Here is a 55623-nt window from a genome sequence, read left to right as displayed (position 1 = left end):
TAGATCTGGGGGCCAACGTTGCTTGTGATTCTGAAACCTTGTTTCAGTTTGCGGTAATGGGCTCGGTATTATGCGAAGCTGTACATAAAAAAGCACGTCCCAAAGTGGCATTACTCAATGTCGGGATTGAAGAGATAAAAGGTAATGATCAAGTTCAACAGGCTGGCCAAATATTACAGCACACCGAACAGGTCAATTATGTCGGTTTTGTCGAAGGTGACGAAATCTACACCGGTAATTTAGATGTTATCGTTTGTGATGGTTTTGTTGGTAACATAACCTTAAAAACCTCAGAAGGTATCGCTAAGCTTTTGGTTCACCAATTGAAACGGGGTTTAAATAGTGGTCTATTTGTCCGTTTACTGTCCAAACTCATCGCGCCACGCATTCAAGCTGTACTCAGTAAGATGAACCCCGACCACTATAACGGTGCAAGTCTGATAGGATTGCGCGGAATAGTAGTAAAGAGTCATGGAAACGCTGATGAAGCTGCCTATCTACAAGCCATTAATTTAGCTGCAACTGAAGCGAAACGTCGTCTTCCTGAAATGATCAATGATCGTTTGGAGTCGATTCTTTTAGACATCAATAGCTGATCTCATTATATGCATACAAAAATTCTCGGAACAGGCAGTTATCTGCCTGTGCAAGTGCGCAGCAATCAAGATTTAGAAAAAATGGTCGAAACCACTGACCAATGGATTAAGGACCGTACTGGTATTTCAGAGCGTCGCATTGCGGCCACAGACGAATCTGTATCCACTATGGGCTATCAAGCCGCGCTAAAAGCTATCGAAATGGCCGGTATTGATCCATCTGAGCTGGATATGATTGTGTGCGGTACCACCAGTGCACCGAATGCATTTCCTGCCGCGGCATGTGAAATTCAAGCCATGTTAGGCATTAAACAAATTCCAGCTTTTGATATTGCAGCAGCATGTTCTGGCTTTGTTTATGCGTTGTCGGTCGCGGATCAATTTGTTAAAACTGGCGCAGCGAAAAAAGTATTGGTTGTCGGCGCCGATGTATTATCTCGTTTATGTGAACCTGATGACCGTTCGACAGTGATTTTATTTGGTGACGGCGCGGGAGCTGTTGTCATTGGCGTAAGTGACACGCCTGGCATTATTAATACCCATATATATGCAGACGGTAGTCAGGGGGATTTACTGAAATGTTCATTTCCGCCTCGTGCCAATGAATCTTCAGAAGCCGTGGGTTATATGACCATGAAAGGCAATGATGTATTTAAAGTTGCGGTGACACAATTATCAAACGTTGTCACAGAAACACTCAGAATCAATAACGTTGATAAATCTGAAATTGATTGGCTAGTACCACATCAAGCCAACTTTAGAATTATTAATGCCACAGCTAAAAAGCTCGATATGAGCTTAGATAAAGTGGTATTAACCTTAGCCAGACACGGCAACACTTCCGCTGCATCTGTGCCAATAGCATTAGATGAGGCTGTTCGTGATGGCCGAATTCAACGTGGTCAATTATTACTTTTAGAAGCCTTTGGAGCAGGATTTGCTTGGGGCAGTGCGTTAGTGCGTTTCTAATTCATTTTATTTAATAACAGGTAATTAATAATGGAAAATGTGGCTTTTGTATTTCCCGGTCAAGGTTCTCAAGCGGTTGGCATGTTGGCTGATTTAGCACAAGAGCATACTGTGGTTTCACAAACGTTCGCCGAAGCCTCTGAAGTGCTTGGCTATGATTTATGGGCCCTTATACAAGATGGTCCAGTTGAATCGTTAAATGAAACAGATAAAACCCAACCCGCTTTATTATCAGCCAGTGTCGCTATTTGGCGTGCATACCAGGCCAGCGGTAAGCCTGCTCCTGCGTTATTAGCAGGTCATAGTTTAGGTGAATACTCAGCACTTGTGTGTGCAGGTGTTATCGATTTTAAAGATGCGGTTAAGTTAGTTGAGCTTCGTGGCCAATTAATGCAACAAGCTGTGCCAGCAGGCACTGGCGCTATGTATGCCATTATCGGTTTAGACGATGACGGTATAGCTCAAGCATGTGAAGCATCTGCTCAAGGTGATGTTGTGAGCCCTGTAAACTACAACAGCCCAGGACAAGTGGTCATTGCAGGTGAGAAGAACGCTGTTGAGCGAGCTGCTGCTGCATGTAAAGCGGCAGGAGCCAAAATGGCAGTAGCCTTACCTGTCAGCGTGCCTTCACATTGTGCCCTAATGAAACCTGCGGCAGATAAATTAGCCCAAGCATTAGCAGAAATCACGTTTTCAGCGCCTGTAATCAATGTAGTTAATAACGTTGATGTCGCTATGCCAACCGAGAGCCAAGACATTAAAGATGCCTTAGTGCGTCAGTTATATTGCCCTGTACGTTGGAGCGAGACGGTCTCGTTCATGGCAGAACAAGGTATTAATCAATTAGTTGAGATGGGACCAGGAAAAGTATTAACTGGTTTGACAAAACGTATAAATAAAGCCGTTTCAGCCCAAGCTGTAAATGATACAGCCTCATTAGCAGCATTAACTGAGTAAGGAATAAAAATGAGCATTAGTTTTAATTTAGAGGGTAAAGTTGCCCTAGTTACCGGTGCTAGCCGTGGTATTGGCCGCGCAATTGCTGAAACCTTAGTACAAGCCGGCGCGGTAGTTGTGGGTACTGCGACCAGTGAAAAAGGCGCAGCTGCGATTCAGGATTACCTAGGCGATAAAGGTTTCGGACTTGTGCTGAATGTCACAGATAGTGAATCTGTTGCCAATTTATATAGCCAGATCAAAGAAAAAGCTGGCGATGTTGATATTCTCGTGAATAATGCAGGTATCACACGTGATAATTTATTAATGCGAATGAAGGACGATGAGTGGCAAGATATTATTGACACTAACCTTACTTCATTATTTAAATTGTCTAAGCCAGTAATGCGATCTATGATGAAAAAGCGCTTTGGACGTATCATCAGTATCGGTTCAGTCGTTGGCACGATGGGAAATGCAGGTCAAGTGAACTATTCTGCTGCTAAAGCAGGTTTAATAGGTTTTACTAAATCGCTTGCAAGAGAGGTTGCATCTCGTCAAATAACAGTGAATGCTATTGCTCCAGGTTTTATCCAAACAGATATGACAGATGAGCTGACACCAGAGCAACAACAAGCTATTATGTCACAAGTTCCGATGGAACGTTTAGGGCAAGCGCAAGAAATTGCCAATGCAGTATTGTTTTTGGCCTCAGATTCAGCCGCTTACATCACAGGCGAAACATTGCATGTGAATGGCGGAATGTACATGGTTTAAAGCGATAGGTAGGAAACTACCTTCATTTGAGTCAGAGTTAGAAACAGTGTAGATTTATATCTTTGTGGTTAGACCACAAAATCTAAGCTTGCAATGTTATCTAAATCGAATAAACTACTCGCAATCTTACGCAAGTGCGTAATTTGAATAGGAAAGAGAACTAATGAGCAACATCGAAGAACGTGTAAAGAAAATCATCATTGAGCAACTAGGCGTTAAAGAAGAAGACGTTAAACCAGCTGCTTCTTTCGTGGACGATTTAGGTGCCGATTCTCTGGACACCGTTGAATTGGTTATGGCTCTAGAAGAAGAGTTTGATACCGAGATCCCTGATGAAGAAGCTGAAAAGATCACTACTGTTCAAGCAGCGATCGATTACGTTTCTAAGAATCAGTAATCCAGAATTCACAGAGACAGGCGGCATTTATTGTCGCCTGTTTTTGTTTCTGAACTCGTCATTTTTAATTTAATCGTTATAAACAAATCATATAAAAACGCCTGTTCTAGTAGGTTAACCTGTCTTCGTATTTCTCCTTTCGGTTAATCGCCGTTGCTAGACTATTTGGCATAGTGTATTTAAAAGGTGAAAATCATGTCTAAACGTCGTGTTGTTATTACTGGTCTTGGATTAATCACTCCAGTGGGTAATGATGTCGAATCATCTTGGAAAGCATTGCTTGCTGGCCAAAGCGGTATAGCCCCCATTACAAAATTTGATGCAACTGAATACGGTACGCGTTTCAGTGGTTCGGTTAAAAATTTTGATATTGAGCAATATTTAACTAAGAAAGATGCCCGTAAAATGGATTTATTTATCCAATATGGTGTTGCTGCGGGTATTCAAGCCATTAACGATGCTGGATTAGATATGTCTCAGGAGAGACCTGAGCGTGTAGGTACAGCTGTTGGTGCGGGTATGGGCGGTATGCCGTTAATCGAGCAAAACCACAGTGCATTGCTTAACGGTGGCCCTCGTAAAGTGTCACCGTTTTTCGTACCCAGTACCATTATTAATATGATCTCTGGTCATTTGTCGATCATGTATGGCATGACTGGCCCTAACTTTGCTGTCACAACGGCCTGTACTACCGGTGTACACAATATTGGTTTTGCGGCGCGTACGATTGCTTATGGTGATGCTGATGTCATGATTGCCGGTGGTGCAGAAGATGTGACCTGTCCTTTAGCCATTGCAGGCTTTGGCTCTGCAAAAGCTTTATCGACACGTAATGATGATTATCAAGCCGCAAGCCGCCCTTGGGATAAAGACCGTGATGGTTTTGTTATCGGCGATGGTGCAGGCGTATTAGTGATGGAAGAATACGAACACGCTGTTGCCCGAGGCGCTAAAATTTACGGTGAGCTAGTTGGCTTTGGTATGAGTGGTGATGCATTTCACATGACTTCGCCTCCAGCCGATGGCGCGGGTGCAGCTGCAGCTATGGTAAATGCCATCAATGATGCAGGTATCGAAAAAGAAGCTGTGGGTTATATCAATGCGCATGGCACATCAACTCCAGCGGGTGATAAAGCTGAAGCCGCGGCGGTTAAATCGGTTTTTGGTGCACATGCTTATGATTTATTAGTTAGCTCAACTAAATCAATGACAGGTCATTTATTGGGTGCAGCAGGTTCAGTTGAAGCCATTATTACTCTGCTTGCTCTGCAAGACCAACATATTCCACCTACCATCAATTTAGATAATCCAGATGAAGGTTGTGATTTAGATTTTGTGGCTCACACTTCACGAAAGCATACTTTTGATTATGCCTTGTGTAATTCATTTGGTTTTGGCGGCACTAACGGCTCGCTATTATTCAAAAAAATCTAAATATAGATCAGAGTTAATTTGATGATTGAAGGGAAGATACTTATCTTCCCTTTTTTATAGGGTAAAACAATTTAGCGCAACTTTCCGTTTCGCAGACTTGTAGGTATAGCGTAAACTGCAACTAATATATTCTCGAGGATAAACATTATGGCTGGTGTAGACAGACAACTTACGCTTAGGTTTTTAGCAGAGCCTGCTGACGTCAATTTTGGTGGCAAGGTGCACGGCGGTGCCGTAATGAAGTGGATCGATTTAGCCGCTTACGCCTCTGCCGCAGGTTGGAGTGGTAAATATTGTATTACCGTATACGCAGGCGGGATCCGTTTTGTTAAGCCTATTCATGTAGGTAGCATTGTTGAAGTCACAGGTAAAATTATTTACACCGGTACTTCGTCTATGCACGTGGCAATTGATGTAAAAGCCGGCGACCCCAAGTTCTCTGAACGTCATTTAACCACTCACTGTATTGTTATTATGGTCGCGGTAGATGATGAAGGTAAGCCGACTAGCGTGCCAGAATGGATCCCACAAACAGAAGATGATATTCGTCTGCGCGATTCAGCATTACGCCTAATGGATATGCGTAAACGCATTGGTGCAGAAATGGAAGCACACGTAAAACCTATTGTAGAATAAACAAAATAATACATTACTGATGGGGGAGTTATGGCTAAGGTTGCATTTTTAGGGTTAGGGGTAATGGGCTTTCCAATGGCTGGACATTTAGTCAGCAAAGGCCATGAGGTAACCGTTTATAATCGTACTCAAGCTAAGGCTGATTTGTGGGCGCAGGAGTATCAAGGTAAAACAGCGCTGACACCTAAAGAAGCCGCTATCGGCCAAGATATTGTGTTTACCTGTGTTGGTAATGATGATGACTTACGCCAAGTGGTATTAGGTGAAGAGGGTGCAATTCATGGTATGCAACCTGGTAGTATTTTGGTTGATCATACTACCGCTTCTGCCGATGTAGCACGTGAAATACATGCTGTTTTAGCAACCAACAAGATTGCCTTTTTAGATGCGCCAATTTCTGGTGGTCAAGCTGGCGCTGTTAATGGCGTTTTGACAGTGATGATGGGCGGCGATCAAGCCCCGTTTGAAATTGTTAAGCCGATTATTGCAGCCTATAGCCGATGTGCTGAGTTACTTGGGCCCGTAGGCTCAGGCCAATTAACTAAAATGGTTAATCAAATCTGCATTGCCGGTGTTGTGCAAGGTTTAGCTGAAGGTCTGCATTTTGCAAAAAGTGCTGGCCTTGATGGTTTGAAAGTAATCGAAGTCATTAGCAAAGGTGCTGCGCAAAGTTGGCAAATGGAAAATCGTTATAAAACCATGTGGCAAGGTGAATACAATTTTGGCTTTGCGATTGATTGGATGCGTAAAGATTTAGGGATTGCATTAGATGAAGCCCGTCGCAATGGTTCGACTTTACCTGTAACTTCATTGGTTGATCAATTTTACGCAGATGTTCAAGCAATGAAAGGTAATCGTTGGGATACCTCAAGTCTATTGGCGCGTTTAGAGAAAAACCGTTAATTTTGATAATGTAAAAATGTTAATAAAAAGGACTGCGATGCAGTCCTTTTTATTAGTGAAATCAAGGTTAGCTTGGGTCGACAACAATATGTTCGAGTTCGACAGCAGCAATAGTGTGCAATGCATCCATCGCGGCGCCTACAAGACTTATTTGCCCCTTTGAAGACTCAATTAATACCGCGCGTTTGATGTCGCTATAATCACGATTATGTCTAATCAAATTTGATAATGCCATTTGCATAGGTTGCATCGATGGATTAAAGGCGGCATTTTCAGCGTATCGGCCACAAAATGTAGCGCCATCATGTGTTTCAAGCACAACCGCGGCATGACAATTTGTATAAGGGGCATAACTCAATCCAGCTTGATCTAATGCTTCAATAATCAGTGGATCGCTTGATTCTAAATTGAATTCAATATTACTTTTTGATAGTAATGGTCGGGTTACATTTAAGTCTGTTGGCCCAAAGGCATAGGGTAAATAATGGCTTAGTGGTGCAGTAGCTTGACCAGGTAAATGAATATTGATTTTACTACCATCAACGAGTTCATTAATAAATTGGCGACAATGTCCACAAGGGCTGAAATTTACCACAATATCGACAATTTGGGTTTCACCGCTCAGCCATGCATGGCTAATAGCGCTTTGTTCGGCATGAACAGTATGAAATAGGGCTTCACCTGGTAACTCTAGATTGGCTCCCATATAAATATCGCCACTGCCACCTTTAGCAATTGCGCCTACAAAAAATTGGCTTAGGCTAGGGCTGGCTAATGCAGCAGCCACAGGCAACAAGGCTAGCAATAACTCCTGTTCGGTCAGTTTAGTTTTATCGATAAGCACCGATAATTGATTAGCATCGATATGGCCGCAAAAGTCATCATTTAATAATGGCACTAATGCCGTTGATAATGACTTTGAAAGTTGACTAATACTGTCTATAAATCTGTTTTGCATTTCCCTTGTCCTTAAATGAAACTCTTCATATTTGAACTTAAGTGTATGGCTATTATCAATATACTAGAGTGATTGTAAGTATTGGTATAGGGCTTTTAATAGCTTTTGTTTGTGTTCATTGTCGCTGGTTTCTTCAACCAAGTTTTCGAGACGCATCACATAATCTGCATCCATTAGGCGTTGTTGACAAAACTCTCGCCATTTAAGGCTTTCTTGATGGCTTAATGTTTGTGGATAATTACGGGCTCGATAGCGAAACAGCATGGTATTAATGCGTGGATCATCGAATTGTAATTCCAGAGCAGCTAAATTTTGAGCGTGTGTATTGCGGACGATATCTATTTTTGCTTTGTCAGCATGACTGAAAAAACCGCCACTATATAGCATCAAATCTGGATCTGTTATTTCAGCTCTATCGGATTCAATTTCGAACACCGCATTCAATTTCTCACGAATATCAGGAGCATTTTTTAATCGTTTATACTGCTCTCTTGCGAAGTCTTTATCAATCTGTAATCGTGAAGCAACCTCATCGTCTAATAACTTGGCCGAACCGATAAACGGACATTTATTGATATGGATTTGCTTAATCGGTATAGGCAGCTCATCAGGTGCTAGATTTGCTCGAGACGTATACATGCGAGCAGAAATCTCAGCGGCACTTAAGGTGAGTAATGGTGAGATATCCATTGCCAAATTAACACAAATAACCGCGTTCTTGTTGGTAGGGTGATAAGCCACTGGCGCGATTAATGTTGTACAGCCATTTAACGCACTGACTTTTGAGCTTACATGCACCAAAGGTTGCATTTTTAGTACATCAATTTGGTCGTTAACCGCTTGTTTTCGTCTTAGCTTGAAATAATAGTCATATAACTTAGGTTGTTGTTCTTTAATAAGCTTTGCCATGGCAATGGTGGCATACACATCCGACATCGCGTCGTGCGCTTTTTCATGACTTAAGCCATTGGCTACCGTAAGTTGTTCTAGTTTAAAGCTTGGAGAGCCGTCTTCTTTTTGCGGCCATGTTATTCCATCCGGTCTAAAAGCATAGCAAGCACGCACTAAATCAATTAAATCCCAACGTGAGTTACCTTGTTGCCACTCTCTTGCATAGGGATCAATAAAGTTACGGTAAAAACCATAGCGACTGACTTCATCGTCAAAGCGTAATGAGTTATAACCAACAACACAGGTATTTGGCTGACTGAATAAACCATTAATTCGCTGCATAAATTCAGCTTCAGGCATGCCTTTGTTGTTAGCTAATTGTGGTGTAATACCTGTGATTAATATTGCTTCAGGAGAGGGCAGGTAGTCAGGAGCAACTTGGCAATAAAACGTTTCTGGCTCGCCAATGATGTTAAGGTCAAGGTCAGTTCTAATGCCGGCAAATTGACATGGACGGTCTTTAGCGGGATTAGCGCCGAAAGTCTCATAATCGTGCCAGAAAAGTGTTGGTGCTTCGCTATAATTTTGCTTCATTTAATATGTCTAATTTTTTGATTTAACATGCTGATATAATGAGATAATAACCTTCATTCTCTTTTGCTTCATATTCTTGTCTTTTCGATGGCTTCAACGCTAACTGTGTACAGTTGAGCGTACATATTTTTTTATCTATTCTCGAATGTAACTAAATTCAAATTATTATGTACACAGGTCGAAAAAATGTCTTTATCTGATAGTAAATTACGTTCAATTCTTGGTAAAGAATACAACGGAAAAGCAGAGTTGTCAGATCGTGATGGTCTAAGTGTCAGAATTACCCCAAAGGGTGTTATTTCATGGCAGTATCGCTTTCGACTTCACGGTAAAAACTCAAGAGTAACGTTAGGCCGTTACCCTGATGTAAAAATTGCTGAAGCTCGCAGCTTTGTGCCTGAATTGCGTGGTTCCTTAGCAAATGATACAGATCCCCGAGTGTATTGGAAACAGCGCAATACCCAATTAGGCAAAGTTACTGTTCGGTTTTGCTGCGAACAGTTTTTAACTAAGTATGCCTACTCGCTTAAGCCTGGCACGATAGCAACTTATCAATCTTGTTTTCGAGTGTATTTATACAAAGCTTTTGAAGATAAAGTGGTTGAAAAAATCAGCTTGGCAGAATGGATTTCATTTTTTGATGAAATAGCAAAAAAGAGCAGGGTGACTGCCGGTGCCGTTTTAAAACAAGTAAAAACGATTTTAAGCTGGTGCGTTAGACGGATGATAATTTCAAATGTTGATGTTCTTCAGCTAAGAATTACTGATGTCGGTTCTGTTTCTCAGGTTGGTTCTCGGGTATTGACGACGGCAGAATGTGGTTTAATTTGGTTAGCAATAGACAAGCGCCGTGCAACTCAATCAGTTTCTAATTCAATCAAAGCATGTATGTTAACTGGCGCTAGAATCAGCGAATTGTTAAAGGCCAAACGAGAAGATTTTGATTTAGAGTCTTTGATTTGGACTGTGCCAGCCGAAAATAGTAAAACAAACCAGCCTATCCGTCGTCCGATTAGTCAGCCTTTGCTTAATTTATTGAATATGCAGTGGCGGATATATCGCTCAAAATGGACGTTCCCCGCACCCAATGATATGCGTAAGCATTTGGGTTTAGCTTCAGTTAATAAATTTGTACGCGTTATCAGACCTGATATTAATATCCCTTTATGGCGATTACATGATTTTAGGCGAACGGTCTCTACCCGTATGTCTGAGCAGGGTGTTTTACCACATGTAACTGAAAAAATGCTCGGCCATAAACTGGGCGGGGTTATGGCCGTTTACAACAAACATGACTGGTTAGAAGAACAAGCATCTGCTTATGCGTGCTGGGGTGAAATGATTATGGGTGAATTGAATGGTACTGATGAGTAAATAATCTACCTTAAATTACGATGCTGATAATTAGGTATTTAAAGGAATGGCTATCATTTTTAGCCACCTTTATCGCGCAAGCTCGCTTTTATCTGTAATTTTAGTTAAATAAAGTTGATTTACATCAATAGGATAGCTAATGTGGCATGATGTAAATCAATAACTTGACTGGCCGGTTTTATCGGGCGAGCCCTTAAATAAGCGTTAGGTGCCACTTAGTCAGAGATCGTTCATACTTTATCAAAAGTTGATTTTAGCAAAAATTATTTTAATAGGGGATTTATATGCCATTAGAAAAACAATGGTCCTTTGAAGATAGTGCGCTATGGAAGCTTAAACTGAGGCTTCAATTTAGTGGTTGGTTACAATATATTATTCATGCAGCATGGATATCGATACTACTGCTGATTACTGGAGTCGGTTGGTTAATTGGGCATTGGCAAGTTTTGTTGTTTTGGTTACCACTTGGTTTAGCTACATTGTTGAGTATCGCGCTGGTTGGCACGATAATCATGGTTAAATATGGATTACACCCCACCGAAAAAATACCTCCCAATAAAAATCATCTCGATGCATTTGATTTGATGCGATCACGTCAATCATGCCGTTCATTTCAATCTCGTAATTTAACAGCCGATCATCATGCTGAATTACTCAAGGCGGTTCAGTTTCATACTCAAGAAAACCAACTACTTGGGCAAAAACCTATTCGATTTGAATATATCAAGGCACCATTAATCGTTTGGCCCGTTGTTGGTGCGCACGAATTTTTGGTAGCCGTTGCCCCAAAGGAATATGACCGCTTATCAATCATTGATGTTGGTCGGAGTTTGCAAAAAATTGTGATTCAAGCAACTCGCATGGGTATTGCGACTTGTTGGATAGGGCCAGGCGCCGATAATAAAAGCATTCTGCAACATCTAGATGACAAGATCGACCCAGAAAACGATCATGTCATTTGTGTTTGTGCAATCGGCTATGATTCGATGTATAAGCCATTATTCATTCGCTTCTTTAATCGCTTAATGCATAAACGTTTACCATTATCGGAACTGTTTTTTTCCGACCCGTCACTTAGTACACCATTGGATACTCAAGCCAATCCATATAGTCTTTATGGACGTTGTTATGAGGTTTGCCAGTGGTCACCGTCGTCATACAATGGGCAAACTACTCGCTGTGTCGCAATAACAGAGCAGGAAAATGGTGAAGAAAACATCATTCGTTTTGATTTCTTCACCTCCATCAGCTCGCGGTATTATGCCGCTGTTGCACTTGGTATCTGGCTTGCAAACTGGGAAACAGGTTGTGAGGCTTTGAATATGCGCGGTCATTTTAAAGTTCTGCCACCTATTACAGCAGCTCCTGAGCTGCCACGCTACGACATCAGCTGGGTAGTTAATTGAAACCCCTTAGCAGGTGGTTTTATTGAGCTCTGATACACTTAAAACCTATATGGTCAGTATGTTATTCAAGCGTAATGGGCACCTAACAAGCGGCTGCACCGGACAAATTTCCGCTGTCACCTTTTGTGCAAAAACACGCACAAAAGCCGCCATCAAAATTTTGCTCGGTGAGCCGGGCGTTACCCTTCTTAATATTAAGAACTTTAATCAGATAACTAAATCATTTTTCATAAATTAAGGCCCCAATATTTGGGGCTTTTGTATGTTTAGCGAACATGGTTACAGGCAAGGTTGTTGCTGAGATATTTGCAACTCATCCCATTTTTCAAGTTCTGCTAAATTGTAAAACCTGCCGTTATGAATGGGCTGTGGAAACCCCATCTTTCTTCGCCACTTCCAGAGTGTTGCACTTGAACTGATACGATAGCGAGTCATTACTTCTGACGTGGTAAGAAATAGTACGGGTTGTCTTATGGCTGTGTAAGATGACATGTTGGCTCTCCAATATGAGTTTAATGGTTTGTTAGCGATAAGCGCGTTGATGTACCAGCTCAATGGCTTTAGTAAATCCTCGGGCTTCCCGTTGTTCTTGAATGTCGTAATGGCTGAACGCCTGATTTGCTGCTTTTAAACGCATCGTTCTAGCGGCCTTGGATGTTGCTTGTTTGCGTGTTCTAGATAGGCCTTTATCGGTTAAGTATCGTTTTACCTGATATTCAGAAATGCCGACTTTTGCTGCCACATGCTGATAGCTCATATGCTGTGCTAGATAATAATGTTCGATTAAATCACTTTGAATTATCGCTATAGCTGCGCTCATCACTTGCCTTCCTTAGCCAGCCTTTCAGCTAGCGTTTTCATGAACTGTTGGCATGAACCGACCTGATCACGTGGCAGGGCGTACCATTGTTTTAATGCTTCCTTGATAACGTCTGACTTTTTCATGCTGCTTGCCCCTGTATGCGTAGTTTTGAATCGGCGGTGCTGGCAAATAGCTCGGCATCGGCTTGGCTGAAGTTATTAACCTCAATGGCGTTGAAGGTTTTGCACATTCCCCAGCCGTTATAGTTGTTAGGCTTGTAGGTCACTTCAATCTGTTGATGGTCATGCATAAGCGTAAAGAACGGCTCTGATATAGTGACTACACCTTGTTGAGTGCTGAATGTTTTGGTTATTTTGTTCATGCTGCACCGCCCGATAACACTGCTAAGTCCATCTTTGGGTAACCGTTAACTTGATAGCCCGTGATAGGGTGGCCAGGTAACCTCACTTGATGGTACTTGTAAGAATGAATAATCGTTCTGCCAATCCCTTTAGCTAGGTTAGTTAATCCATTCCCAAGTGCTTGCCAGTAAAGACAATCAAGTGCGCCCAGTTTTATAGCGATTCCAATTTTGTCATTACTATGCATTTTTATTGGCAGTCCCATTTTTTGGGCGCGGTAGTGGCCTAAAATATGGTTAAACGCTGCTTTAGATTTCATTTATGCCACCTTATCCATATGTAGCTTTTGCCAATCGAGCTCTTTGATTTGCTCAACGGTGTTGGCCACTTCTTCTATTCGTTTCATGGCGCGAGATAGGTTTGATTTTTTAACCTCGTTACGAATGGCGGCAACGTTATCTTGGTGGCCAGTAACAAAGTGATCATGCAATGCTGCTTTGATGTTGTCTGACTCAATATTGGTGAGTTGCAATAGCAGCTGCAAACGTTCAGCGCTTTCACCGCCTTGGATTAGGTATTTCATGCTGCTTCATCCTTGCGTTTAGTTGTCCATGTAACAGTGTGCACTGCTGTTAGCTCAAAGGTGTTGCCACAGTCATGGCACTCGCGATCGTCACTATCGCATTCATAATCATCACAATCTGATTCAATAATTGCTTTACAGTGAGGACAGGTGATTTCATCATTACTATAAAAATCCCACTCGTTATATTCATAATCAGCAACTCTTTCTAAAGCCTTTTCCTTTCTAGCTGTATCCTCTTTATCTGCGCATGGTTTACAAACCCAACCATTTTTACCGCCCCAAGGTGCCTCTGTTAGTTGTGAACGACTACAACCACAGCTAGCACATACGTTGTGTTTGTCGCATTCAATATATGTCGTCCAATCACGCTGTTTACCGTTACATGATCCGCAGCCATTTACCCAGTACCATTGACCGTCTATAAGCTCCGCGTAAATGTGCTTTTCAGGCGGTTCGATATAGATAGTGTCGGGTTTATCGTGCATTTTTATCTCACTGCTGTTTGATGGGCCACCCTCAGCACGGTAACGCTCAAAGTCACGATGGTCGTCACCGTGGTAAAAGGTCTGAGTGCTTCCATTGCGCATTCTTTGGGTGTACCCATCTAAGCGAGGGTCATTGATTACTTGTGGATAGCTCATGCTGCTACCTCAATCTTAGCCGTGTCATAAGCGCTTTTAGCTACTTCATATTCACTGCCAAATATCTCTGTTGCATCTGTAAGAGCAAGGCGGGTATTAAGATAAATAACGTCATTGTGAAGAAACAGCGAAAGAGGAGTGAATAAACAGTTGCCCCAGTCAGTACCGATAGCTTTTAGAAGCGATTCGCGTGACACTTCTTCGGGCATCATTTCGTTATATTTAGCTTTGATAGCTTCTAGCGCTTCGCGGTCTGCTGCCTTCGGTTTGCCGAATTTAGGTGATGAAGCAAATGAACTGGTCGCTTTAGGCTTCATCCATAGATGATTATTTTCAAGTTGATTGAAATTGTGAAAGTTGATACCAGCAAATGAAATACGCTGAACGTGATTGCTAAAAATAGGTTTACCACCGAAGTGTGTCGCCAATTTTTCAGCCTGTTCAATCAACACCGCTTTACTTGCTTCAAATGATTTAAATGCTTGTACTGCGTTATCGTTGGTAATTTTGAAATAACTCATAATCGCTGCTCTCTTCGATTGTTAAACTGTGTAAGTGGCCCATTCCAAAACCTCTTTTTTGGTTTTAGGATTAATGGCGCCAGTCGGTTTTCTGTATCTAATTTCAATGTCGCGGCACTGTTCTTGTGCTTTGGTTAACTCTGCATATTGCTTAGCTAAACTGGGGGTAGATAAGCCGTGACTCAGTTTTTGAGCTTTCATTTTGGCAAACAGTTCGTCACGGGTTTTAGCTAGCTTTTGCTGGTATTCATCAATAGTTAGCTCTCGCCTGTTTGGATAAGTACCTGTGAACTTGCTGCATTTTTTGTCTGCAGCCTTCTTTACTAATGTTTCGCTAACACCAAATACAAAGAACATAGAACCCCCTACAAATTTTTTTTAACCATTGAACTTTGTAACTGCTGCTTAGTGCGTTGCCAGCCATTAATTAAGCGGTTTAGGCAGGCTCTTTCGTGGGGCCAAGTGCGGATCATGTCTTTGCACTTGGCTATTTCACGGTCGCAATATTCGATTGCGGCGCTCATACACTTGCCCTTAACTGAAATACCGTGCCTGTTTGGTGTAGTGGGGTATTGCGCCAGATGGTGATGCGGCCAGTGTGGTGGTTGTAACGCATGGCGAGGTTGTCACCGAGTTCACCGGCTTGGCTTTCAAACTGGCTGCTGAACAGTTGGCTTGGGTTGCTGTGCATTAATTGGCGTTCAAGTTTTGCTACACGCAATGCAACACGTTCACAGTCCATTGGGTCTTGTTTGGTGGCGAGCAGGCAGGCAAAACGGATACTGACCAGATGGAAGTGTTCCGCACGTTGCTTGTCTGTTGTAGGGGTGTTTGTCAGTATCATTTTGCCGTCCTCAGTTAATTGGGTACGGCCTAAATATAACTTTGGTTAATTAACTCGTCAATAACTTTGGTTAACTATTTTTTCTTTAATTGATTTTTTATAACTTGTATTAAGGTTGGTGTTATAAATAAACTATTGAACTAAGGAAGGTTTATGAGTGTGATTGAAACGTTAAGATCTTCAATTAGAACGGGTGAGATAGTGTCTATTGTTTACCACGGTGGCAGTGTAGTGGCGAATAAAAACTGGCCACTACATTAGGCCTACCAAACTCGTTATTGGACAGAAACCATTTAGAGTTGAAACTCTACCGCCTCCGTTTCGCATTACCATTAGTAATGATTATCTTAACAAAGCTAGATTGCATTCACTCCCGAAACCAAGAGGCTTAAACAGAAAGTTTAAGTTAAGCATTCTAAATGAACCGCCCTGTGCGGAGCCGCATGCAGGGTGGTGTGGGGGCTGGAGGCTAGATACCTCTGGCTACCCGATTAGCATTTTAACTTGCACCAGCGAATGCAGTCCGATACTTAACAAAACCACGCTTTACTGACCCTTTAAAACCCTGTTTTTCAAAAAATGTGTGCGAATCTGACCGTTCAGCTGAACTAAGCAGCATGATCTTAGAACAATTACTATTAAAGCAAAAAGCTTCAATTTCCTTAAATAAGGTTGATCCAATACCCAAGCCTCGAGCCACTGCATCTACAATAACGTTTTCAACTACAGCAAACGGCTGTTTACGAAACATAACATCAGAACACAGTGAAACTAACACGCTCCCAACAACATCACCTTGGTACTCACAGACAAATAGCATTGAACGCTCATCGTCATAAAGAGCCTGTATTTGTTCTGGATCCACTTTTACCGCAGGGTTATTAACCAATTGGTTATATAATTCAGACAATCTTAAAGCATCTTCAGGCTTTGCTTTACGAACTATCAATTGAACTCCTACCTAGCTGAAATGCTAACGTCTTAGTATAGTGCGCATGCGCATTTATTTGGCAAAACGCGCATGCATATCTAACAAACCTATTATTTAAGCCTCGCCACAGCAAAGCTATTGATTAATAAGTACTCTACCAGAACCGTGCTACATAAACGAGCACGAAAAATTGAAAGGTGAGCATTGATTTTTATGTCTTATCGAAAGTAATAAGAAGCTATCATTTATCGATGAGTAAAAGTTGGTCAACTGGCTTGTTACTTATCTGTGCTGTTTACCACCTGTAACTGAAAAAGGGGCAGAAACGTTTTAGGCATGCCCCTCTTTTTGACAAAATAATGTTGGTTTATATTAAAGCAATACCGAATACCAAAACACTTTACCGATGATCTTAATCTGTTTAAGGTCATCGCCTTCGCAGCGCTCGTCTGGCCATTCGTCTGTATTAAAGCTGCGTAAGCGCAAACCGCCACCTGGTAACTTGTATAAAGTTTTTACCCGCAACATACCATCGTGATTAATGGCATACATTTTACCGTCGATTACGTCTGTTTGGGATGTATCAACGCCAACGGTTGAACCATTTGGTAATACCGGCTCCATGCTGTTACCGCTAACACGCACACATGCTGCCTTGGTGGAGTCAACACTAGATTTTCGCAATGTAGATTTTGCAAAGCGAAGTTTTGGACCATGATATTCGCTAGTCTCCGTAATGCCGTGTCCTGCGGCTAATTCTACTTCCATATAAAACGGTATCTCTACTTCATCATCATTTAGTGGGGTGTTGCTGTCCCAAGTTTCCATTGGGCCTGCCCATTCCGCATTGCTCGATGGTGCAGGGTTCTTCGTTCCAAACATTAACTCTTCTGCAGTGCAACCTAATACACCTGCTATAGCAACTAACTTCGAAGATTCTTTTGCTTTTCCAGAAATGAGTTTGTGCACCATCACCTGTGAGATGTTGGCGCGTTCTGCTAGTTCCTTTTGGGTTAAACCAGAAGCCTTTAGCTTGTTTTGGATGTTTTGGGCGAGTGTTTTCATAAGTTAATTATATTACTTAGGTTATAACCTTGCACACTAACCAAAGTTAATTTTATTGTTGAGTTTAATTAACTTTGGTTATATTATGATTTTGGTTAATTATTATTTGGAGTTTATATGAAGACAGCTGCCGCAATTTCTCATTTTGGTAGCCAAGGTGCGTTAGCTAAAGCACTGAATGTTTCTCAGCCTGCAATTTCTAAGTGGGGCGAAGAGGTACCTATTCTTCGAGCTTATCAAATAGAGGTTTTAACGCAGGGGAAACTAAAGGTTACGTCACCATTACTTGGATCGTCCATCAGCTCTGCTGCTTAGTTTTACTTTATAGGATTGTGAGGATTTAGCATGAAACAAGTATCACGTTTAGATTTATTGATGAAAGCCATTAATGCCTGGCTTGAGTTACCCAAAGTGAGCCGTTCGGCGTTGGCTACTGCGGTTGTGCAGGCGGTTGATGAACTAAAGCTGGCGACGGTATTGGCAAAAGAGGGGATTACGTTTACCCATTCTGATGATATTTACAATGATGCCCGGGTTAATGCGCAAAAGATTTTCCGTTGGCTTGGGCAGTATGCAGACCAAAATGCAGTGCCAGAGCGGTTATTTTTTGTTGAACAAGCGCTGTTGGCGGCTATGCCGGTTGATTTACGCATTGGCTATTTAAACGATGTTTACAACATGGTGGGCGTAACTGTGGTGGTTGATCACGTTAGTGACGGCTTGGCACTTAGCAGTAACGACATTGCGGCAACGTTAACTAAAGAGAATTGCGAAGCGCAAATAGCGGTGATTCGTTTGGGCGTTGCACCTACTCGTCATGAAATTGAGCAAGCTTATCGTGAATTACGTGAGTCGCGCGGCACCACGCAAGCGGCTATGGATGTGTTTGAGCGTAGCTATCCGTATTTGACGAATACTTCTATTAAGTCGGTTGGTTAGTTATGGCTGATAACGTTGATGATGCTAGCGACATGATTGAACTGCATTTAGCGGCCGAGCTGGCGAAAGCGAAACCCAATTTACCGCCATTAACGGGCAGTTGTTATTACTGTGATGCGTTAACTGATGAACGCTTTTGTGATGCGGATTGCCGTGATGATTTTGAGCGCTTACAGCGCAGTGTGCAGATGCGAAAGCGAGGTTGATATGACTCAGTTAAGTGAAAACAGTTTGGTTGACGGTATTGATGTGTCACCAGAGTTTGCTGATTTTTTGAGAAAGCAGGAAGAAGCTGCAGATCCACAGGTTGCATTGTTGGTTGCTCAGGCTGACGCATTGATGAAGAAAGCAGCGGCCTTGGTTAAAGATGCTTCACCTATGTGTGAAATCGATTTTAGACGTAATAGATCAACTTTGTATGGTTTTAATACCTTAGATAATTTTAGCCGTTCGCAGGTTGGCAGAATGATTGATGTGTTAAAGCGTGAACCAGAATTGCTTGAGGTTAAAGCCGACCGCTTAGAGGCTATTGCGGTCAAGATTGTGAGTAAAGTGCTTTTAGGTGATGACAGTAAGTTGCTGTTACCACAGGTGAGCGTGGATTGGTTTATGGGTTATTTGTTGATGAAAGAAAAGCGTGCCGAGCGTTCAATTGAAGTAACAAGAATAGACCCGGTTAATCAGGCCAAACATATCAAACGCCGTAATATTTATTATCAGTTACGCACTAACTTGGCGTGGGATATTTATTTTAAAAACAGAAGGTAACGAGCAGTTTTCAAGTTACATCCAGTGGCTTCGATGGTGACTTCGTGTTTGGTATCCATGGTCTTGTTAGTGATGACTTGCTCTGTTTCTTCATCAAGAGTGCCATAAAGAACATGGTTAATTGCGAAGTCAGATAGGTCGTCAACATCCATGACACTAATATCGCCGTCATGCAGTTGAACGGCTATGCGACTGGTCTTGGGATTTATGCCGATTACGGTTCCGTGTGTATTTAAGTTCATTTAAACATCCTGTTTAAAGTTTGGCAGTTAAATAAGAAAGCCCGCTGAAGTTTGGCGACTGAGTGCGGGCTTAATACCTACAGAGAGAGAGGCAAATACATGTTACTCAAGCATTTGTGTTTCGTCAATTTAGCGTTTGCTGAGTTGGTTTTATGGGGGTTGCGCCCATGAGTATGGAATTAATGGTTAAGGCCATGAAAGCGAAGGTGGGCAATCCGCTGCGCAAGTTGGTTTTACTTAAACTGGCTGATAACGCGAATGACCAAGGCGAGTGTTGGCCGAGTTATAATTACATTGCTGAGCAGTGCGAAATGAGCCGCCGTAGTGTGATGGACCATGTTAAAAAACTTGAAACGTCAGGTTTTTTACGTCGTGAATTTCGCAAGGGGCAGAAGGGTAATTCATCTAATGTTTTTCATCTTAATTTTGATGAAAATACAGGTTTAGGTGGTGAATCTGCTGCACTACCTAGTGAATCTGTCGCACTACCCCCTAGTGAATCTCCTGCACTACCTAGTGAATCTGCTGCACTACCCCTAGTGAATCTCCTGCACCCAGAACCAGTCACTTTAGAACCAGTCAATGAATCTTTAAAAGATTTAGTCACCACATCAAAAAATTCAGCTTTGGATTTTTCAAAATGGCCTGCGTTGCCAAGCGAGCAAGTTTTTAAAGACTGGTTAGCCGTTCGTCAGCAGAAAAAAGCCAAGTTAACCCAAACTGCGATTAATCGCCTGGCACCGCATTTGGTGAAAGCGGTTGCTGCAGGGTGTTCGGTTGATGCGGTTTTTGAGTTGTGCGTGTCTCGTTGCTGGATTGGTTTTGAATTTGATTGGTTGGTTAACGCTGGCTTGGTTGCTAAGCAGGTGGTTAGGGCTGATTGGTCTCATGCCGTTTTTGACCCAGAGGACCCGTTGATATGAAGTCGATTCAATCAGTGATTAATTCAACGCAGGTGGGAGTGCCAAACGCTGGCCGCGCTAACAAGCAGCCATCGGCTATGGATATGGCGATTGTTGACAGTGTGTTTGCCAAGTTGCGGGTGTTGTTTCCGGTTGGTGCGCCAAAGGTTGAGGATGAGGCCGCACATAAATCCGAGTGGCTTAAGACGTTGGCATTGCAAGAGGTTCGCACCAAAGAACAAGTGCAAATGGGGTTGAACAGGGCAAGGCGTGAGCAGGGTGATAGACAGTTTTGGCCAACGCCACGCCAGTTTGCGTTGTGGTGTCAACCTACGGCTTGTGATTATGGTTTACCTGATTTGCAATCCGCTTACCGTGAGGCCAAGAAACATTATCACAGTCCGATGCATCACAAGTGGAGCCATGATGTTGTGCGTTTGGCTGTGCGTGAGTGTGGCTCGTGGTTGTTTGCGACGGGGTTTGAAAAAGATGTGTTAACCATGTTTACCCGCCAGTATGAAATTTTATGCCGCAAGTTTGCTAAGGGTGAGTTGGTTGATGTTGAGTTGCCAAAAGCGTTGCCGACTCGTGCCACCCGTCGCATAGAACCGGCAGAGGGTAAGGCATTTGTGGCGAAGTTTAGGCGTCAACTGGGTTTGAGGAGTGCTAACGATGAATAAGCCTGTTTTGAATAAACCGTTAACTCAAAAAGAGCGTTTGTGTCGTGTGTTGAGTCAAGGCCGTTTTTTAACGCTGTATGAAATTCAGCAACAATGTTTTGAACGCTTTGGTGTGCATGATAGCGAAACCGCGTTAAGTGCCAGATGGCGCGAGTTGCCAAACTCAGTTAAGCAAAAGCGACGCCGTGATAAGTGTGCCGCTTGGGAATACAGGATGGTTGCTTGATGTCTTCTGGTGTTGAGGTTGGCAAGTTTAGTGATGCTGCTTTGCGACGTTGGTTACGTGGTGGTGTGATGCGTGATTTTCGTGATCCTCAGTTTCCTGAAATTCGTTTACGTGCTGCAGCTGGGCGTGAACGGGCTAGCGTGTTTTTGGTTGTAAATGAAAACGGTAAAACGGTTTGGGAAAAGTTAGGCACTTGGCCAAGCATGTGCATTAAGACTTTGTGTGCTGATTTACCGGTGATGTTGGCTAAACGCAATGTGGGCGGCATGGTGACGGGCCAGTTTGATTCGGTTGGCAGTTTGCTTGAGTGGTACCAGGAACACATTGCCAATAACACCACCTATAGCAAAAGTTGGCGCAGCAATGTTAAGTCGATGATTAAGTGTCACCTGTTGCCACGCTTGGCTGATGTTCGTTTGCGTGAGGTGAGCTTTATTTCGATTGACGTGAGTTTGGTTAAGCCGATGTTGGTTGAGGGGTTTTCGCCTAAGTACATTCGTGAGGCGGTGAATAAGCTAAAAGCGGTGTTTGCTGCAGCGTCTAAGCTGCGTTTGATTAATGCTAATCCGTTAGCGGGTTATCGGGTAACGTATTCCATCAAGGTGGGTGATGTGGTTGATACTCGGTTGTTTGAGTCTGATTTAGCTAAGTTGTTTACTCGCTTAAGTGAGGTGGTTATGCCAGTGCAGATGTTGTTTGTGTTGATGATGATGTTTGGTACTCGCATTAACGAAACTCGATTAGCTAGATGGGAGCACTTTGCGGGTGATTATTGGGTGATACCTGCCAGTAATGCCAAGAATAACCAAGAACACCGTGTGCCGATGACTGATTCAGCAAAGGCACTTATTGAGCATTATAAACGTTGGCAGCTTAAGCATGTGGGTAAACGGGTTTATTTGTTCCCTGGCAATATTGGCGCTATTTCTATTCGCAGTGCCCATGAGTGGCATACCCAAATTAGGTTTAAGCATTTTACGAGTCATGATTTACGCCGTTTGTTCAGAACCATTGTGGCTGACTTAGGTGTCGATACCATGATTGGTGAGCGTTTGCTTAATCATGCCTTGCCTGTGTTGTTGCGTAAGTACGTTAAATCAACCTTGGATAAAGGCATGAGCCAAGCGTTAGACCAATATCATCAATATTTAATTTATCGTGGATTTTTTTCTGTTGCGCCCGAGATATTGCCTAGATCGTCTGTGGAAGTTGGGAGTGGTCAAACCCTGACTGCCAGTGGGTGGCTGTGATGATCACTGCATCATTGTTAGTAGAATATGCAATTAGAGGTTTTGGGGGGCTAAATGGCATTACGCGGGTTTGAATTTTTGAAAACGGGCAGGAATATTCGCGGGCTAACCCAGACCGAAGTGGCCGAGATTTATGGGGTAAGTGAACGGACTTATCAGCGTTGGGAACGGGGTGATGTGCGAGTGTCGTTTGATGATGTTTCGGCAATATGCGACCAGGTGTTTCGGTTAGGAATTGATGAAATAAGGGCGATGATTGATGGTGAAGAATAATGGCGAAGATTAATGTGCAGCAGCTGCAACACCAACAAGTGACCTTGAACATGAAAGCCTTGCGTCATGGCTTAACCCGCTGGGGTAACTATTGGGCCCATCAAGAACGCGGCCAAGGCTTTGCTAACCGAAGCCAGTGCGACAAGTTAGGCGAGGTGATTGTGTACGGTCCTTCTGGCTCGGTGCACTGCGGTGGTGGATAAGCGCGGTGCTTCACTATTTATGAAAAATTTAGGGGGTTACGTTGTTGTTTTATGAACTTGATCTCTGCTATTCAATTTTACCTAAAAAATAAACCTATTAAGTTAATGAATTAATAGTGTTTTACCCTGCATTTGATGATGCGCAATTCCACTCAACTTTTGATAGTCTTAAATCACAACTTTTGATCGCCTAAATTGATTTCTGTAACTTCAGTTTGATACTATCTTTAATGTACTTGTTACATTGATGTAAATACTGGTTAAGGATGACTATGAGTAACGCCAAAGAATTGTATTGTATTGAATCCACCTCTGAGATATCGATCATCGAAGAGATAATTCAAAATGAGATGAAATGGGCCGACGACTTACCCCAAGATTTAGCGGTAAACGTTTTTACCAAGGACAATGATTTGTGTTGGGATTACGATCGTTCCGTTGCCATGTCTTTTGAACAAGAAAAAGTATTAGTCAAAATCGTGCACACTGCATTTAACTCAGTAAGGCGACAACTTAAATATTAAAATACAGCGGCATAAACGTTGGATTGTGATGAATGTTTTAGAATGTTCAACTTCACGTTAGTATGCTAGTTAAACCAAGCCGCTGCTAAGCGCCAAATGCTGACTCAATCGAGTTTATTAACCTCATTGAATCCGCTAGATTTAAAAGATGTGATGGAACATCACTATGACAAAGGAATTGCAATTGAACACCTACAAATCAAGCCTCATAATCAATTCAAAAATTGCTTTGCAGCCCAGAGTTTTATAACAATGAAAGACCCAATACAGCAATTGGTGGTGTCCCACCAAAGCAAAAACTGGCACTAGTGGCCTAAGTCTCTACTTTTGACCTCAGCTAAAAATGGGGAGATTACCCTTCAAAATGGCATGTCGTTTACTGAGGCGCAATGCCTAGATTCAAATGCCTAGATTTACTGGCTGATGATGTATCAAAGTTTGATGCCGAGCTAGACCGATTATCGCCGCCATTATCACAAGGCGAACATGCCACCTATACCGCGCCTCATGAAAGCCGACTTAATCAAGCCAATCTGCTAAAGGACTTAACCGATGAACCGACAAAAGATTGGGCGAATGCTTTGTTGCCTAGTGATGTTTTGCAGCGGCTTAAGCAAACCGACGGTGAAATTGATAACCCAAAGTAACAGGATGGTAAGTTCTTGCATGTATCTCATCAGCTTGAATATAAGTTTTATGTGCAGATATTCTTAAATGAGCCGATAAATCTTTCATAAAGCGCAATGAAAGCAGTTAGTGGGCATTTTGGCTTTCGATTTGTCTAATATCACGGGGTTTAGTTGCAATGGCGCTTCAATTACCTGTAATTATGTATTGGTTTTTAGTGATAACAGGCCTAAATTTAACCTTGAGGTTTTCAATCTGCTTTCATGAAAGGATGATGTTAGACAGAGAACATTAAAAAACTAACATCACAATACATATACCATCATACTAATAAATCGAACATACTAACGAAGCGACATATAATCTTCAATACGTTGTAAAAGGATTCTTGCATGCACCAGCACATTTTTAGTCATCCCACTGTGATCCCAATAAGCCATCCGATGCTAATTAAGGTGCGCTTACTGGATAATATTGATGATTTACTCGTGCTTGCTTCACTCAGTAATCCGTTATTTGAAATGATTGTTAGTCAAGTGGATGGGATTGAAGCAACATTGATTTCTCGTCAGCAAGCATATGTAAGCGTTGATTTTGAAAATGTGCAACAGATAGCGGATAAATATGACGTTAACAGAGTGGTTGGCCAAGGGGTTCGGCTATATTCAAGAATGGCTGTAGCGCCAAGGATTTGTATTGAACAATTAAAAAAAGGCATCGAAATCATCATACAAGCTGATGGTGAGGTCTATTTTACTGTATATGAAAATATGCCCTTTGAATTAATACCGCTAGAGCAAGATTTGCGCTTATTGTGTGAACCGCAAGTATTAGTCATGGCTAAAACCATTTTAGGGCAGAAGCCTTCACATGGTGAGTCCACCGCAGCATTAGCCGTGCATATTAGTGAGCTTGAGCAAGTTAGACGGGATATTGCTGACTACATGCGAGGCGAGTCAGGTAAGATACATCCTGGCGTCTCTACAGAGCTGTTAAAACTTGATCATTTATTGCAAAATAAGCGTCAATGGTTAATGCGAACTTATCATCAATCATTAGAGCGTCCTAGTTTGTCTAGAGCCTCTAATCAAGCCTCGCTTGATGTTGAAAAACTGCAACAAAAACTTGAATGTTACAACTTACTCGCGCCTTCAGATGTCACTGAACTGGTAAATCAGCTTTCAGATGATGATAACTAACTACTTATAAAGAATTATTGATGTCCTATATTTGTCCAATTTGCCAGCTTGTTCTGAACCAAAGTCCAACTAAGACTTGGTCTTGTACCAACAATCATCAATTTGATACAGCTAAAGAAGGCTATGTTAATTTATTGCCCGTTCAAAAAAAGAAATCAAAAGACCCCGGCGACAATAAAGAGATGATGTTAGCCAGACGAGAGTTTTTGAACAAAGGTTATTATCAGGCATTAAGTGACCAAGTAAATCAACTTGCCGTGTGTCATCAACCGTTTGCAAAAAATATTTTAGATATTGGTTGTGGTGAAGGCTATTACAGTGACAGATTGATTGAGCAAATTAAACAAACTCAAGTTGATTGTCAGCTGTGGGGATTAGACATCTCTAAGACTGCGGTAAAATATGCCGCTAAAAAATACCCTCAAATGCAATTTTGTGTGGCAAGCGTATTTGAAATGCCGTTTGCCGATAACAGTTTTGATTTAGCTATTCGTATTTACGCTCCTTCAAAAGTGGAAGAGCTGCAACGGGTTATAAAACCTGGTGGGGTACTAATTACAGTTTCACCCGGCCCTAAACATCATTTTGCGATCAAGCAGGTGATTTATGCCGAGCCGCGCTTGCACCCCCATGAGCCATTAGTGCTAGAGGGATTTGAATACATAAAGCAGCATAGCCTTGAATATAACCTCGAGCTAACCGATGTGAATGATATTGAGCATCTGCTTAATATGACGCCATATGCCTGGAAGTTGACTCAAACGCAAAAGCAAAAAATGGCAGATGAAGGATTAAAGTGTGAATTAGATTTTAAAATTGAAATACATAGACGTTATGAATGACGCTATATTTGTGTATTTGCACCAATAAGGTATTGATGACTTTAGATAAACACTCAGAACAAATATGAAATAATTATGAACCTTGATATGATGTTTGTTGACTTATTCTGAGAATGGTTTATAGTCTTTATAGCTTGAAGGTTGGGCTTATTTTTTGTGTTTCAATACGATCAGTTTCGTCCTGTGAACATAAGTAATACCGGCATTTTCCAGCTTTACCGCCGTTTAGGCTTTATTTTATATTTACAGGATTTATATCATGTCTCAAGTTACTGGTGTTGTTAAGTGGTTCAACTCTGACAAAGGTTTCGGATTTATCGAGCAAGAGTCTGGTCCAGACGTATTCGTTCACTTCCGTGCTATCAACTCTGACGGTTTCAAAACTTTAGACGAAGGTCAAAAAGTTTCTTTCACCGTGACTCAAGGTCAGAAAGGTCCTCAAGCTGAAAACGTAACTATCGTTTAAGCTATTATTTCACTTCGGTGAAATGGACTTAAAGCTGTGGCATTTGCCGCAGTTTTTTTTGTCTTTTTTTTGAGTCTAAGCAGTAAAGGTTAACTCAATTTACTGCAAATGTTTAAAGCCGCCTAACGCTATGTTTGGTGGCTTTTTATTACGCTAAGTTATTCTTCTCGCCAGTCGTAGCTGACAACATTTCTCTATGGGCAAAATTAGTGCCTATCTATTCATCATTAAGCTTATCAATAATATTTATTGATCACCGGAACGGATAATTCAGAAAATTAGTCTTGTTAAGTCAGTGACTAACGTTATGTGACAACACAATGGCTGAGTTTTGATAACATAGGGATAATTGTAGGTGAATAGGTATCAGCTTAAGCTATTTGCCTGATAAAGCTAATGAACCTGAACTCTGGATAACAACTTGCTTTCTAGAGGCTATTTTTACTTAAAACTGTGTTAAATTTGTTTGTAATAGGCCAGCTATTGACGCACAAATTTGCCTTGTTCTAAGAAAAAATATCTCTCTAGAATACATGGGTTAGATATATGTTATTTAAGTTCATATGTTTAGCTAATCTCTTATCCAGAGTTCAGGTTAATGAATTAAATGCGCTAATTCAAATACTATCTCACCTCAGCTTGGGACATAAACGCTAACCAAACAGCCCTTTGTCTTGCTAACTGCGTTTCATTAACGTGCTATCGGCCAGCTATTGGCGTGTTAATGTGCCTTGTTTTCAAAACAAATGACAAGTTTGCTACAAAATAAGCTAAACCTGTTGAGTTCAGCTTATTGAGTCTATCTCTTAACCCGAGTAAAGGTTATCTAATCAATACCGACATAGTTAAGATGAGAAAAGGGTGTCTTCTAAGGTTCTGCCTTTTAATATCGACTTATAATGCCATTGGTTTTCAGCCAGTAAATTAAAGAGTTGCAGCTCTAATGAAAAGTCTTCTTGGGTAGGATATTCAATAATAAATTGATGATCTGAACTTTGAGTGACCTTGGTTATATTCGGTAAACCAAGCAATGCTTGATGCACTGATGGCATATCGGCTTTTTTCATTACCAAGGTTAAGTAATCAATCTCCTGCGCTGATTGAATTGAAAGAGCTTGTTTTAGTTTTCCCTCTTCAAGATATATCACTTGATCACATAGCTTTTCCAGTTCATCAAGATTGTGAGAGCTAATCACGAAGGTTGTGTACTCAGACTGCTCACTGACAATTTGTCTAATGCGTCTTGCATTAGCGGGGTCTAACCCTGCGGTTGGTTCATCTAATAATACTAATTTGGGTGAGCCAATAAGCGCTTGCGCTATTGAAACCCGTTTGCTCATACCATGACTCAAACTTTTAGGTTTGGCCTTTGCTTCTTTAGTTAAGTCAACAAGCTCCAATACCCGCATGGCTTCAATTTTAGATGCTTTTCCTTTTATTCCTTGCAGCTCAGCAAATAAGCGTAGCTGACTGAGGATGCTACTATCAGGATCTAGCTGTGCATCCTGTGGTAATGCAGATAAAATCCCATGTAATTTGGGACTTCCAACGGGCTCGCCCATTATTGTCACCGAGCCGCTAGTTGGTTTTATATAACCGCATAAAATACTAAACAGCGTTGTTTTACCTGCACCGTTTGGGCCCACAACCGCAATTGGTGCGCCTGACTCTAATGTGAAGTCGACTTTAGATAAAACCGCCTTACCGCTATAATTTTTACTCAGTTGCTGACATTGAATTAAGCTCATAATGCGCTCCTTTGCATAACTATGCGTCCAATAATTAATATAACTGCTGTTTGTAACAATGGTATAGGAGCATAAGCAAAGGCGGCTAACCCTTGGGTGTTAACCATGTTTGATAATTGCGAACCTGGTAATAGGTATCTGAGTATTTCTAAACCGGGAAACTTCACATTCACCAAAGTGATAATAATTGAAACGATAACCCATAGAATAATAGCGAAAATACTGGCTTGGCGAGCGCTATTGGCAATAAGTGATAACAATGCCATTGTCGCAATGTAAGGCAGTACAATAATGAGTAGATTTGCAAAAATGACCAATGCGGTGTTAATTGCTGGTATTAATAACCCTGTATCTCTACTCATCACCAACAAGGTTGTTGCAATTAAGGTGACGAAAATTAAAAAGCCTTGGATGAAGATTTGACCAAATACTCGGCCGAAAAACAAACTATTTCGGCTGACTCGTAGGCTGACAAAACGAAGGGTGCCACGTTGCTTATCTGAGCTGAATTGGTCTGCTGAAATAAAAATACTGAACATTGGAAACAAATAAAGCGCAGCAACCCAAAACATGGCAAATTCAGAAACTTGCCAATTAAACAATTGATCTAAAGTCGTGGGACCAAATACTGCGGCGATAAACTCTTTAAAGCTTGGCTCCATGATAATATTTGAGGCTTGTTTTATGGGGTAAATTAAAATTACACTCCAGACTAAAATAAAAGCAATCAACGCAATAATCCCACTACGGCTACTGAATCTTTTGCTAAGTTCAAATTTAGCGAGTTGCCAAATATGGGTTATTCCAGATGGCGATGAAGCTGTTAGGCTATTCATAACATTCCTTTTTTGATTAAACCGTCGTTAAGTTAATGCCTTAAGACAATAAAGCCTCAAGTGTGGCTAACTTCTGCTCAAGCGATTCAATTCTTTGCTCTAATTCGGCAATTTTTTCATTAGCCGCTAATGATTGTTGCGATTGCACCGAAACGTCTAAATTACATACTGAATTAGCTTGATGATCTTCAATTGAACTACTGAATAATTCAATATAGCGACAATCGCGCTTACCTGCTTCTCTCGCTAGCTGTGCAACAAAGGGCTTATCTTGCTTAACTAACTCAAGTAACAAAGACTCAACTTGGGTGACGTCTGAAAATTCATATAAACGGTTTGTACGCGTTTTTAATTCACCGGGTGTTTGCGCGCCTCTAAGCAATAAAACACAGCACAGCGCATATTGAGCAGGTGTGAGTTTTAAATCACTAAACTCAGTATTACAAAAACGATGTTTATATTTAATCACTCTGCTGCCGAATCCAGATTGTTCACTGATCAGCCTTTTTTTTGCTAAACCATCAATGATGATTTGCACTTCTGATTCAGTGAGCGACATCACGGGATCGCGGCTACTTTTTTGATTGCAGGCTAAGGTAAGGGAATTGAGCGATAGCGGGTATTGTTCAGGCGTGGTGATTTCTTTTTCCATCAAACAGCCAATCACTCTGGCTTCTAATGCATTTAATTCCATTGATGGTGATCCTCAAATAAAAAAGCATGAAGATGTTATATCATCCTCATGCTAGTTTTAACAACGATATCAATGTAATCGGTTATGTCGTGAACAATATGCGATTGTTGAATGACTAAACGAGTCTAATACCGTCTTTGTCGATTTTGATTTGACCACCCTTAAACAAACCACCGATAGATTTTTTAAAGGCTTTTTTACTCATCCCTAATTGGGCATAAATAATGTCAGCATCTGTTTTGTCATGTAATGGGAGGAAACCGTCTGCTTTAGCCAGTTTATTCATGATCAATGTAGCTTGTTTATCAAGTTCTTGTTTAGACCCTTGTTGTAGCACTAGGTCAATTTTTCCATCACTGCGTAATGTTTTGATAAAGCCTGTGAGTTTTTGGCCGAAACGTAATTGTTGAAACACTTCGTTTTCATAAATTACGCCCCAATGCTGATTATTGATAATTGCTTTGTAGCCTAAATCAGTTGTGCCACCAATAATTAAATTTACTTGTTGGCCAACCTCATAATCCGCAGGGGTTTTATCTAAAAATTTATCGACCTTTGAAGATGCAACAATACGTTCATCAGCTCTGTTGGCATGAACATAGACAAGATATGAACGGCCATCTTCAATGGTTTTATGTTGTTCACCAAAAGGTAAAAATAAGTCCTTATCAAGACCCCAATCTAAAAAGGCACCATATTCACTAATACCCGCTACCTTCAAGTAGGCAAACTCACCTATTTGAGCAAACGGTTTTTGTGTTGTTGCAATCACTTTATCATCTGAATCAAGGTACAGGAATACGTCAATAGCTTGACCCACTTCGTATTGCTTAGGGACAAACTTTTTCGGGACTAACACTTGACCAAGTTCATGGGCATTAACATAAATCCCAAAACTGACTTCTTTAACGATTTCGAGTGAATAGCTTTTACCGATTTGTATCATGTGTATCTCTATCTTTAGATGCATCTTTAAATGCAAACGTTTACTGGGAATGGGGCAATATTTTCTGTTGCATAGTATACACGCTTTTTCGATTTATGAGTGATTTTACAATAATTGTGGACGTTCGACTTAAATTAGCCGTATTAGTGTTTTTATCTATGTTTGAGGGGGAATTCTACTTGCAATGAAACTCGATGCGCGGTTTAATTGCGCCGTTTTTTAACGGTCGACTTTTAAGGTTTAACACACTGACGAATGAGTCTTTATGGCCTCAAAAAATCAACCTAAGTAATTATGCATAAATGGATTATAAGTATTCATTTCTGCTTTAAGCAAACTTAGACAACCATTTGCAATGTCCCGCTATAATTGTTAAAACGAAGCGGCGAAAATGGCAAATAAAGTACGTATAGATGAAAAATCTACTAGATTTAATAATCGCGATCTGGCTAGAGAAAATTGCTATTTTTCATCTACTATACATCTCATAATGCGACAGCGTTATGTTGATTTTATTCACACACCTTATTGCATCTTTCAAACACAATGCAGCAAGGTAAATACGGAAAAAAATTATGTCTGATTGGTCTATTGAAGATGCTCGTGCGGGTTATAACGTAACTCATTGGAGCCAGGGTTTTTATGGTATTCGTGAAGATGGTGAAGTGACGGTTTCACCGAATCCATCTCAACCAGATCATAAAATCGCACTGAACGCATTAGCGAAAGATATGGTTAATGCGGGTGTATCATTACCTGTTTTAGTTCGTTTTCCACAAATTTTGCATCACCGTGTAGAAAGTTTGTGTGAAGCATTTAATGATGCCATTCAAAAGTACGAATATCAGAATGATTATTTGTTGGTTTATCCTATTAAGGTTAACCAGCAACAAACAGTTGTAGAAGAAATTCTTGCTAGCCAAACTTCTAAAGAAGTACCGCAATTAGGTTTAGAAGCCGGTAGTAAGCCAGAGTTAATGGCGGTATTAGCCATGGCGCAAAAAGCCAGCTCTGTGATCGTGTGTAATGGTTACAAAGATAAAGAATACATCCGCTTAGCACTAATTGGTGAAAAATTAGGCCATAAAGTTTACATCGTTCTTGAGAAGATGTCTGAACTTAAAATGGTATTAGAGCAAGCTAAAGAATTAGGTGTCACTCCACGTCTTGGTTTACGCGTTCGTTTAGCGTTCCAAGGCAAGGGTAAATGGCAGGCAAGTGGTGGTGAAAAATCAAAGTTTGGTTTATCAGCAGCGCAAGTATTGAAAGTGTTACAAGAACTAAAAGACACTAATATGCTTGACTCTTTACAGTTGCTACATTTCCACTTAGGTTCACAAATCGCTAATATTCGCGATATCCGTCAGGGTGTGGGTGAAGCAGGGCGTTTCTATTGTGAGTTACGTGAACTTGGTGCCAAAATTGAATGTTTCGATGTTGGTGGTGGTTTAGCCGTTGATTACGATGGCACCAGAAGCCAAAGCAACAACTCAATGAACTACGGTTTAAATGAGTACGCAAATAATATCGTTAATGTGCTAACTGATTTATGTCATGAATACGAGCAACCTATGCCACGTATTATTTCTGAGTCAGGTCGTCATCTAACAGCACATCATGCAGTACTGATTACTGACGTTATTGGTACTGAAGCATACATGCCTGAAGTGATTGAAGCGCCATCAGAAGATGCCCCACAATTATTGCACAACATGTGGCAATCTTGGTTGGAGATCAGCGGTGGTCAAGACCAGCGCGCGATGATTGAAATTTATCATGACACCCAAAGTGACATTGCTGAAGCGCACTCTTTGTTTGCTGTTGGTCAATTTACATTGGCTCACAGAGCTTGGGCTGAACAAACACATTTACGTGTATGTCATGAAGTTAAGGGCCTACTAAGTAATAATAACCGTTACCACCGACCGGTTATTGATGAGTTAAATGAAAAGTTAGCTGATAAATTCTTTGTTAATTTCTCTTTATTCCAATCGTTACCAGATGCTTGGGGTATTGATCAGGTCTTCCCGGTGTTGCCTTTGTCAGGTTTAGATAAAGCGCCTGAGCGTCGTGCCGTTATGCTTGATATTACCTGTGATTCTGACGGTATTGTTGATCAATACGTTGATGGTCAAGGTATTGAAACAACATTGCCCGTTCCTGCGTGGAGTGCTGAAAGCCCGTACTTAATCGGTTTCTTTATGGTTGGTGCTTATCAAGAAATTCTTGGTGATATGCATAACCTATTTGGTGACACTAATTCTGCCGTTGTGCGTATTGATGAAGATGGTTTAACCAATATTGATTCAGTATTACAAGGTGATACCGTTGCTGATGTGCTGAAGTATGTGAACTTAGATGCCAATGCATTTATGCGTACATTCGAAGAATTAGTTGAGCAGCATATTGCTGAAGACGAAAGAGCAAGTACATTAGAAGAGCTACAAGCGGGTCTTGATGGTTACACCTACCTTGAAGACTTTTAAATATTACTGATTTAATATTTCAGTAATTGATTGATAGTAAGGCTTAGTTATGAATAATGACTAAGCCTTTATTTATTTTTAATCTGTTGAGTCATTTAGTATTTATATGTTTTTTGAAGGTTCTGAAAAAAAAGCAGAAATAGGGATTGAGCCTACAACGGGTTCACTTCGTGCTTTGCCTTTCTCTTTTTGGAAACAAATCGTGAGCTTAGCTAAAGCTGACATTTTGTCACAGATTGGTAACGATCAATGTGATGCCTACTTATTGAGTGAATCTAGCCTATTTGTTTGGGATCATAAAGTTGTGATTCTAACCTGTGGTTTATCGACATTAATTGATTGTGTTAATGGACTTGTCGATGCCATCGGGGTCAATAATATTGAATGGTTAACATATCAGCGTAAAAATGAATATGTAGCACATCTGCAAGCGTCAACCTTTGTTGAAGATATCACTTCTTTAAGACAAAGGCTTTCAGGAACAGCATGCCGAGTTGGGCATTTAGATAATCATCATCATTTTATTTTTACCAGCGGCACAGCTAACCAGATAGATCCCCAAGACAAAACCTGTGAAGTATTGATGTACCACATTAGCGGTGTTGTTGCTGACTATTTACGTACCGAACAACAATCTATTGCTAAGATATATGCGCTTTTACAGTTAGATGAGTTATTTGCCGGATTTACATATGACACGCATCTATTTACGCCTTTAGGCTTTTCTATTAATGGTATTAAAGATGATTTGTATTACACCATTCATATTACGCCACAAGAAAAAAGCTCATACGTCAGCATAGAAACCAATGTGGACCTCAATAATTATCCAGTGGATATTACCGCAAAATTATTGGCCATTTTACAGCCGCGCAGTTGGGATATTATTGGCTTTAACATTCAGGTAGCATCGCCAAACATGCCTGAAAATATCTGTTTAGGCCATTGCTCTTATCCGGTTAAGCAAGGTTATAATATACACTTTAGTCATTATCAGCAGTGTTGCCCAGAAGTGCTAACCCCAGAGTTTTTGTAATACACAAACGTATAGGTAATAATCCAAGTGCCTGATATTTGACATAAATCTATCAGTTTCGCTAATACACTAGGTAAAGGGCAATTAATAAGTAGCGATTTAATCTGTGCTAAGTGATGTAGATTAATACTTGTTTACATTGTCATAATGTTGCTGGTGTGGCGGTTGGAAAGATTGCAATATACCTATGATTTAGCAGCTATCTTTAACATTGTCGGCGGATGCTAGATGTAGAAATGTTAAACGTTTCTACCTAAGGTTAAGGCCTAGTTGAAATGTAATATTGCGCAGCCCTAATTAAAATAGGTGTTTCATTAAACTGAGAGTCTTTTGAGGTTGTTTAACCCCATTTTACTCAGTTAACTAAAGGAAATATATGAGCGATTTAAGTGATATCCGCCGCGAATATACCCAAGGTGGATTAAGACGAGCCGATTTACCCAGTAATCCAATGGACTTATTTGAAACCTGGTTAGCGCAAGCTAAAGACGCCAATTTATCAGACCCAACAGCAATGTGTGTTGCGACGGTTGATAAAAATGGCCAACCATTTCAACGCATCGTGTTACTAAAAAAGTTCGATGATAAAGGCTTTGTCTTTTTTACCAATCTAGAAAGTCGCAAAGCGTGTCATATCGAAACGAATAACAAGGTGAGTTTACATTTTCCTTGGCATCCTCTAGACCGCCAGGTATCAGTCTTGGGCGAAGCAGAGCCTTTATCTATGATTGAAGTGGCCAAGTATTTTATGAGCAGGCCCAAAGATAGCCAAATTGCAGCCTGGGTATCAAAACAGTCGAGTAAGATTTCAGCTCGGCAGGCTTTAGAGGGGAAATTTGCTGAAATGAAAGCAAAGTTTGCCCAAGGTGATGTGCCATTACCTAAGTTTTGGGGCGGATATTTAATACGTCCTCAAAGTATCGAATTTTGGCAAGGTGGTGAACACCGATTACATGACAGATTTTTGTATAGTAAATCGCCAGATTCGCTCTGGCAAATTGACCGATTGGCGCCATAATAAGAGGCTATGATGCAAGCTAAAATTTGGGTTGATGCGGATGCTTGCCCTAATCCGGTAAAAGAGATGTTGTTTCGCGCGGCAGAGCGTAAATCAATTAATATCGTGTTAGTGGCAAATCAGATGATAAAAGTCCCGTTATCACCTTTTATTAAAATGATCCGCGTAAATTCAGGTTTTGATGAAGCAGACAATTATATTGTTGAGCAACTTACACAAGGTGATTTAGTCATTACCGCCGATATCCCTTTAGCGTCAGATGCAATTGGGAAAGGGGCGCTGGCGATTAACCCTCGCGGTACGGTTTATACACCGGAAAATATTAAACAAACAGTAACAATGCGTGACTTTATGGAAGAAATGCGTAGCAGTGGTGTTCATACTCAGGGGCCGAATAGTTTTTCCCAAGCGGACAAACATGCCTTTGCACAATCATTAGATAAATGGTTAGTTAAACATCGCTGATCTATAATCAAAGAGTTTTTTACATGCAAAAGGATTTTAAGATGAAAAAATGGTTATCGGTTATTGCACTCGGTTTGTTGTCCAATGTTGCTCTTGCTGGTGATTGGTCAGTTAATAACAACCAATCAACAGTCAGTTTTATTTCTATTAAGAAAAGCGATATTGCAGAAGTACATCGTTTTAAGCAGGTTGAAGGAACGTTGACCGAAGCGGGCAAGTTTTCACTGACAATTGATTTAAGTAGTGTTGATACGGGCATTTTGATTCGAGATGAAAGGATGCAAGGGTTACTGTTTGAAGTGGCTCAGTTTCCTAAATTAACCTTAAATGCTTCAGTAAACCCCAAACTACTGGCTGATTTACATATCGGCGAGGTAATGACTTTACAGGTCGATGGTGAAATTGAGTTGCATGGTAAAAAGCAAACTAAAACCTTTAATGTATTAGTTGCTAAATTATCAGCAAAGAAAATGGTAGTGACAAGTTTAACGCCTGTTGTTGTTCAAGCGGGGGACTTTGATCTTGCTACCGGTGTTGAAAAGTTACGTGATATTGCCGGATTGACTAGCATCAGTTTAGCTGTGCCTGTGTCATTTGTGATAACTTTATCGCAATAGTTATGGCAATAAAAATATGAAGTATTGGTTATTGATGTTTGTGGGTGTTCATTATGATATGGATACCCCAACATAAACAGATATTGCCAACCTAATCCTTGGAGTTCAAATGGTTACAGATAAAGACGGTTACATGCATTTAATTCAGTATTTAACTGAACACTTAGGCTTGTTTGAAACGCCTGAAAATGATGCTTTAGTGTCTGAAACTGTTTTAGAATTATTTGAAGAGCAATTATCTGCCCAAATTATTATGGTGTGTGGTCAAAACCCACAATTATCATTTGCACAACGCAACATGGTTATTCGTGAAATTGACGCGATTGTATATGACTTAGAAGAAATTCTGGCTCAAGTTGCAAACCATAAAGCCACCCCAGAACAAAGTATTTTTATTGCTGAGTTTTCTGGTTTAATCAAAAATTTATTTGATCAAGAAATTGATCACTTATTGCGTTAGTTATTATTATCCTCAATATCCATTTTTAGGAACAAACATGTTGAAAAGCATTATTTTATCCATTGTTTTGTGTTTAAGTTTAACGTTTGCTCATGCAGCAGATAAGCAGATTTTAAAACAAACTGAAATGATGACAGTCGATAAGTCTGGTTTGATGTACCACGCTCGTATGGATACTGGGGCTGTTAATTCCTCATTGCATGCTGTTGATTTAACTATCATTGGTGGTGCAGCAAAGAAGATGAAACAAAATATTGGTAAAACGGTTGAATTTACAACAGAAAACGAAAAAGGTGAAAAAAAACGTATGAAGGCTGAAATTGTCAGCACTTCAACGGTTAAAAACTCACAGGGTACCGAAACCCGTTACATGGTTAATCTTGAAATAGGCTTTCCAGACGCGTTAAAGAAAGTAAAAGTTAATTTACGAGATCGCAGTCATATGGATTATAAGCTGTTGATTGGTCGTAACTTTCTAAAAAAAGACTACATTGTTGATGTTTCTGAAAAGAAGACTATTGGTCCAATTGCCAAGTTAAATATCAAGCAAGCAAATTTAATTTACAACACGCGTATTGATACTGGTGCGGTTGAAAACTCATTGCATGCTGTCAATCTACGCATCGAGAAAGAAGATAAAACCGATATGGAAAATAATATCGGTAAAATGATCACTTTTACCACTGAAAATGATAAAGGTAAAAAAGTCGATATTCGTACAAAAATTCGTGGTACTTCACTTATTCGTAATGCGCAAGGGTCTGAAATTCGTTACATGGTGCGTTTAAGTGTAGGTGAGCCAGGGCAAGAGTTTCTAGTTGACGTGAATTTAAAAGACCGTAGCAAAATGAGCCATAAATTATTAATTGGCCGTAACTGGTTACAAGGCCATTACATGGTCGATGTTTCAAAAAAATAATTATCACTCAATAAGATTGTTGAAGCCTTAATGGAAACGTTAAGGCTTTTTTATTGTCTTCAAATTGATATGTAACGCCAGAACAGCGCAGTAAAATTAATGGAAAATAGTTTGTCCGCAACCTAGATCCCACAGCTCATCGATTTATTTAGTCATATAGCATCTATCTTGGAAAGGTTCTAACTCGATGAGAACCATATGTTGTGTATGACAATCGCAGTATCACGCTCATATTTTCGGTTATGTTTTATGAGTTAACCAGAGTTAGGTTGTTTAATAGGCATTCTAGTTAAATATATAATGGTCGAGTTTTTTGACTTTTAGCTTCACCATATTCCTGACTCACTGGTGCATGAAATCGTGCCGATATGCCAGCAATAAAAGCGATAATAAAAGGATTTTAAGCATGATGGGCATCAGCAAGACGTGTTTCATGTTCTTCGATATCCTAGAAGGCTTAGGGGGAATTATGCATGATATGGCTTAAGGTTAATCAAAGCTGCTCAAAGTTGCTCAAAGCTTTATAAGGAGATAACCGATTCTGTAAAAGTGTCATTTTGTGATCCCAATAAATCATTCTGCCAGCAAACTCAGAAGTTTATCTGCTCACCACATGATGCCCGTTTAGTTTAAACGCTTTGTTTAAAGCAATAAAAAAGGCGCCTAGGCACCTTTTTACTGCTTAATACATCTCATCGTTATTACAGCTTTAAACCAACCAATAACTGATCTAGTTGTTCAGCTGTTGCGTGTAGCTCATCACAACCAGACACCGATTGGTTTGCCGATTGCTCGACATTATGGGATTGATTACGAATTTCCATTAAATTGGTCGCAATCTCATTAGCCACTGCAGATTGTTCATCGGCAGAGGTCGCAATTAACACACTCATCTCTAAAACACGATTACTATGGTGAGCAATGTTGACTAAGTCTTCACCTGTTTGTAAAACATGCTTTTTACCTTCAGATGCTTGTTCAACCGTCCGTGACATTAACTGGGTAAGGTTGCGAGTGCCTGATTGTAATGCTTCAATCATGGTTTTGATTTCGACAGTAGCAGATTGTGTTCTGCCAGCAAGCGTTCGTACTTCATCAGCTACGACCGCGAAACCACGACCTTGTTCGCCAGCACGAGCCGCTTCAATGGCTGCGTTCAATGCCAATAGGTTTGTTTGTTCTGAAATCGCATTAATGGTTGTGACAACGGCATCAATTTTACTGGCGTTATCATTTAACACGCCAACGGCGTTCGATGCCTGTCCAATTTCATTAGATAGCACATCAATCGCGTGAACCGTTGTTTCAATGTCTTTTGAGCCTGCTGAGACTTGGCTGTTGGTTTCTTCCGTTTCACTGGATGATTGCTCAGCGTTACGTGCCACTTCTTTTACCGCAGCGGTCATTTCTTCCATCGCAGTAGCGAGTGAATCTAAATGTTGGCGCTGATTGACGGCCATAGATTGGCCTTCTTGAGCAGTTGTTCTAAAGCCTGAAACGACAGTACGAATTTGATCTGTTGCTTGCGTGATTTGCTTCACTAATGTGTGCTGGCGCTCAACCAAAGCATCAATACTGATAGCTAAAATACTAAACTCATCTTTTACTTCAAAAAAGTTTAATCGGCCCGTTAAGTCGCCGTTAGCAGCACGTTTTAATGCCATCACTGTGGTATATAACGCGCCACCAACAAAGGTAGAAATATAATAAGCAAAAGCAAAAAGGACGATTAATAACACCACCATAACGCCGTATGCAGCAGTGGTATTGGTATCATCTTTTATTAACTGATTGGCAGCCAGTTCACTGACAATGACCCTGTCATGGCTGTTTACACCACTCACAATACGAATTCTATTGCCTTGAATATCAACACCGCCGCCTTGTTGAGCTAAATTTCGTAGTTGGTTATCAAGGTTATCAACTGTCATTAGTTGGCTGGTATTCGATAGTTGACTATTCAAGTCATTTTGCTTGCTTTCTTCGATTAAGTCGTAAGCATTATCTAAATAATTATTTGCCTGCTTAATGAACTGGAGCTGATTGTCAATGTTGCTGGACATCAAGTTATTGGCATGTTGATGATTTAGAAATACGGTTAAACCAATAATCATCAACATTGGAACGATGGCTAAAATGCTAAATTTTGTTTTTAAAGTCATGTGGATAAGGTATTGATCTATCCATCTAAATTTTACTTCTTTCATTAGTTCCTCTTGTTGTAATGGGCTTGGTATTTAGCTACATACGATAATTATCTATCGGTATGGTTTAGGTTAACTTTAGCTTAACATTCTGGGTTAAGGTTGGTTGATTATTTTATAAGCCAAGTTAAGGTGATTAAGGGTGTGTAACAAAATGAATCATCGGTTATGTAAGTGTAATCGAAGTTATACATCTGGCACTACCGAATTTAAACCACAATATAGTCACCTTTATTATGTTATTCAAAAATAGCGCCATGGATTATTAGTGCTAGGGGACTAAAACAGCACATAAGTGGCTAAAAAGGTCTAGTAATCTGTTGGCTGCTAACGTAAAATTTGTCTCTTTTATTTTAATTGATCGAAAAATATCACTTAGGCTAGCTTAAAGGATATTTTGACGATCTTATCGTCAAATATGATGGTAAAAATCGCATTAGTAATGCCCAGATGCAGTGGATGAATAAATGCAGCAGTTAACAGAGATCGTAGAACAAGCCTTAGCGGTGATAGAGCAGGCCAGTGATCTAAAGGCATTGGATGATATCCGTGTCGACTACCTTGGTAAGAAAGGTAAAATCACTGACATGATGAAAATGATGGGTCAATTAAGTGCAGAAGAAAAACCTGCCTTTGGACAAGCCGTCAACCAAGCCAAGCAAGCTGTACAGCAGAAGTTATCTGATCGTATAGAAGGCTTAAAGGCATCTGAACTTGAAGCTAAACTAGCTGCCGAGCAAATCGATGTAACTTTACCAGGCCGCACCATAGATAATGGCGGTTTACATCCAGTCACCCGCACTATAGACCGTATCGAAACCTTTTTTGGTGAGCTTGGTTTTACAGTGAAAGATGGGCCTGAAATAGAAGATGATTTTCATAACTTTGATGCATTAAACATTTCAGAGCACCATCCAGCACGTGCAGATCATGATACGTTTTACTTTAATCCAAAAGTCATGCTGCGCACGCAAACATCAGGTGTTCAAATTCGTACCATGGAGCATGAGCAGCCTCCGTTGCGTATTATTTCACCGGGGCGTGTTTATCGTAATGACTATGATCAAACCCACACACCTATGTTCCACCAAGTAGAAGGGTTAATGGTTGCTGAGAATGTAAACTTTGCTGAATTAAAAGGCATTTTACATGATTTTTTACGTAACTTTTTCGAAGAAGACTTACAAGTTCGCTTCCGTCCATCTTATTTCCCATTCACAGAGCCTTCAGCAGAAGTTGATGTAATGGGCAAAAATGGCAAATGGTTAGAAGTATTAGGCTGCGGTATGGTACATCCGAATGTACTGCGCAGTGTTGGTATTGATCCTGAGAAGTACTCTGGATTTGCTTTTGGTATGGGGGTTGAGCGGTTGACCATGTTGCGTTACGGCGTCAATGATTTACGTGCCTTCTTTGAAAACGATTTACGTTTTCTTAAGCAATTCAAATAACGGAGCAATATTAGATGAAATTCAGTGAATCTTGGCTTCGTGAGTGGGTTAACCCAACAGTAAGTCGTGACGAATTATCACACCAAATTACTATGGCTGGTCTTGAAGTCGACGGCGTCGAGCCTGTAGCGGCAGATTTTAGTGGCGTGATTGTAGGTGAGGTCGTTGAGTGTGGTCAGCACCCTGATGCCGATAAATTACGTGTAACAAAAATCAATGTAGGTGAAGCAGAGCTGATTGATATTGTCTGCGGTGCACCAAATTGTCGTTTAGGTTTAAAAGTTGCCGTTGCCATGGTGGGTGCTGTATTACCTGGCGACTTTAAAATCAAAAAAGCAAAATTACGCGGCCAGCCATCTTTCGGTATGCTGTGTTCATATTCTGAACTTGGTATCGATATCGAAAGTGATGGCATTATTGAACTACCAGTAGATGCGCCTATTGGCCAAAGTGTACGCGAGTATTTAGATTTAGATGATGCAGTAATTGATGTTGATCTAACCGCTAACCGTGCTGATTGCCTAGGTATGGCAGGTCTTGCTCGTGAAGTTGGCGTTTTGAACCGTCAAGCGGTTGTGGAGCCAACATGGCAAGCCGTTGAAGCAAGTATTGATGCTCCAATCGCCATTAACGTTGATGCCAAAGCAGCATGTCCACGTTATTTAGGCCGTGTGGTTAAAAACATCAATATTAACGCTGAAACCCCATTATGGGTGCAAGAGAAATTGCGTCGTAGTGGTATTCGCTCTATTGACCCAATTGTTGACATTACTAATTTTGTGTTGATTGAATTTGGTCAACCAATGCACGCGTTTGACTTAAATACCCTCAATGGCGGCATCAATGTGCGCTTAGCTGACGGTGTTGAAAAGCTTACTTTACTTGATGGCAATGAAATTACGGTTCCAAGTGATACCTTAGTGATTGCTGATGATAAACAAGCTATCGCATTAGCGGGTGTATTTGGTGGTGAAGCAACGGGAGTAAGTGATACAACTAAAGACATTCTTTTAGAATGTGCTTTCTTCGCGCCACTCGCTATCATGGGTAAATCTCGTCGCCTAGGCTTACACACAGACGCCTCACACCGTTTTGAGCGTGGTGTAGACCCACAGCTGCAACACAAGGTAATGGATCGCGCTACTCGTCTTGTATTAGATATTTGTGGTGGTGAAGCCGGTCAAGTGATTGAAGCGCTAGCCAGCGAGCATTTGCCTCAGCCTGTTAGCATTCTATTACGCCGCAGTAAATTGGATAAAACATTAGGTCATGTGATTTCTGATGCTGACGTGGTCGAAATTCTAACGTGTTTAGGATTTAGCGTTGCAGCTGCCAATAATGATTGGACAGTGACAACCGCAACATATCGTTTTGATATGGCAATCGAAGAAGATTTGATTGAAGAAGTGGCTCGTATTTACGGTTATGACAATATTCCCAATACAGCGCCACAAGCTGCATTAAAGATGTCAGATCATAAAGAATCAAACATTCCACTTAAGCGTGTTCGCAACATGTTAGTGGCACGTGGGTTCCAAGAAGCAATTACTTACAGTTTTGTTGACCCTAAAATGCAAGCTCTTGTTCATCCTGAACAAGAAACCATGATTTTGCCAAATCCAATTTCGACAGAGATGTCGTCAATGCGTTTGTCTATGTTTACTGGTTTATTGACCGCCGTGGGTTACAACCAAAGCCGCCAGCAAGGCCGTGTACGCTTATTTGAGACAGGTTTACGCTTTGTTCCTGACGCAAATGCTGATGCAGGTGTTCGTCAGCAAGCTATGATTGGTGCAGTGATTTCAGGCGTTCAAAACGATGAACATTGGTCAATGGAATCCAAAACTGTCGACTTCTTTGATTTAAAAGGTGATTTAGAAGCAATAATAGGCTTGACAGTTGCCGCTTCTGAATTTAGCTTTAAAACAGCAACACATCCTGCGCTACATCCAGGACAATGTGCTGAAATATTAAGAAATAATCGAGTCATTGGTCATATAGGTGCTATCCATCCTAGTTTGGAGAAGCCTTTTGGACTTAATGGTAAAACAATCGTTTTTGAGTTAGAACTGGACGCTTTATTACATGCCAGTTTGCCGCTAGCCCATGCTGTATCTAGGTTTCCAGCTAATCGACGTGATATCGCCGTAGTTGTAGATGATCAAGTATCTGCAATTGATGTTATTAATTTGATAAGAAAAGTTGGCGAAAATCAGTTGGTTGGCTTAAACTTGTTCGATGTATACCTAGGTAAAGGTGTAGAACCCGGCAAAAAGAGCTTGGCAATCGCACTTACGTTACAAGACACTACTCGTACGCTTGAAGAAAAAGACATTACAGCGACTATGGACGCGGTAATTTCTGCTCTAAAGACCGAGTTCAACGCATCGTTGAGGGATTAAAGTATGGCACTTACCAAAGCCGAAATGGCAGAACATCTATTTGAAACACTTGGTATTAATAAGCGTGTGGCTAAAGAGATGGTGGAGTCTTTCTTTGAAGAAATTCGTGAAGCACTCGAAAATGGTGAGCAGGTCAAGTTATCTGGTTTTGGCAACTTTGACCTTAGGGACAAGAATCAAAGACCGGGAAGGAACCCGAAAACTGGTGAAGATATTCCAATTTCTGCGCGCCGTGTTGTGACTTTCCGTCCTGGACAAAAGTTAAAAGCACGAGTAGAAGCCGCTAACGCTGGCAAGAAATAAATTCACAAGTTGAATTAAGCTTATCTGCTTTAAATAAAAAAGTGAAAGAGCCACTCAGGTTGAGTGGCTCTTTTTTTGAAATTTGCTGATCTAACTTGGCATGCTATTATTCGGTCTCGATTTTTTGATGAGGTTTATCTTTTGGCTCGACAACAAAAGCATTTTGATACACGCTTTACTTTAGCATTATTGCACCCACGTCTTTGGGGTACATGGCTGGCAATTGTTGTATTATTCTTATTTGGTATTTTACCTGCAGTTATCCGCGATCCTATAGCAAATGTGTTGGCTAAACTTGTTATGCGAATTGCGACTAAGCCAATTGCCATTGCGCGTATTAATATTCGCCACTGTTTTCCTGAAATGCACGACGATGAACTTAATGCTCTGATTAAAAAGAACGTCGATGCATTTGTGCTGTGCCTGTTATCTCAGGCTGAATTACTTTGTCGTTCTAAAGCGCACATTAAGCGTCGTGTTAAATTACATGGATTTGAACACGTTGAAAAAGTGAGGGCAGAGGGCCGGCCAATTATTTTTATTATGCCTCATGTTTGGCCTATTGATTATGCTGGTTTAAGGTTAAACCTTGAAATACCTATGGTGTCTATGGCTAAAGCGCACCGTAACAGGTTATTTAATTGGTTCAGTAACCGTTTACGCAGCCGTATGGGGGGAAGAATTTATATGCGAGAAGCAGGCATTCGCGCTTTGCTCTCAGAATTAAAGAACGATCACAGTTTTTTCTATTTACCAGATGAAGATTTGGGGCCACAACAAAGTGTATTTTCACCATTTCTAGGCACAACCAAAGCGACGTTACCCGTAGTTGGTCGCTTGGCTAAGGCGGGTAAAGCTAAAGTGATGCCTGTGACGATTGGATATGATCAGCATGATAGAGTGTTTAACTTAACTGTCTTGCCTGACGTTGAAACTGACACTATGGATACAAAAGAGAATGAGGCACTAGTATTAAACCAAATGGTAGAGCAAGTGATTAAGGCTTATCCGGAGCAATACATGTGGTTTTTGAAAATGTTAAAAACCCGTCCCCCCGGTGAGGCAGAGATCTACTAAACTTATTCTTATATGATCATAATAAAACTAAGAGATCACCATAATAGAATTTAACGATTTATTGTCAGTATTATCGTTTGTTGTTTATACCTACGACAACCGCCCGATAACATTACTGCAAATTATTCAAGTACCGCTTTATATTTTTCTAACCTGGTTAATTGTGACTCGAGTTGGAAAGGTTATTGTGCGCGCGCTTAAAAAGCGCAATGTTAGCGCTGATGCTGTGCATTTATTCTCACGAATGTATTTAGTGTAAATGATTGCCATTTTGGCGATCACCAGTATGGATATTCTGAATATTCCACTCACTGCATTTGCATCAGGTGCGATAGCCATTGGGGTCGGTTTTGGCGCACAAAACATTATTAACAACTTTATTTCTGGTTGGATTTTAATGTGGGAGCGTCCGATCCGGATTGGTGACTTTTTAGAAGTTGGTGATGCACGAGGTGTAGTTGAATGCATTAATACCCGTTCAACTTTAATCCGACGAAATGACGGTGTGCACATGTTAGTGCCAAACAGTCAGTTGCTGGAAAACACCGTAACCAACTGGACACTGATTGATAAAAATGCCCGAACTTTTGTGCGTGTAGGTGTGTCATATGGCTCAGATGTGTTGCTGGTGCAAACGTTATTATTTCAGGTGTTAGAAGAGCGTGATGACATTTTGCCACATCCCAAACCTATCGTCCTGTTTGAGGATTTTGGTGATAACGCACTTATTTTTGATATGGTATTTTGGGTGAATGCGGTATCTGAAACTGATATTCGCCGTCGCCGCAGTGAAATTCGCTTTAGAATTTATGATTTATTCAATCAAAATGATATTTGTATCGCATACCCTCAAAGAGATATTCATCTTGATGGTAATTTGACGATTAATCATGGTGATAAAACCCAATAATTTCAGTACTGAGAACGATGTTGCTGGGTATTAAAAAATTGACGCATCGGCTGAGATTTGCTTATTGTCAACTCAATACGTAAAGGGTTTGAGAACAACTCAGCTTATTGATGCTTGACGATTTGCTAACTGAATTTACAACAGAATTTGTAGCAGGGTTATAGCAAGTTATATTGAAAACATTCCAGTCGTGTGTAACGTCTGGAATGTTTTTTTTCAAGGTTACTTAACCTCAATTAAGATTACTTTTTTGCTTTGGTATGTCGCTCTAGTAGATTTTGATTAATATCCGCCATCGACAAACCTTGATCTTCAAGGAGTACGATTAAGTGATACATAAGATCAGATGCCTCGTTAACCAATTCTTCTTTATCATGGGTTGCCGCAGCGAGGGCCGTTTCTAAACCTTCTTCACCAACTTTTTGAGCTATTCGTTTAGTACCACGTTCAAACAAGGATGCCGTATAACTTGAATCAGCACTTTGTCCTTTACGTGAAATAATCACTTTGGTGAGATTATCAATAAAACAATGCGCATTGCCATCAGGCCAGCAACTTTCTGTGCCAGTGTGGCATGTTGGGCCGTTCGGGATCACTTGAACCAATAAGCTGTCGTTATCGCAGTCTTTATCAATCGCGATGAGCTGCAAGGTATTGCCAGAGGTCTCACCTTTAGTCCATAAACGTTGTTTAGAACGACTGAAAAACGTGACATTTTTGCTGGTTAAGGTTTTTTCCAGTGCGGCTTTATCCATATAACCCAGCATCAGTACTTTGCCTGTTAAGTGGTTTTGCACAACTGCAGGGATTAATCCATCTTGTTTGTCCCAGGCTAAGCTTGCACTATCAAATGTTATTTGTGTCATCTTGACTCTCTTATGTTTGATACGTATTACAGTCGAATTGCAATATTTTGGTTGTGAAGATAGTGTTTTAATTCACCAATATCGATAATTCCTTTATGGAAAACACTGGCAGCTAGTGCTGCATCGACCTGAGCAAGTTCAAATACCTCTTTAAAATGTGCCATGGTTCCAGCACCACCAGATGCAATTAAAGGCACGTCACATATCGCTCTGACCATGCTTAATTGCTTGATATCATAACCGCCACGCACGCCATCTTGATTCATTACATTAAGCACAATTTCACCACAACCGCGTTTTTGCACTTCTTCGACCCAATCCTGTGTAAACCATTGAGTGTCTTTAGTAGCAGCCTCATCACCAGTAAATTGTTTTACTTTGTAGCTATCTGAAGCGGCATCGTAGAAAGAGTCGATACCAATCACAATGCATTGGCGACCAAACTCATCCTGTAAACGTGAAATAAGACTAGGATCAGACAACGCAGGTGAATTGATGGATATCTTATCTGCACCAAAAGCGAGTTTTTCACGAGCTTGTTCAATGGTCTTAATCCCACCGGCAACGCAAAACGGAATGTCAATTTGTTCAGCTACGCGACTCACCCAAGACTTGTCTATGACTCTGTCGTGAGCACTGGCGGTAATGTCATAAAAGACTAACTCATCGGCACCTTCTGCCGCATAACGCGCAGCCAAGGGGACTATGTCACCGACTATTTCGTGGTCGCGAAATTGAACGCCTTTTACCACTTTACCTTCACGTACATCAAGACAAGGTACTATGCGTTTGGCCAACATGAGATAGCCTCCTTGACGGTAAAGTTGTTAATCAGTAACGCTTTGCCAATAATAATGCCATTGGCTTTACTATCACGCACAGCTGCCACATCATCAAGGCTGGCAATTCCCCCTGATGCTTGCCAACTAATATTAGGGTATGCACTGCTTAGCTCATGATATAAATCGGTATTAGCACCTTGTAAGGTGCCGTCACGGCTAATGTCGGTGACTAAGGCATGTTGCAATCCAACCGTTTGATATTCAGCGACTAATGACTCTAACGATTTACCACCGCCAGTTTGCCATCCCGACACAGCAACGATTTTTTCGCCAGCATCGTTAATATTGACATCCAACGCTAAGCAAATTGCATCACTGCCATATTTAATAAACCAACTTTTTACCAGCTCAGGCTCTTTTACTGCTAAAGACCCAATCACTAGGCGTTTTACGCCCAATGCTAGCAGCTCTTTTACTTGCTCTTCGCTACGAATGCCACCACCCACTTGAATATCAGTGCTTAATCCTGCCACTAACTCACCAATTAAGCTTATCTGGCGTTTAGCTGGATCTTTGGCCCCTGTAAGGTCTACGATATGCAGTAATTTAGCACCTTGCGCTTGATATGACTGCAGTTGGGCGAGGGGGCTTAAATCGAATGTGGTTTTTTGTTGATAATCGCCCTGGTATAAACGCACCACTTGACCATCAATTAAATCAATTGCTGGAATGATCATTGTGCTTTCCCCATATTTAAAAAGTTTTGTAAAATTTTAGCGCCTACAGCAGCGCTTTTTTCAGGATGGAACTGCACCCCAAAAAAGTTATCTTTACCAATAGCTGCGCTGAAGTTTTCACCATAGGTACAACTTGCTAAGGTGTATTCGCTAATCGGCGCACGATAGCCATGAACAAAGTACACATAGCTCCCATCTTCAATTCCTTCAAATAAAGGATGGTCGGTCACACTTATTTGGTTCCAGCCCATGTGAGGAAGAGGCAACCCTTTACTGTCTAAATCACCAATGTCAGTAGGGACTAAGCCTAAGCAATTTATGGCTTTGTTATCACGGCCGCCATGCTCATTTGACACAGACGCCAGCATTTGCATCCCAAGGCACACACCCATTACGGGTTGGGTTAAACTGCTTATTAAGGTGACTAAGCCCTTTTGTTGTAACCCAGCCATTGCAGCGCCTGCTGTTCCTACACCTGGCAGAACAACTCTAGTGGCGCTGCGGATAACATCAAAATCATCAGTGACTTTGATGTTGGCATTAAGACGTTCAAAGGCAAAGCGCACCGAGTTTAAATTGGCACAGCCTGTATCAATAATGACGGTAATATCATCATTGTCGTTTATTGAAGAAACCGCTAAATCTGTCACGTTAACTCCTTACAACACGCCTTTACTGGAAGGTAAAATGTCACCTTCTACTTTCACTGCTTGACGCAGTGTACGGCCTAATACTTTAAATAGGGCTTCTACTTTATGATGGTCGTTGTCGCCTTGTGAGCTAATGTGTAAGGTGCAACGTAGTCCATCTGCAAATGAGCGGAAAAAGTGTGGCACCATTTCAGTCGCCATTTCGCCAACCATCTCACGCTCAAAATCGGCGTTGAATTTGATAAATGGACGTCCAGAAATATCCATCAGGCATTCACCATTGGCTTCATCCATTGGCAAACTAAAACCAAAACGTGCAATGCCTCGTTTGTCTCCTAAAGCTTGTCTAATCGCATCGCCAATCGCTAATGCGGTATCTTCGACACTGTGATGATCATCAATTTCAAGGTCACCATCAACATGCACGTCCATTTTAAAGTTGCCGTGGGTTTGAATTTGGTCAAGCATGTGATCAAAAAAACCAATACCTGTTTCAATCTTCCCTTTAGATTGATTATCTAAATCAATGGTGACTTTAATGTCAGTTTCTTTAGTGGTGCGAACAACAGTTGCTTGACGACCTTTACTTAATAACGCCTCACAAATGCTATCCCAATTTAGGTTTTGACGATCATATTGAAAGCTTTTAATGCCCATAGCATTCGCCAGTTCAACATCGGTAATGCGATCGCCAATCACTGCAGATTCAGTAAAATCGACTCTACCTTCAGTTAAATAGCGTTTGACTAAGCCAAGTTTAGGTTTGCGACAGCTACAGTTTTCATCGTTAAAATGCGGACAAATCACTACATCGTCAAACGTAACCCCTTGGCTTTCAAAAATTTGCATCATCATGTTATGCGGGGCATCAAAGTCATCTTTTGGGAATGACGGCGTACCTAAACCATCTTGATTACTCACCATTACCAGTCTAAAACCGGCTTTTTGCAGTTTTAATAAAGCGGGGATCACCTGTGGTTCAAATACTAGCTTGGCTAGACTGTCGAGTTGTTTATCAATTGCAGGCTCTTCGACTAATGTGCCATCGCGGTCGATAAAGAGAATTTTCTGTTTCATGCTGCCAACCTTAAAATATGTAGGAATAGTATTACTTAGCTCAACTCGGGTTATAGAGATTAATAAACGTGATTTAAAATACTTACATTCAACGCAGTTCGCGGTTCAAATCGTTGTTTTAACTGCACTTATTATCCCGAGCTAAGGTTACTTAGTTGCTGCTTAATAGCACTTCAACTAATTTGTCTGTTTGGGCGATAGAGGCAAAACTAAACCGTATCGCATTGGCTAATCTTGGATCTTTATAGGCTCTGGCTACAATGCCATTATTGGCTAATAACGTGGCTATTTTACTGACATCTTCAAACTGAGCTAACACGAAATTACCATTTGCCTTAAGAACATTCGCCCCTATTTGAATTAATACCTGACTGAGTCGTTCACCTTGTTGATTAAGACTAGCCACTTGTTGCTGCATCAACGCTATGCCGTCTGAACTCAGAGCCTGTGTTGCTAACACTGAAACTGGCAAGGGGACAGGGTAAGGCGCAATCACCAGCATCACTAAATCAATAATGGCTTGATTAGCTAACATAAAACCACATCTAGCGCCTGCTAATGCAAATGCCTTAGATAAAGTTCGCAAAACCACAAGGTTAGGGTACTTTTCAAGTAAATCAGCAACCGAATATTCAGGGCGAAATTCAATATAGGCTTCATCAATGACCACAATTGCTTGCGGGGCACTGATAATGGCTTGTTCAATATCGGCTTTGCTAATGACGGTTCCTGTTGGATTATTGGGGTTACAAATAAACACCAATTTGGCACCACCAATTTGTGTTGGCCAGCTTTCAGGTAATTGGTAATCGCCTGTTAAACTTAACGCCGTTACTTCCACATTGAAGGTTGCCGCGCTGATGGCATACATCCCATAAGTCGGGCCAAAAATGGCAATGCTGTCTTTACCTGGCACACAAAACGTGCGAATAAGTAACTCAATGGCCTCGTCCGCACCACGACTTGCAATCAATTGTTGGGTATTTACGCCAGCGTATGCTGCATAAGCTTCTATTAATTCAGGAGGTTGACATTCAGGGTAACGATTTAGCTTGTCAATATCACTATTATTAAACGGAGATTCATTGGCATTAATCCAAATATCACCACGACCACCGATACGTCGTGCACTTTGATAAGGTGTTAATTCAAGTAACTCAGGTCTTGCGAGTTGTTTGGCATCGAATGTATTCATAGTTATTACCGTTACTGTGCCAGGCTAGCTAAGCGAATAGCCACCGCATTTTTGTGTGCATCTAAAAGCTCGTTTTCCGCCAATGTCATCACCGCTTGACCAAGATTTTGTAACCCCTCGGCACTCAGTTCTTGCACGGTAAAACGGCGGCTGAAATCGGCTAAAGACAAACTTGAAACCGCACGGCTATAACCATAGGTTGGTAACACATGATTAGTGCCGCTAGCATAATCGCCCACAGATTCAGGTGTATAAGCCCCTAAAAACACTGAGCCCGCAGCTCGAATGGAATTAAGTAGGTCACGGGGATAGTCTGTTTGCACAATTAAATGCTCAGGTCCATATTGGTTTGATACCTTTACAGCTTGTGCTAAATCGCTAACCACCACAGTGCGGCTACATTTTAAAGCCTGGTTAGCAATATCCTGCCTTGGCAACACAGCAAGTTGAATAGACAGTTGCAGATTCACCGCTTGTGCCTGATCAGCGCTATCTGTCACTAACATAACTTGTGAATCCACACCATGTTCCGCTTGCGAGAGTAAATCCGCAGCGATAAAAGCTGGGTTAGCGTTGGCATCGGCAATGACTAACACTTCAGAAGGGCCTGCTGGCATATCAATGGTAACACTCACGCGATTATCCTGTGAGACCAAACGCTTGGCTTCGGTCACGTAACGATTACCTGGACCAAATATTTTATCCACTTTTGGGATAGACTCTGTACCAAATGCCAAAGCTGCAATGGCTTGTGCACCGCCAACTTGATAGATGTCAGTAATACCACACACTTTTGCTGCGTATATGATTGCATCGTTGATAGGTGGCGGGCTAACTAATATACGCTTATCGCAACCTGCAATTCTAGCTGGTAAAGCCAACATCATTACGGTTGAAATTAACGGTGCTGTTCCGCCGGGAATATATAATCCGACTTTTTCAATTGCCTCTGAGCGTAACTCGCATCGCACGCCTGGCTGCGTTTCAATATCGATAGGCTTAAATGCTTGAGCATTATGAAAGGTCTCGATATTGGCCGTCGCTTGAGCAATCGCTTGCTTCACTTTGCTTGAGACTCGCGCGCATGCCAAGTCAATTTCTTCGGCAGATAAAGCTAAATCATCAACTAATATGCCATCAAACTGCTGATTAAACTTGGTAATGGCGGCATCACCGTCTAATACAACTTGTTCAATAATACTTCTTACCTTTTGCTCAACGCTGTTGTCGCCAATTAAAGGTGAGCGTTGTAAAGCTGCAACCTGCTCAGAAGCGTTTAAGCTTTCCCAATCAAGAATCTGCATGGGTGCACCCGGCTGCGATGTTTGAGTCATAGGCATCGAGATTACCCCATCATTTTTTCAATTGGCATCACTAATATCGATGTGGCACCTAAAGCGGTTAATTGCTCCATCGTGTCCCAGAATAAATCTTCTGAGCTAACCGCGTGAATCGCCACACGATTAGTATCATCATTTAGCGGTAAAACCGTTGGGTTTTCGGCGCCAGGAAGAAGTGCTACGATTTGGTCAAGGGTCTCAGTTGGGGCGTGTAATAGAATGTACTTACTTTCACGGGCGCGTATCACGCCATTAACGCGAGATAGAATTTTATCGATTAAAGCTTGTTTTGATGGTGTTTGTGGCTGGTTAGATTGAATAATACAAGCCATAGAGCGGTAAATCACTTCTGTTTCATATAAGCCATTTGCTTCAAGGGTTGCTCCCGTTGACACTAAATCACAGATACCGTCAGCAAGGCCTGCGCGAGGGGCAACTTCAACCGAACCCTTAAGCATACAATCACGGTAATTAATGCCTTTTTCTTGCATGAATCGACGAAGAATGTTTGGATAAGAAGTGGCGATGCGAAGTCCTTCTAACGATTGCGCATCTTGGTAGCTAAATTCATTCGGTACCGCTAAAGATAAACGGCATGCACCAAAATCAAGCTCCCGCAACTTGGTACAATCAGCGGGTTTATTGACGAGTTGGCGCTCTAGTTGTTCTTCTTCTAGAACATTCTCACCAATGATCCCTAAGTCAACAACACCATCCATCACTAATCCTGGAATATCATCATCACGCACTCTTAATAAATCGATTGGCATATTATCGGCGTGGGCGATAAGGCGTTGCTCGTTAACAGTGAATTTTACACCACAGCTTTTTAACAGTTGCTGCGACTCTTTTGATAAACGACCAGACTTTTGAATGGCGATTCTTAAACGGTTTGATTCAGTCATTAGTAAACACCTATAAGTAAAATTAAAATTTAAAAACAATTAGTTAAAATAAAAGCGTTAAAATTAGAAAACAAAAAACCCCTGAAATTCCTTCCAGGGGTTTGTGATAGTTTCACCGCCGGAAGGGAAATAGACCCTCGGCAGTAAGCATCCGAAGGCTACCGCATATGGTGGTGATGATGAATAGTAGTCAGTTGGATGTTCATGTTTTGTTTCTCTTGGTTAAAACAGCAATAAGCTATTTTATAAAATTCATATTAAGTTCAGCGATAAATACAGGTGAACTTCTTGTGCTTTAAAACTTAACCGTTAATGATTTTGTTTGCAATAGCGGATAAAGCAATTTTGTCACTTTTTTACCAAATATTATGCAATATGATATAAAAATAACCTGAAATATGAAAATTCAGTCCATAACACATTGTAGATATTATGGCGGGTGAGCTTTTATCATTAAGGTTAATCCTAAAAGCAGTTAATCAGAAGGGGTGTTATATTTGAAAAGTATTTATATCAATGTGATATAACCATTTGAATTGGTATATTGAGTATTACAAAAATATTGTTTTATAACGTATGCAGCCGTCAGTAAAAGCGAATAAAACTCTTTTTAAGGAAATTTAATGAAAGTAGTCATTCCTGTCGCCGGGCTCGGAACCCGTATGTTGCCAGCAACTAAGGCTATACCTAAAGAGATGTTACCTTTAGTGGATAAGCCATTAATTCAGTATATTGTTGATGAATGTGTGAGCGCAGGAGTGACCGAAATTGTGTTGGTTACTCATGCGAGTAAAAATGCTATCGAAAACCATTTCGATAAATCCTATGAGCTGGAATCGACTCTGGAGAAACGCGTTAAGCGCCAGTTGTTGCACGAAGTACAATCCATTTGCCCAAAAAATGTGACGATTATGCACGTCCGTCAAGGTGAGGCCAAAGGCTTAGGTCATGCAGTATTGTGTGCTAAGCCATGTATAGGCGATGAGCCCTTTGCGGTGGTGTTGCCTGACGTTATTTTGGACAGTTATTCTGCGGATCAACGTACTGAAAACTTAGCTTCGATGATCGCAAGATTTAAACAAACTAAAGCGAGTCAGATTATGGTTGCACCTGTTCCTGAAAAGGATGTGCACAAGTACGGTATTGCTGATTGTAATGGTGAGAAAATTATACCTGGACATTCGGCTAAAATAGCCAGAATGGTTGAGAAACCAAATCAATCAGAAGCACCCTCTAATCTGGCTGTTATTGGGCGTTATGTACTATCAGAAAAAATCTGGGCTTTACTTGCTAAAACGCCACCAGGTGCCGGTGATGAAATTCAGCTAACAGATGCAATTGATATGTTAATTGCTTCAGATTTGGTTGAAGCGTTTAATATGACGGGCAAGTCACACGATTGTGGAGACAAATTAGGTTATATGAAAGCATTTGTTGAGTATGGCCTGCATGATCCTAAATTGGGTGATGTGTTTAAAAAAGAACTCTCTCAATTGCTTGAGGAGTACTAAAAGTTTTCTGTTTAATAGGGAAATTGAGTCTGCATTTAAGTGTAGAGGTTATTGCGTTAATAAAAAGTCTAGGCCGCTATGCCTCAACAACTTGGTCTTTTTAGTTTAAATTTGACAAGTTGCACAGCAAATCGCCATTTAAGCATTTCAGGTTAATTTTTGCTTGCATGCTGTGGTTATCACACTTACTATAGCGACCGCTTTGTTAGGAAAGCATTATCAGT

Annotated in this window: 65 protein-coding genes and 1 pseudogene (1 of these 66 running past the window's edge); 38 read left to right on the top strand and 28 right to left on the bottom strand. The window is 41.0% G+C overall.

Annotated elements, in window-relative coordinates; translation table 11 throughout:
• The 8 genes from plsX to ORI98_RS03530 form a co-directional block, all read left to right on the top strand.
• Positions 1-596, top strand: partial view of a phosphate acyltransferase PlsX gene (gene plsX, locus ORI98_RS03565; RefSeq protein ID WP_306134275.1) — the 3' portion only. 433 nt of this gene lie to the left of the window's left edge; the window shows 596 of its 1029 coding nt (coding positions 434-1029); its start codon lies off the left edge, out of view; the stop codon is at positions 594-596.
• A gap of 9 nt (positions 597-605) precedes the next feature.
• Entirely contained in the window at positions 606-1565 is a 960-nt protein-coding gene (locus ORI98_RS03560; protein WP_261298582.1) for a beta-ketoacyl-ACP synthase III, read from the top strand.
• Positions 1566-1595: 30 nt separating this feature from the next.
• Complete coding sequence (fabD, locus tag ORI98_RS03555) at positions 1596-2522, top strand: ACP S-malonyltransferase (RefSeq protein WP_306134274.1); 927 nt, start codon at positions 1596-1598, stop codon at positions 2520-2522.
• 9 nt (positions 2523-2531) lie between these two features.
• Positions 2532-3278, top strand: coding sequence for a 3-oxoacyl-ACP reductase FabG (gene fabG / locus ORI98_RS03550; RefSeq protein ID WP_188839939.1), 747 nt, complete (start codon positions 2532-2534; stop codon positions 3276-3278).
• Between the two features lie 163 nt (positions 3279-3441).
• A complete protein-coding gene (gene acpP, locus ORI98_RS03545; protein WP_011865403.1) occupies positions 3442-3675 on the top strand; it encodes an acyl carrier protein in 234 nt (77 codons plus the stop codon).
• A gap of 195 nt (positions 3676-3870) precedes the next feature.
• A complete protein-coding gene (gene fabF, locus ORI98_RS03540) occupies positions 3871-5109 on the top strand; it encodes a beta-ketoacyl-ACP synthase II (protein WP_261298584.1) in 1239 nt (412 codons plus the stop codon).
• A 147-nt stretch (positions 5110-5256) separates the two neighbouring features.
• A complete protein-coding gene (locus ORI98_RS03535; protein ID WP_261298585.1) occupies positions 5257-5745 on the top strand; it encodes an acyl-CoA thioesterase in 489 nt (162 codons plus the stop codon).
• A gap of 30 nt (positions 5746-5775) precedes the next feature.
• The gene (locus ORI98_RS03530; protein WP_261298586.1) at positions 5776-6648 is read left to right on the top strand and encodes an NAD(P)-dependent oxidoreductase; all 873 of its coding nucleotides are present in this window, start codon (positions 5776-5778) and stop codon (positions 6646-6648) included.
• A 67-nt stretch (positions 6649-6715) separates the two neighbouring features.
• Here ORI98_RS03530 and cdd read toward each other — a convergent pair whose 3' ends face one another.
• Positions 6716-7606: a cytidine deaminase gene (gene cdd, locus ORI98_RS03525; RefSeq protein WP_306134271.1), complete on the bottom strand. Its 891-nt coding sequence runs from the start codon at positions 7604-7606 to the stop codon at positions 6716-6718.
• Between the two features lie 63 nt (positions 7607-7669).
• Positions 7670-9091 carry an exodeoxyribonuclease I gene (gene sbcB, locus ORI98_RS03520; protein ID WP_306134269.1) on the bottom strand — a complete coding sequence of 474 codons (1422 nt, stop codon included), beginning with the start codon at positions 9089-9091 and terminating at the stop codon, positions 7670-7672.
• A 186-nt stretch (positions 9092-9277) separates the two neighbouring features.
• Between sbcB and ORI98_RS03515 the strand changes: the two genes are divergently transcribed.
• Both ORI98_RS03515 and ORI98_RS03510 read left to right on the top strand, forming a co-directional pair.
• The gene (locus tag ORI98_RS03515; RefSeq protein WP_306134268.1) at positions 9278-10465 is read left to right on the top strand and encodes a site-specific integrase; all 1188 of its coding nucleotides are present in this window, start codon (positions 9278-9280) and stop codon (positions 10463-10465) included.
• Between the two features lie 284 nt (positions 10466-10749).
• A complete protein-coding gene (locus tag ORI98_RS03510) occupies positions 10750-11871 on the top strand; it encodes a nitroreductase family protein (protein ID WP_306134267.1) in 1122 nt (373 codons plus the stop codon).
• 279 nt (positions 11872-12150) lie between these two features.
• Here the strand turns inward: ORI98_RS03510 and ORI98_RS03505 are convergent, their stop codons facing one another.
• From ORI98_RS03505 to ORI98_RS03450, 12 genes are all read right to left on the bottom strand, one after another.
• Positions 12151-12363: an AlpA family transcriptional regulator gene (locus ORI98_RS03505; RefSeq protein ID WP_306134266.1), complete on the bottom strand. Its 213-nt coding sequence runs from the start codon at positions 12361-12363 to the stop codon at positions 12151-12153.
• A 31-nt stretch (positions 12364-12394) separates the two neighbouring features.
• The gene (locus ORI98_RS03500) at positions 12395-12691 is read right to left on the bottom strand and encodes a hypothetical protein (protein WP_306134264.1); all 297 of its coding nucleotides are present in this window, start codon (positions 12689-12691) and stop codon (positions 12395-12397) included.
• 121 nt (positions 12692-12812) lie between these two features.
• Positions 12813-13055 carry a hypothetical protein gene (locus ORI98_RS03495; protein ID WP_306134263.1) on the bottom strand — a complete coding sequence of 81 codons (243 nt, stop codon included), beginning with the start codon at positions 13053-13055 and terminating at the stop codon, positions 12813-12815.
• Positions 13052-13354 carry a hypothetical protein gene (locus tag ORI98_RS03490; protein ID WP_306134262.1) on the bottom strand — a complete coding sequence of 101 codons (303 nt, stop codon included), beginning with the start codon at positions 13352-13354 and terminating at the stop codon, positions 13052-13054. The genes ORI98_RS03495 and ORI98_RS03490 overlap by 4 nt, the downstream gene beginning before the upstream one ends.
• A complete protein-coding gene (locus ORI98_RS03485; protein WP_306134261.1) occupies positions 13355-13618 on the bottom strand; it encodes a PapB/FocB family fimbrial expression transcriptional regulator in 264 nt (87 codons plus the stop codon).
• Positions 13615-14262 (bottom strand): hypothetical protein, encoded by a 648-nt coding sequence (locus ORI98_RS03480; protein WP_306134260.1) that lies wholly within the window; start codon positions 14260-14262, stop codon positions 13615-13617. The genes ORI98_RS03485 and ORI98_RS03480 overlap by 4 nt, the downstream gene beginning before the upstream one ends.
• Entirely contained in the window at positions 14259-14783 is a 525-nt protein-coding gene (locus tag ORI98_RS03475; RefSeq protein WP_306134259.1) for a hypothetical protein, read from the bottom strand. The genes ORI98_RS03480 and ORI98_RS03475 overlap by 4 nt, the downstream gene beginning before the upstream one ends.
• Before the next feature lie 21 nt (positions 14784-14804).
• The gene (locus ORI98_RS03470; protein ID WP_306134258.1) at positions 14805-15140 is read right to left on the bottom strand and encodes a hypothetical protein; all 336 of its coding nucleotides are present in this window, start codon (positions 15138-15140) and stop codon (positions 14805-14807) included.
• Between the two features lie 8 nt (positions 15141-15148).
• Complete coding sequence (locus ORI98_RS03465; protein WP_306134257.1) at positions 15149-15307, bottom strand: hypothetical protein; 159 nt, start codon at positions 15305-15307, stop codon at positions 15149-15151.
• Positions 15304-15627 carry a hypothetical protein gene (locus tag ORI98_RS03460; protein ID WP_306134255.1) on the bottom strand — a complete coding sequence of 108 codons (324 nt, stop codon included), beginning with the start codon at positions 15625-15627 and terminating at the stop codon, positions 15304-15306. The genes ORI98_RS03465 and ORI98_RS03460 overlap by 4 nt, the downstream gene beginning before the upstream one ends.
• Positions 15628-16126: 499 nt before the next feature.
• Positions 16127-16576: a GNAT family N-acetyltransferase gene (locus ORI98_RS03455; RefSeq protein ID WP_306134253.1), complete on the bottom strand. Its 450-nt coding sequence runs from the start codon at positions 16574-16576 to the stop codon at positions 16127-16129.
• A gap of 354 nt (positions 16577-16930) precedes the next feature.
• Complete coding sequence (locus ORI98_RS03450) at positions 16931-17623, bottom strand: helix-turn-helix transcriptional regulator (RefSeq protein WP_306134251.1); 693 nt, start codon at positions 17621-17623, stop codon at positions 16931-16933.
• A 117-nt stretch (positions 17624-17740) separates the two neighbouring features.
• Here ORI98_RS03450 and ORI98_RS03445 point away from each other — a divergent pair, with 117 nt between their 5' ends.
• The 4 genes from ORI98_RS03445 to ORI98_RS03430 are packed head-to-tail and all read left to right on the top strand — an operon-like array spanning position 17741 to position 19330.
• Positions 17741-17938 carry a Cro/CI family transcriptional regulator gene (locus ORI98_RS03445; protein ID WP_261298784.1) on the top strand — a complete coding sequence of 66 codons (198 nt, stop codon included), beginning with the start codon at positions 17741-17743 and terminating at the stop codon, positions 17936-17938.
• A 30-nt stretch (positions 17939-17968) separates the two neighbouring features.
• Entirely contained in the window at positions 17969-18562 is a 594-nt protein-coding gene (locus tag ORI98_RS03440; RefSeq protein WP_306134249.1) for a hypothetical protein, read from the top strand.
• Between the two features lie 2 nt (positions 18563-18564).
• Entirely contained in the window at positions 18565-18768 is a 204-nt protein-coding gene (locus ORI98_RS03435; RefSeq protein ID WP_306134248.1) for a hypothetical protein, read from the top strand.
• A gap of 1 nt (position 18769) precedes the next feature.
• The gene (locus ORI98_RS03430) at positions 18770-19330 is read left to right on the top strand and encodes a hypothetical protein (RefSeq protein WP_306134247.1); all 561 of its coding nucleotides are present in this window, start codon (positions 18770-18772) and stop codon (positions 19328-19330) included.
• Here the strand turns inward: ORI98_RS03430 and ORI98_RS03425 are convergent.
• Positions 19309-19572 carry a hypothetical protein gene (locus tag ORI98_RS03425; RefSeq protein WP_306134246.1) on the bottom strand — a complete coding sequence of 88 codons (264 nt, stop codon included), beginning with the start codon at positions 19570-19572 and terminating at the stop codon, positions 19309-19311. The two genes, ORI98_RS03430 and ORI98_RS03425, sit on opposite strands and share 22 nt — an antisense overlap.
• Before the next feature lie 167 nt (positions 19573-19739).
• Here ORI98_RS03425 and ORI98_RS03420 point away from each other — a divergent pair, with 167 nt between their 5' ends.
• The 11 genes from ORI98_RS03420 to ORI98_RS03370 all read left to right on the top strand — a co-directional run bounded on the left by ORI98_RS03420 (position 19740) and on the right by ORI98_RS03370 (position 26764).
• On the top strand, positions 19740-20495 hold the full coding sequence (locus ORI98_RS03420) for a helix-turn-helix domain-containing protein (protein WP_306134244.1): 756 nt from the start codon (positions 19740-19742) through the stop codon (positions 20493-20495).
• On the top strand, positions 20492-21154 hold the full coding sequence (locus ORI98_RS03415) for a replication protein P (RefSeq protein WP_306134243.1): 663 nt from the start codon (positions 20492-20494) through the stop codon (positions 21152-21154). Before ORI98_RS03420 ends, ORI98_RS03415 begins: the two co-directional genes overlap by 4 nt.
• On the top strand, positions 21147-21380 hold the full coding sequence (locus tag ORI98_RS03410) for a hypothetical protein (protein ID WP_261298778.1): 234 nt from the start codon (positions 21147-21149) through the stop codon (positions 21378-21380). Before ORI98_RS03415 ends, ORI98_RS03410 begins: the two co-directional genes overlap by 8 nt.
• Positions 21380-22630, top strand: a complete 1251-nt coding sequence (locus ORI98_RS03405) for a tyrosine-type recombinase/integrase (RefSeq protein ID WP_306134242.1) — start codon at positions 21380-21382, stop codon at positions 22628-22630. The genes ORI98_RS03410 and ORI98_RS03405 overlap by 1 nt, the downstream gene beginning before the upstream one ends.
• Positions 22631-22684: 54 nt before the next feature.
• Positions 22685-22903: a helix-turn-helix transcriptional regulator gene (locus ORI98_RS03400; protein WP_306134241.1), complete on the top strand. Its 219-nt coding sequence runs from the start codon at positions 22685-22687 to the stop codon at positions 22901-22903.
• Positions 22903-23106 (top strand): hypothetical protein, encoded by a 204-nt coding sequence (locus ORI98_RS03395; RefSeq protein WP_306134340.1) that lies wholly within the window; start codon positions 22903-22905, stop codon positions 23104-23106. Before ORI98_RS03400 ends, ORI98_RS03395 begins: the two co-directional genes overlap by 1 nt.
• Positions 23107-23378: 272 nt before the next feature.
• Positions 23379-23630 carry a hypothetical protein gene (locus ORI98_RS03390; protein WP_306134240.1) on the top strand — a complete coding sequence of 84 codons (252 nt, stop codon included), beginning with the start codon at positions 23379-23381 and terminating at the stop codon, positions 23628-23630.
• 389 nt (positions 23631-24019) lie between these two features.
• On the top strand, positions 24020-24277 hold the full coding sequence (locus ORI98_RS03385) for a hypothetical protein (protein WP_306134239.1): 258 nt from the start codon (positions 24020-24022) through the stop codon (positions 24275-24277).
• 372 nt (positions 24278-24649) lie between these two features.
• Complete coding sequence (locus ORI98_RS03380; RefSeq protein ID WP_306134238.1) at positions 24650-25456, top strand: hypothetical protein; 807 nt, start codon at positions 24650-24652, stop codon at positions 25454-25456.
• A 20-nt stretch (positions 25457-25476) separates the two neighbouring features.
• Positions 25477-26298 (top strand): 23S rRNA (guanine(745)-N(1))-methyltransferase, encoded by an 822-nt coding sequence (gene rlmA / locus ORI98_RS03375; protein WP_261297932.1) that lies wholly within the window; start codon positions 25477-25479, stop codon positions 26296-26298.
• A 259-nt stretch (positions 26299-26557) separates the two neighbouring features.
• Positions 26558-26764 carry a cold-shock protein gene (locus tag ORI98_RS03370; RefSeq protein WP_188839931.1) on the top strand — a complete coding sequence of 69 codons (207 nt, stop codon included), beginning with the start codon at positions 26558-26560 and terminating at the stop codon, positions 26762-26764.
• 845 nt (positions 26765-27609) lie between these two features.
• On the opposite strand, the gene ORI98_RS03365 is transcribed toward ORI98_RS03370, so the two are convergent.
• The 4 genes from ORI98_RS03365 to ORI98_RS03350 all read right to left on the bottom strand — a co-directional run bounded on the left by ORI98_RS03365 (position 27610) and on the right by ORI98_RS03350 (position 30988).
• Positions 27610-28512, bottom strand: a complete 903-nt coding sequence (locus ORI98_RS03365; protein ID WP_306134237.1) for an ABC transporter ATP-binding protein — start codon at positions 28510-28512, stop codon at positions 27610-27612.
• Entirely contained in the window at positions 28509-29348 is an 840-nt protein-coding gene (locus ORI98_RS03360) for an ABC transporter permease (RefSeq protein WP_261297930.1), read from the bottom strand. Before ORI98_RS03360 ends, ORI98_RS03365 begins: the two co-directional genes overlap by 4 nt.
• Positions 29349-29388: 40 nt before the next feature.
• Complete coding sequence (locus ORI98_RS03355) at positions 29389-30042, bottom strand: YceH family protein (protein WP_306134236.1); 654 nt, start codon at positions 30040-30042, stop codon at positions 29389-29391.
• A 115-nt stretch (positions 30043-30157) separates the two neighbouring features.
• Entirely contained in the window at positions 30158-30988 is an 831-nt protein-coding gene (locus ORI98_RS03350; RefSeq protein WP_261297928.1) for a S1 RNA-binding domain-containing protein, read from the bottom strand.
• Between the two features lie 575 nt (positions 30989-31563).
• On the opposite strand from ORI98_RS03350, the gene speA reads away from it, so the two are divergent.
• The 7 genes from speA (at position 31564) to ORI98_RS03315 (ending at position 37989) form a co-directional block, all read left to right on the top strand.
• Positions 31564-33474, top strand: a complete 1911-nt coding sequence (speA, locus tag ORI98_RS03345; protein WP_306134235.1) for a biosynthetic arginine decarboxylase — start codon at positions 31564-31566, stop codon at positions 33472-33474.
• Between the two features lie 106 nt (positions 33475-33580).
• Positions 33581-34510, top strand: a complete 930-nt coding sequence (locus ORI98_RS03340) for an adenosylmethionine decarboxylase (protein WP_306134234.1) — start codon at positions 33581-33583, stop codon at positions 34508-34510.
• A gap of 376 nt (positions 34511-34886) precedes the next feature.
• On the top strand, positions 34887-35528 hold the full coding sequence (gene pdxH / locus ORI98_RS03335) for a pyridoxamine 5'-phosphate oxidase (protein WP_306134233.1): 642 nt from the start codon (positions 34887-34889) through the stop codon (positions 35526-35528).
• Between the two features lie 9 nt (positions 35529-35537).
• Positions 35538-35993, top strand: a complete 456-nt coding sequence (locus ORI98_RS03330) for a YaiI/YqxD family protein (protein WP_306134232.1) — start codon at positions 35538-35540, stop codon at positions 35991-35993.
• Between the two features lie 41 nt (positions 35994-36034).
• The gene (locus ORI98_RS03325; RefSeq protein ID WP_261297923.1) at positions 36035-36610 is read left to right on the top strand and encodes a YceI family protein; all 576 of its coding nucleotides are present in this window, start codon (positions 36035-36037) and stop codon (positions 36608-36610) included.
• A gap of 109 nt (positions 36611-36719) precedes the next feature.
• A complete protein-coding gene (locus ORI98_RS03320; protein WP_261297922.1) occupies positions 36720-37070 on the top strand; it encodes a DUF3802 family protein in 351 nt (116 codons plus the stop codon).
• Positions 37071-37107: 37 nt separating this feature from the next.
• Positions 37108-37989: a RimK/LysX family protein gene (locus tag ORI98_RS03315; RefSeq protein ID WP_261297921.1), complete on the top strand. Its 882-nt coding sequence runs from the start codon at positions 37108-37110 to the stop codon at positions 37987-37989.
• Positions 37990-38690: 701 nt separating this feature from the next.
• Here ORI98_RS03315 and ORI98_RS03310 read toward each other — a convergent pair.
• Positions 38691-40196: a methyl-accepting chemotaxis protein gene (locus ORI98_RS03310; RefSeq protein ID WP_306134231.1), complete on the bottom strand. Its 1506-nt coding sequence runs from the start codon at positions 40194-40196 to the stop codon at positions 38691-38693.
• Between the two features lie 464 nt (positions 40197-40660).
• Between ORI98_RS03310 and pheS the strand changes: the two genes are divergently transcribed.
• From pheS to ORI98_RS03285, 5 genes and pseudogenes are all read left to right on the top strand, one after another.
• On the top strand, positions 40661-41644 hold the full coding sequence (pheS, locus tag ORI98_RS03305; protein WP_261297919.1) for a phenylalanine--tRNA ligase subunit alpha: 984 nt from the start codon (positions 40661-40663) through the stop codon (positions 41642-41644).
• Between the two features lie 14 nt (positions 41645-41658).
• Positions 41659-44046, top strand: a complete 2388-nt coding sequence (pheT, locus tag ORI98_RS03300; protein WP_306134230.1) for a phenylalanine--tRNA ligase subunit beta — start codon at positions 41659-41661, stop codon at positions 44044-44046.
• Positions 44047-44049: 3 nt separating this feature from the next.
• The gene (gene ihfA / locus ORI98_RS03295; protein ID WP_188839917.1) at positions 44050-44349 is read left to right on the top strand and encodes an integration host factor subunit alpha; all 300 of its coding nucleotides are present in this window, start codon (positions 44050-44052) and stop codon (positions 44347-44349) included.
• 141 nt (positions 44350-44490) lie between these two features.
• Positions 44491-45426, top strand: coding sequence for a lauroyl-Kdo(2)-lipid IV(A) myristoyltransferase (gene lpxM / locus ORI98_RS03290; RefSeq protein WP_261297917.1), 936 nt, complete (start codon positions 44491-44493; stop codon positions 45424-45426).
• Positions 45427-45469: 43 nt separating this feature from the next.
• A pseudogene (locus ORI98_RS03285) lies at positions 45470-46336 on the top strand (mechanosensitive ion channel family protein).
• Positions 46337-46578: 242 nt separating this feature from the next.
• Here ORI98_RS03285 and hisIE read toward each other — a convergent pair.
• The 8 genes from hisIE to hisG form a co-directional block, all read right to left on the bottom strand.
• Positions 46579-47202 carry a bifunctional phosphoribosyl-AMP cyclohydrolase/phosphoribosyl-ATP diphosphatase HisIE gene (hisIE, locus tag ORI98_RS03280; RefSeq protein ID WP_261297916.1) on the bottom strand — a complete coding sequence of 208 codons (624 nt, stop codon included), beginning with the start codon at positions 47200-47202 and terminating at the stop codon, positions 46579-46581.
• A 26-nt stretch (positions 47203-47228) separates the two neighbouring features.
• Positions 47229-48002, bottom strand: a complete 774-nt coding sequence (gene hisF, locus ORI98_RS03275) for an imidazole glycerol phosphate synthase subunit HisF (RefSeq protein ID WP_306134229.1) — start codon at positions 48000-48002, stop codon at positions 47229-47231.
• Complete coding sequence (hisA, locus tag ORI98_RS03270) at positions 47984-48721, bottom strand: 1-(5-phosphoribosyl)-5-[(5-phosphoribosylamino)methylideneamino]imidazole-4-carboxamide isomerase (protein ID WP_306134228.1); 738 nt, start codon at positions 48719-48721, stop codon at positions 47984-47986. The genes hisF and hisA overlap by 19 nt, the downstream gene beginning before the upstream one ends.
• Positions 48718-49371, bottom strand: a complete 654-nt coding sequence (gene hisH / locus ORI98_RS03265) for an imidazole glycerol phosphate synthase subunit HisH (protein ID WP_261297913.1) — start codon at positions 49369-49371, stop codon at positions 48718-48720. The genes hisA and hisH overlap by 4 nt, the downstream gene beginning before the upstream one ends.
• A gap of 9 nt (positions 49372-49380) precedes the next feature.
• Entirely contained in the window at positions 49381-50448 is a 1068-nt protein-coding gene (gene hisB / locus ORI98_RS03260) for a bifunctional histidinol-phosphatase/imidazoleglycerol-phosphate dehydratase HisB (protein WP_261297912.1), read from the bottom strand.
• Between the two features lie 151 nt (positions 50449-50599).
• Positions 50600-51643 (bottom strand): histidinol-phosphate transaminase, encoded by a 1044-nt coding sequence (gene hisC / locus ORI98_RS03255; RefSeq protein WP_306134227.1) that lies wholly within the window; start codon positions 51641-51643, stop codon positions 50600-50602.
• Positions 51644-51654: 11 nt separating this feature from the next.
• Complete coding sequence (gene hisD / locus ORI98_RS03250) at positions 51655-52947, bottom strand: histidinol dehydrogenase (protein WP_306134226.1); 1293 nt, start codon at positions 52945-52947, stop codon at positions 51655-51657.
• A 41-nt stretch (positions 52948-52988) separates the two neighbouring features.
• Positions 52989-53888: an ATP phosphoribosyltransferase gene (hisG, locus tag ORI98_RS03245; protein WP_306134225.1), complete on the bottom strand. Its 900-nt coding sequence runs from the start codon at positions 53886-53888 to the stop codon at positions 52989-52991.
• Between the two features lie 623 nt (positions 53889-54511).
• Here hisG and galU point away from each other — a divergent pair.
• A complete protein-coding gene (gene galU / locus ORI98_RS03240; protein ID WP_261297909.1) occupies positions 54512-55399 on the top strand; it encodes a UTP--glucose-1-phosphate uridylyltransferase GalU in 888 nt (295 codons plus the stop codon).
• The last annotated feature ends 224 nt before the right edge of the window (positions 55400-55623 follow it).

It is taken from the genome of Shewanella sp. ULN5 (genome assembly GCF_030731885.1).
GTDB lineage: Bacteria > Pseudomonadota > Gammaproteobacteria > Enterobacterales > Shewanellaceae > Shewanella > Shewanella holmiensis.
Note: the sequence above shows the minus strand (reverse complement) of the source record. Positions and strands in the feature narration are given on the sequence as shown.

What these genes read in the sequence shown, in the direction of transcription:
- ORI98_RS03560 (WP_261298582.1), top strand. Translation starts at nt 606, where the DNA reads ATGCATACAAAAATTCTCGGAACAGGCAGTTATCTGCCTGTGCAAGTG.
- fabD (WP_306134274.1), top strand. Translation starts at nt 1,596, where the DNA reads ATGGAAAATGTGGCTTTTGTATTTCCCGGTCAAGGTTCTCAAGCGGTT.
- fabG (WP_188839939.1), top strand. Translation starts at nt 2,532, where the DNA reads ATGAGCATTAGTTTTAATTTAGAGGGTAAAGTTGCCCTAGTTACCGGT.
- acpP (WP_011865403.1), top strand. Translation starts at nt 3,442, where the DNA reads ATGAGCAACATCGAAGAACGTGTAAAGAAAATCATCATTGAGCAACTA.
- fabF (WP_261298584.1), top strand. Translation starts at nt 3,871, where the DNA reads ATGTCTAAACGTCGTGTTGTTATTACTGGTCTTGGATTAATCACTCCA.
- ORI98_RS03535 (WP_261298585.1), top strand. Translation starts at nt 5,257, where the DNA reads ATGGCTGGTGTAGACAGACAACTTACGCTTAGGTTTTTAGCAGAGCCT.
- ORI98_RS03530 (WP_261298586.1), top strand. Translation starts at nt 5,776, where the DNA reads ATGGCTAAGGTTGCATTTTTAGGGTTAGGGGTAATGGGCTTTCCAATG.
- cdd (WP_306134271.1), bottom strand. Translation starts at nt 7,606, where the DNA reads ATGCAAAACAGATTTATAGACAGTATTAGTCAACTTTCAAAGTCATTA.
- sbcB (WP_306134269.1), bottom strand. Translation starts at nt 9,091, where the DNA reads ATGAAGCAAAATTATAGCGAAGCACCAACACTTTTCTGGCACGATTAT.
- ORI98_RS03515 (WP_306134268.1), top strand. Translation starts at nt 9,278, where the DNA reads ATGTCTTTATCTGATAGTAAATTACGTTCAATTCTTGGTAAAGAATAC.
- ORI98_RS03510 (WP_306134267.1), top strand. Translation starts at nt 10,750, where the DNA reads ATGCCATTAGAAAAACAATGGTCCTTTGAAGATAGTGCGCTATGGAAG.
- ORI98_RS03505 (WP_306134266.1), bottom strand. Translation starts at nt 12,363, where the DNA reads ATGTCATCTTACACAGCCATAAGACAACCCGTACTATTTCTTACCACG.
- ORI98_RS03500 (WP_306134264.1), bottom strand. Translation starts at nt 12,691, where the DNA reads ATGAGCGCAGCTATAGCGATAATTCAAAGTGATTTAATCGAACATTAT.
- ORI98_RS03495 (WP_306134263.1), bottom strand. Translation starts at nt 13,055, where the DNA reads ATGAACAAAATAACCAAAACATTCAGCACTCAACAAGGTGTAGTCACT.
- ORI98_RS03490 (WP_306134262.1), bottom strand. Translation starts at nt 13,354, where the DNA reads ATGAAATCTAAAGCAGCGTTTAACCATATTTTAGGCCACTACCGCGCC.
- ORI98_RS03485 (WP_306134261.1), bottom strand. Translation starts at nt 13,618, where the DNA reads ATGAAATACCTAATCCAAGGCGGTGAAAGCGCTGAACGTTTGCAGCTG.
- ORI98_RS03480 (WP_306134260.1), bottom strand. Translation starts at nt 14,262, where the DNA reads ATGAGCTATCCACAAGTAATCAATGACCCTCGCTTAGATGGGTACACC.
- ORI98_RS03475 (WP_306134259.1), bottom strand. Translation starts at nt 14,783, where the DNA reads ATGAGTTATTTCAAAATTACCAACGATAACGCAGTACAAGCATTTAAA.
- ORI98_RS03470 (WP_306134258.1), bottom strand. Translation starts at nt 15,140, where the DNA reads ATGTTCTTTGTATTTGGTGTTAGCGAAACATTAGTAAAGAAGGCTGCA.
- ORI98_RS03465 (WP_306134257.1), bottom strand. Translation starts at nt 15,307, where the DNA reads ATGAGCGCCGCAATCGAATATTGCGACCGTGAAATAGCCAAGTGCAAA.
- ORI98_RS03460 (WP_306134255.1), bottom strand. Translation starts at nt 15,627, where the DNA reads ATGATACTGACAAACACCCCTACAACAGACAAGCAACGTGCGGAACAC.
- ORI98_RS03450 (WP_306134251.1), bottom strand. Translation starts at nt 17,623, where the DNA reads ATGAAAACACTCGCCCAAAACATCCAAAACAAGCTAAAGGCTTCTGGT.
- ORI98_RS03445 (WP_261298784.1), top strand. Translation starts at nt 17,741, where the DNA reads ATGAAGACAGCTGCCGCAATTTCTCATTTTGGTAGCCAAGGTGCGTTA.
- ORI98_RS03440 (WP_306134249.1), top strand. Translation starts at nt 17,969, where the DNA reads ATGAAACAAGTATCACGTTTAGATTTATTGATGAAAGCCATTAATGCC.
- ORI98_RS03435 (WP_306134248.1), top strand. Translation starts at nt 18,565, where the DNA reads ATGGCTGATAACGTTGATGATGCTAGCGACATGATTGAACTGCATTTA.
- ORI98_RS03430 (WP_306134247.1), top strand. Translation starts at nt 18,770, where the DNA reads ATGACTCAGTTAAGTGAAAACAGTTTGGTTGACGGTATTGATGTGTCA.
- ORI98_RS03425 (WP_306134246.1), bottom strand. Translation starts at nt 19,572, where the DNA reads ATGAACTTAAATACACACGGAACCGTAATCGGCATAAATCCCAAGACC.
- ORI98_RS03420 (WP_306134244.1), top strand. Translation starts at nt 19,740, where the DNA reads ATGAGTATGGAATTAATGGTTAAGGCCATGAAAGCGAAGGTGGGCAAT.
- ORI98_RS03415 (WP_306134243.1), top strand. Translation starts at nt 20,492, where the DNA reads ATGAAGTCGATTCAATCAGTGATTAATTCAACGCAGGTGGGAGTGCCA.
- ORI98_RS03410 (WP_261298778.1), top strand. Translation starts at nt 21,147, where the DNA reads ATGAATAAGCCTGTTTTGAATAAACCGTTAACTCAAAAAGAGCGTTTG.
- ORI98_RS03405 (WP_306134242.1), top strand. Translation starts at nt 21,380, where the DNA reads ATGTCTTCTGGTGTTGAGGTTGGCAAGTTTAGTGATGCTGCTTTGCGA.
- ORI98_RS03400 (WP_306134241.1), top strand. Translation starts at nt 22,685, where the DNA reads ATGGCATTACGCGGGTTTGAATTTTTGAAAACGGGCAGGAATATTCGC.
- ORI98_RS03395 (WP_306134340.1), top strand. Translation starts at nt 22,903, where the DNA reads ATGGCGAAGATTAATGTGCAGCAGCTGCAACACCAACAAGTGACCTTG.
- ORI98_RS03390 (WP_306134240.1), top strand. Translation starts at nt 23,379, where the DNA reads ATGAGTAACGCCAAAGAATTGTATTGTATTGAATCCACCTCTGAGATA.
- ORI98_RS03385 (WP_306134239.1), top strand. Translation starts at nt 24,020, where the DNA reads ATGCCTAGATTCAAATGCCTAGATTTACTGGCTGATGATGTATCAAAG.
- ORI98_RS03380 (WP_306134238.1), top strand. Translation starts at nt 24,650, where the DNA reads ATGCACCAGCACATTTTTAGTCATCCCACTGTGATCCCAATAAGCCAT.
- rlmA (WP_261297932.1), top strand. Translation starts at nt 25,477, where the DNA reads ATGTCCTATATTTGTCCAATTTGCCAGCTTGTTCTGAACCAAAGTCCA.
- ORI98_RS03370 (WP_188839931.1), top strand. Translation starts at nt 26,558, where the DNA reads ATGTCTCAAGTTACTGGTGTTGTTAAGTGGTTCAACTCTGACAAAGGT.
- ORI98_RS03365 (WP_306134237.1), bottom strand. Translation starts at nt 28,512, where the DNA reads ATGAGCTTAATTCAATGTCAGCAACTGAGTAAAAATTATAGCGGTAAG.
- ORI98_RS03360 (WP_261297930.1), bottom strand. Translation starts at nt 29,348, where the DNA reads ATGAATAGCCTAACAGCTTCATCGCCATCTGGAATAACCCATATTTGG.
- ORI98_RS03355 (WP_306134236.1), bottom strand. Translation starts at nt 30,042, where the DNA reads ATGGAATTAAATGCATTAGAAGCCAGAGTGATTGGCTGTTTGATGGAA.
- ORI98_RS03350 (WP_261297928.1), bottom strand. Translation starts at nt 30,988, where the DNA reads ATGATACAAATCGGTAAAAGCTATTCACTCGAAATCGTTAAAGAAGTC.
- speA (WP_306134235.1), top strand. Translation starts at nt 31,564, where the DNA reads ATGTCTGATTGGTCTATTGAAGATGCTCGTGCGGGTTATAACGTAACT.
- ORI98_RS03340 (WP_306134234.1), top strand. Translation starts at nt 33,581, where the DNA reads ATGTTTTTTGAAGGTTCTGAAAAAAAAGCAGAAATAGGGATTGAGCCT.
- pdxH (WP_306134233.1), top strand. Translation starts at nt 34,887, where the DNA reads ATGAGCGATTTAAGTGATATCCGCCGCGAATATACCCAAGGTGGATTA.
- ORI98_RS03330 (WP_306134232.1), top strand. Translation starts at nt 35,538, where the DNA reads ATGATGCAAGCTAAAATTTGGGTTGATGCGGATGCTTGCCCTAATCCG.
- ORI98_RS03325 (WP_261297923.1), top strand. Translation starts at nt 36,035, where the DNA reads ATGAAAAAATGGTTATCGGTTATTGCACTCGGTTTGTTGTCCAATGTT.
- ORI98_RS03320 (WP_261297922.1), top strand. Translation starts at nt 36,720, where the DNA reads ATGGTTACAGATAAAGACGGTTACATGCATTTAATTCAGTATTTAACT.
- ORI98_RS03315 (WP_261297921.1), top strand. Translation starts at nt 37,108, where the DNA reads ATGTTGAAAAGCATTATTTTATCCATTGTTTTGTGTTTAAGTTTAACG.
- ORI98_RS03310 (WP_306134231.1), bottom strand. Translation starts at nt 40,196, where the DNA reads ATGAAAGAAGTAAAATTTAGATGGATAGATCAATACCTTATCCACATG.
- pheS (WP_261297919.1), top strand. Translation starts at nt 40,661, where the DNA reads ATGCAGCAGTTAACAGAGATCGTAGAACAAGCCTTAGCGGTGATAGAG.
- pheT (WP_306134230.1), top strand. Translation starts at nt 41,659, where the DNA reads ATGAAATTCAGTGAATCTTGGCTTCGTGAGTGGGTTAACCCAACAGTA.
- ihfA (WP_188839917.1), top strand. Translation starts at nt 44,050, where the DNA reads ATGGCACTTACCAAAGCCGAAATGGCAGAACATCTATTTGAAACACTT.
- hisIE (WP_261297916.1), bottom strand. Translation starts at nt 47,202, where the DNA reads ATGACACAAATAACATTTGATAGTGCAAGCTTAGCCTGGGACAAACAA.
- hisF (WP_306134229.1), bottom strand. Translation starts at nt 48,002, where the DNA reads ATGTTGGCCAAACGCATAGTACCTTGTCTTGATGTACGTGAAGGTAAA.
- hisA (WP_306134228.1), bottom strand. Translation starts at nt 48,721, where the DNA reads ATGATCATTCCAGCAATTGATTTAATTGATGGTCAAGTGGTGCGTTTA.
- hisB (WP_261297912.1), bottom strand. Translation starts at nt 50,448, where the DNA reads ATGAAACAGAAAATTCTCTTTATCGACCGCGATGGCACATTAGTCGAA.
- hisC (WP_306134227.1), bottom strand. Translation starts at nt 51,643, where the DNA reads ATGAATACATTCGATGCCAAACAACTCGCAAGACCTGAGTTACTTGAA.
- hisD (WP_306134226.1), bottom strand. Translation starts at nt 52,947, where the DNA reads ATGCAGATTCTTGATTGGGAAAGCTTAAACGCTTCTGAGCAGGTTGCA.
- hisG (WP_306134225.1), bottom strand. Translation starts at nt 53,888, where the DNA reads ATGACTGAATCAAACCGTTTAAGAATCGCCATTCAAAAGTCTGGTCGT.
- galU (WP_261297909.1), top strand. Translation starts at nt 54,512, where the DNA reads ATGAAAGTAGTCATTCCTGTCGCCGGGCTCGGAACCCGTATGTTGCCA.